Below are 57671 nucleotides of genomic sequence, written 5' to 3'. Positions count from 1 at the left end.
GCTCGGCGCAGATTTCGCGGGCAAGGTCGACATTGAAGCCGGCAAGCCTGCCTGTCTGGTCGGCAAAATTGAACGGCGGGAAATCGACGCTCGTCAGGATGCGGACCCGGATCACGGTGGAAAGATCAGGGCGGGCGAGCCGCTCCTTGGCATCGAACATCAGGGGTAGCGGACTGCCGCCTTCGGTAGCCCGAGCTGGGACCGCGGCGGCAACAATCCCTCCGGTCAGAAGGCAAAGCCGCAGAAGGTTGAAGAACCCCTTGATTTTCGGGGATGCAATCATGGGATGCATCTCTATGATCCAGATCGGGACAGGTTGGGGCGCTCGCTTGCGGGCGGTGTAGCAGAGACATGCGCTTGAGGGAATATCCGCCAGCAGCGCTGCCGGTGCAAGATGATGCGCGGAACAATTCGGCGTCGTCCGGAAACCTGTCGGCCGACAACGGCAGCACTGCCGGCGATCCGGAATTCCTCGCCCTCTCGGCGCTCGGCTTCTCCAAGCCACTGCTTTCGACGCTGACCGACAGGGCGCGGCGCAACGGAACCAGCATCGAGAGCGAACTGCTTCACAGCGGCCAGGTCGACGAGGCGGCCTATTACGGCGCCATGGCGCGTTACCTTCGCCTGCCCTTCATCGCGGCGATCGATCCGGGCTCGATCGCCGACATACCGGGGCTCGATACCCAGTTGCAACGCCCGAGCCAGGTCAGGATCAACCATCGCCACAAGGCGCCGCAAGTGGCGGTCGTGCCCGAGGCGAGAAGGCTTGCCGACCTCAAGGCGGCGCTGCTTGCAATGCCGCTGCTCGGACAGGACCTCGCGATCACCACTCCATCGGCGATCCGCCAGGCCGTCTGGAGATCAGGAGCGACGCGGCGCGTGCGCGAGACGATCAACGGGCTGTTCGAGCGTTTTCCCGAGTTCTCGGCCCGCGTGGTGCTCTCAGGCTCCCAGGGGTTTTACGCCGGGCTCGGATTGGCCGCCCTCACCACTGCGTTGATCGCCACACCGATCGAGACCCTGCTTTTCCTGCATATTCTTCTGTCGCTGATCTATTTCACGTCCCTCGGTCTGCGGTTCGCCGCCCTCACCCGACAGCAGTTCGGGAGCCCGATCCCGGTGGCCCTGCCGCCTCGAGAGGATGCGCTTCCCTGTTATACGGTGATGGTTGCGCTCTACCGGGAAGCGGCGGTGGCGGAACAGCTGATGGCCAGCCTCGGGCGGCTCGACTGGCCGCCCTCCCTGCTCGACATAAAGCTCATCTGCGAGGCGGACGACGAGGAAACGATCGCGGCGCTGAAGGCGCTGAAACCGGCCTCGCATTTCGAGATCGTCGAGGTGCCGCCGGCGGCGCCCCGCACCAAACCCAAGGCGCTCACCTATGCGCTGGGGGCTGCGCGCGGTGAATTCCTGGCAATCTACGATGCGGAGGACAAGCCGCATCCACAGCAGTTGCGCGAGGCCTATGCCCGCTTCCGGACGTCGCCGGTGGCGATCGCCTGCCTTCAGGCGCCGCTGATCATCAACAATGCCCGCGAATCCTGGATCAGCGCATTGTTCTCGCTCGAATATTGCGGCCTCTTCCGCGGGCTGCTGCCGATGCTGGCGCGCAGACAGATGCCGCTGCCGCTCGGCGGCACGTCCAATCATTTCCGCGCAGACGCCTTGCGCGCCGCCGGAGGCTGGGACCCGTTCAACGTCACCGAGGACGCGGATCTCGGTTTTCGCCTCTATCGCCTCGGCTATCGCGCGGATGTCATCACCCGCCAGACGGTCGAAGACGCGCCGACCACGATGCGCGTATGGCTCGGCCAGCGCAGCCGCTGGTTCAAGGGCTGGCTACAGACCTGGCTGGTGCTGATGCGCGACCCGCGCCGGCTGATCGGCGAGATGGGTTTTCGAGGCTTCTGCATCCTTCAGCTGATGATCGGGGGAATGCTGGTCTCTTCGCTCCTGCATCCGCTGATCGTCGTCTTCATGGGCGTTGGCACCTATTACATGCTGGAGGCGCCGGTGGACGAGATCCCGGCCGGGGTGCTCTTACTTTTCATCGTCGACACCATCAACATCCTCGGCAGCTACCTGATCTTCCTCGGGCTCGGACGGGGTCCGATGATCGAGCACGAACGGCGGCTGGTCGGCTGGCGCTGGATCGGCGTGCCGCTCTACTGGATGATGACCTCGGTCGCCGCCTGGCGGGCCGTGATCGAGCTGCGGTCTAAACCCTTCTTCTGGAACAAGACGCCGCATCAGCCGACCGGCAAAAGAAGCTGATCCCTCAGCCAGGCGTGGCATGCCGGAACATTTCCGCTCCCCGGGCGTCAGGTAGAAGGCTCTGACAATGGAGGAGACAATGCACACCTACTACCGTTATCACGGCGGCACGCCCGCGCCTGGCGCCCTTATCATCAAGTTCTATCACTCCGGCGACGAGATCCGCGGTTTTATCCGCAAGATCGCCGAACCCTCCGAAGACGACGCGATTTTTCCGGGAGAGGAAATGGAACCGGAAGCCGCCTTCCGGATGGCCGAGAACAAGAACCGCGGACCGGACAAGCCGCCGATCTTCGTCGAGCTTTCCGAGGGGGTTCAATGGGACCCTGCCTGGGGCAGATTGATGTGATGCTGGAGGCTTGAGGCCGTGGCGCCCGTGTCGTGCTTTCCCCGCGCAATTCGCGACTGCGCGCTTCCCACCTCTTCGTACAGCGGAGAACCGAGATAACCGGTCGCCGATCTGCCGCTCCCGGCAAACCAATGCTCCGGCGTTCGCAGGGAGGCGCGGATGCTTCAAAGTGGACTATTCACAACGACAGATCTTCCGTCGTATCTACCCCGGACAGAAGAAGCCGCCCCGGTGCATGGCTGAGCCCAGTTGTGATCCTCGTGCTGCGCGGCGGGAAGAAAGACATACGTGGAAAATAAGCAGTCGAATATCAGGGCGGCCGCATGGATGATGACGTCCATCGCATTGCTCCTGCTCATGGCCGTCTCGGGTCGTGCCGTAACCCGCGAGATCGACGTTTTTCAGGTGATGGAGATGCGCTCCGTCATTGCCTTTTTCATGCTGCTGCCGCTTGTCCATCGCGAAGGCGGCATCAAGGCGATGCGAACCGGCATCCTGCCAAGCCACATAGGCCGCAACGTCGCGCACTATGTCGGCCAGTTCGCCTGGCTGATGGGCCTTACACTGATCCCGCTGGCGCAGGTGATCGCCATCGAGTTCACCGCTCCCATCTGGGCAGCTCTGATGGCCGCGGCGTTTCTCGGGGAACGGCTGACATGGCGTAAAAGCGTGGCGATCCTGTTCGGTCTGGTCGGCGTGGCGCTGATCGTGCGCCCCGGTGCTGCGGCGCTCAACCCGGGTCACCTCATCGTGCTCGGAGCAGCCTTTGTATTTGCGATATCCTTCATCACCACAAAGGCCCTGACACGTTCCGACAGCGCGACGAAGATCATCTTCTGGATGCTCGTCATTCAATCGGTCATCGGAATAGTACCGGCGCTGAACGTTTGGGTCTGGCCGTCTGCAGCAACCTGGCCGTGGATCTTCCTGATCGCATTTACAGGCACATTCGCCCACTATTGCATGGCGAAGGCATTGTTCCATGCCGACGCAACGGTGGTGATGCCGATGGACTATCTGCGCGTGCCGTTGTCGGCCCTCCTTGGTTACCTCCTGTATGCCGAGGCTATCGACAGCTTCACGGCGATTGGCGCGGGACTCATTCTCGCCGGCAATCTTTTCAACCTGCGCCGTCCTAACGCCAACCGGATACAGGCCACTCCGTCCTGATGGCGGTCGGGAGAAGCCGTTCGATACCGCACCTAGTCGTTCTCCTTAAGCGGCCTGGCTGGCTGATACTAGAACACCAGCGCATTCGATGTGAGCGGTTTTGATCGGCTACTCAGCAGATAACCGCACACCCCGTCGAGCTAAAAAACCCGCCGATCTTGCATCTCAGCGGTCCCGAGCGCTTGCCTCACGCTCAGCCCGCGAGCCGACTACCCGGAACGCTTGCCCGCGCAAGGGCCATCAGCATCGGACCGACAGCGAACTCGCTTCTTTCGGTACGGCGGGTGAGATCGCGCAGATAACCACCAGCTGAGTTGATGTGCCCTCCCCTTTCGAGAATGCAGGCAATGACGGTCGCGGCATTTTCCTTGCCCATCGCCATACACGCCTCCTCATAGGCGGTAGGGCTGACCCCAAGCATGGTACGAACAACGAGCGCCGCCGCCATCAGGTCGCGCCAGTTGTCGATCCTCCCGCACGGCCCGTAGTCTGCGATCTGGGGGCAGGCCTGGAGCACAAGCCCGAGCGGGAAGGATTGCAGAGATCTCGGGGCTACGCCGCGGTTGTGGGGCGACCTTTCCCTGCTTCTGCCTCTGACCGGTTCACTCCGCGGTTGGGGATCGCCCGGCAAGGATGCGACACGCGTAATCTCCTGGCGCGGTTCAGATTCATAATTGTAGTTAAGATTAGAATTCTGTTTGTGGCGCTCAATCTGAGACTCTCTGGCGTCGATTTTTTGCGTTTTTACTCGAATTTCCAACAGGTTGATAATCTCCGAGCGCAACATTTCCATCTCCTCCAAGATGGGAGAGATGGTTTTGACGGTGGCGACACGCGGAATCCGCTCCACCAGCGCTCGGAACATGTCGAGGATCGTCCCCCAATCCCCGGGAACGCCTTCGTCGAAGGCTGTGGCAATCAGCTTGGCGACATCACGCCGGCAGACGGTGAGCCGGTCCCGGGTAATTCGCAACAGTTCCCGTTCGGCGACCACCTGAGCGGCCATGCTCTCGATCTCGGCTGCACGCGCCAGAAGCGGTGCGAGGCTGAAGCCGAACGCCTCGTTGATCTCTCCAGCGCGGCTGCGACGGGCGTAACGTTTGCCGTTCGGACTGTCCTTGCGCAGGATCAGACCGGCATCGATGAGAACGGCAAGATGCCGCCTGAGCGTCGCAGCCGTCATGCCACGGGCGCGGAGAGAGAGCTGGGCGTTCGAAGGGAAGACGACCAGGCCCCTCGCCTTGGAAATCTCGTCATCCGGGTAGAACGTCAAGAGCGCGTCAAGCACCGTCAGGGCACGATCGGTCACGCCCAGCGACGGCCGGGCCTCGCAGACGGCTCTGAACAGTTTCCATTTGTTACGGGTAATTCCGGGTTCAATCGTTTCGGCGAGTTGCTGATTTACCAACATGCCAAGCGACATCGCCCGCCGCCCAAAGGGCGTCGTCACATACCTACTCTCCATCTGCCTTCACTTTCGCTAAGGCAAAAGAAATCCGCACGCCCAAACGGCGCCTAAACTCTTGACAGTGATTCGAGGAAATGCGATTCTAGATTTGCTAAGATCTGAGAAGGGCTTCCACGACTATGTCGCTTGGGGGCCTTTTTCTTTTGCGGTTTACGCTCCTTTATTCTGTTGGAATTCTGCAAAGAGGGCCTGGAGCCTCTCCTGCACGAATTGATCGAACCCGGGCGCAGCCTTGTTATCGAAAACAAAGGTCGCGCTCGATGCGTTCTTCTTGAACTGGACCGGAACTCCGGAAATTTGCGAATTGGCAGCAGGGGCCTTGGTTACGACCGGCCTTCTGGAAGCCACCGCCAGCGCCCGATGAAACCGCTCGTCGCTTGATAGCGGCCGCGAGTTGTCCGCGGACAACTCCGCCAGAACCAGATCAGGTTCCACACTCTCAAGGCGCTCCCCCAGCTCCAGCCAGCGTCTGCGGCCGATCTCCGGTGCCGCGCCAATGGCTGTGATCAAGGTGATCGGCACCTGCCGCGTCACGATCAGCATCTTCGACAGCGCGGCCTTGTCCACGCCCAGCGCCGCCATGATGATATCGCGGGTAAAACCCCGTTGCTCGAGCCGCAAAGCGAAAAGCGCTCGCTCGATATAGGACAGGTTGGTTCGGGCGCTGTTTTCCTGCCCTTGGCTGACCACAAGCTGATCATCGGTGAGTTCTCGGACAACTGCCCGTACACGGATGCCGAGTTTCTTGACCGCAGCCAGCCGCCGATGGCCATAGGCGACCTGATAGCGGTTTTTCGTCTGCGGGTGCGGCCTCACCAGGATGGGCACCTGCTGACCATGCTCACGGATCTGCTCCACCAGCTCGTTCAGCTGAACGGCGTCGATCTCCAGTCGGTCTTCGACGAAGGACGCGTCGATAAGGCCAGGATCGATCTCGACGACGATCTGGCCTTGGGCGAGCTGCCGTTCAAGATCGTTCGCCCGTTCGACCTTCTCGGTGATGTTGCCGAGCGTTTTGGTGATCCCGCCAACAGGTGCCGGATTGCGGGCCTGTGGTACGAAGCCGGCGATAGGGCGGTTGTCTCTCGGCGCGACCGGTTCCGGGCGGGCCGAGGTGGAAGAGGATATCTCGATGAGGTTCTTTCGTGCCATCTAATTACTTCCTTCCCCACGTGGATCGGATATGGGCCTCGATCTCCGAATTCACGAGATTGAGCGACTCCCAGGCTCGATCGTAGGTGCCGCGGACGAACAGCGACCTTTCCACTTCATAGAGGGTCTGCTTCGTCACGCCGGCATCGGCGATGGCGGTCGATTTCAGCATCGCATTCTGAAGCATGCGGTTGCCGAAGATCGCGCGCATGAAGCCTGTCATCTGGCTTTGCGGGCCGTCATTGGGTTCAAATCGGGTGACGAGGTATCGCATCCAATCATAACTCGTCCGGCCCCCTGCCCTTTCGACCACGGACATGAGCTCGCTCGTCATGGTCAGGAACTGGGACATCGACATAACGTCGAGCATTTGCGGATGTACGGTGATCAACACGGACGTGGCCGCGCAGAGCGCCGACATCGTAAGGAACCCGAGCTGCGGCGGGCAATCGACAACCACGACATCGTAGAGGCTTTCGATCTCGGTCAACGCCTCGCCGATCCGCGCGAAGAACATGGTCTCCGCGGTTCCGGATGCCATTGCCTTGGGGGTTTCGTGCTCGAATTCCATGAGCTCGAGATTGCCGGGGATCAGATGAAGGTTGGGGGTATAGGTCGCGCGCACGATATCGGCGATCGGCCGCGGATCTTCATAGCGGATTGCGCCATAGAGCGTCTCAGCCTCTCCGACGTCCAGTTCCGGCTGATGGCCGAACAGGGCGGAAAGAGAAGCCTGCGGGTCGAGATCGACTGCCAGGACGCGATAGCCCCTCAAGGCCAGATATTGCGCCAGGTGCGCGGCGGTGGTCGTCTTGCCCGAACCACCCTTGAAGTTCATGACCGACACGATCTGAAGCTTGTCGGCGCCCTTGCGGGCCGGGACGTATTTCGGGGTACCGTTGCGTTCGTCGAGAACCCGGCGGATCCGGTCCATATCTTCCGCACCATAAAGGCGCCGGCCATTGGCGAGCGGATCCGGACCGTGGCCCTCGGCTGCGACTTGTCTCAGATAACCTTCGCCGATGCCTATGAAGCCCGCGGCCTCGGCAGGGGAAAAGAACCGCATCGTCTTTTGAGAAAGGGGTGGGAAGATTTTAGCCTGGTGCTGCTGGAGCTGATAGGACAGCTCCTGGGCGTCTGTTGCCAGAAGTGAAGGAAGATGCTCTTGATCGTCCTGGATAACGAGACTCGGCTGCATTTGTTGATTTCCCGTTTAACTGCGCAATTTTCACAGAAAGCGCTTTAACTGCGCAGTTATATTATGCTCCGATTCGTTACCGATTTACAAACGCTTAACCAAACCGCCATTTTCCGCGGTTTTACTGCCGAATTGCAGCCGCCGACGCGTCTTCCTGCTCTCCGTTTCCGAGCGATTTGGCGACAGGCGAATCTCGCTGATGGGATGTAGTCCGCGGACTACTCTTCCTGGCGACTCGCAAAGTAATTTGTCCCCAGACGACCGCTGACATCGTCCTTCGTCAACGGTGGTCCGCGGACTACTGCGAAGTCTTCGAAAATCTGGAGTGGGCGATCATCGCAAATGAACCCGCGTCAGGAGGCCCTGATGCATCGACCTGTCTTGCGGACGGTGATCGCGAAAGCAGCGAAAACCGGGGCGGTATGGTCCTGCGATCGATGGGTGTGAGCGGAGGCTCCGGTTGCGGTCATTCTCGGCGCGGGCTGGGACGTTGGGAGCCTGTCTTGTCGATATTCGCTTCCCGTTGCTGGCCGGTTATTCTTGTTTGGCGATCTGAAGATTCGGTTGCTGATCTGGGAGTGAGGCGTCGTTCGCCGAGCCGAGGCCACGAATGTCCGATAGTAACGACCAGGGGGCCATGGACTTGACCGCCGGCCATTCGGGCAGTTGGCGCGAGACAGCTTTGGCTTTGAAGAGGATGCGCGCTGCAAAGCTACATCGACGATTGAAGCAAGCGGCGGGATGTCATCGGAAGATGAGTGCCCAACAACAACCGGGGGAGGGCGCGTCGTTGCTCTCGTAGCCGAACCGCTCGAATGGAAAAAGCTACCGCGAAGAGGCGGCTGTCGCTCAGCGCGAATATTGCGGTTACTATGGAGGAGACCTGCGTCGCGGGGTATGGGAGTTGCATAAAGCGTGGGCGATGCAGTGACGGTTCCTTGGCGGCCGGCCGGCAGGAAGCAGCCGATCGTGCGTAACGGCGACATTCCGGATTTCAGAACTGCCGATACCTCAGGGAGGCGGAATCAGTCGGTCTGCCCGGCTTGAGATCAACGGTGGCAATCTTCAGCGCGGCAATCGACGCATGTGCATCACTGTACGCCGCAGAATTTCCTGGGTTCAATTTCAGCGGCCGGAGGCAGGGGAGGGGTGCTGCAATTTGCTTCGGGCCAAAGAAGGTCTCGCTCTTCGCAGATTGTTATAACCTGTTGGTGTACGCGATAGGTCATAAAGGCATGTCGACGAATCGGAATTTCGTCGGCATAGTCTTTTTGGGATAAGAGCAGAGGCCGGTGCATGGCGGCCTTGCGATGCGGCCCTCGCCGCGGGCGTGAAGTCTCCCTGAAACCTTCATTTTTTTGGTCGACAGTCCGTGCGGTTTTTTCAATAGAAAGGGCCTGAAACCGCACGCATGGCCTTGCCTTCACGCGTGAACTTGCTGGTACCGCACCGCCGACAGTGGACGGATCGTCAAGCCCTCAAGACCAGGCGCAGCCTTGAAACGCGCCGATGGGCAGCTTCAGGTATCGCATGCCGTTGGCTTCCGGTTCCGGAAGCCGGCCGCCATTGATGTTGATCTGCAGCGCGTGCAGGATCAGTTTCGGCATCGGCAGGGTGCTATCCCGCTTTTCGCGGATGGCGACGAACTCGTCCTTGCAGGAAGGCTGCTTGAGATGGATGTTCTCCGTTCTCTGGCGCTCCACCGTGCTTTCCCATTGCGGCTGCCGGCCGCCCGGCTGGTAGTCGTGTCCGACAAAAACTCGCGTATCCCCGGGCAGTGCCAGGATGGCCTGGATGCTGGACCACAGAGCACTTGCGCTTCCGCCGGGAAAATCCGTGCGAGCCGTTCCGCCGTCTGGCATGAACAGCGTGTCATGCACGAATGCTGCGTCGCCGGCGACATAGGTGATCGACGCAAGCGTGTGGCCGGGCGAATGGATGACGCCGACCTCGATATTGCCGATGGAGAACGTTTCTCCGTCGGAGAACAGGCGGTCCCACTGGCTGCCATCGACAGGCAGGTCTGGCCAATTGTAGATCTGCGCCCAGATTTTCTGGACATCGATCACGTGAGCGCCGATCGCCATCGGCGCACCGGTCACGTTTTTCAGGTAGGCGGCCGCGGAAAAATGGTCGGCATGCGGATGAGTGTCGAGGATCCACTGCAGGCGCAGGTCGTGCTGGCGGACATGGTCCAGCAGGGCATCAGCGTTGTGGGTCGCCGTTGAACCCGACTTCTCATCGAAGTCGAGGACCGGATCGATGATGGCGCAGGCCTTGGTTTGCGGGTCGCTCACCACGTACTGGATCGAACAGGTACGCGGATCGAAGAATGCAGCGACGTCAGGTCTATGCATAACTGGCCTCCCGAAGGTCCGGTATACGCGGGGAAAAGATCGCCCGTGCGGGATCGAATGTGTAGAACTCGGTATAGGAAGCCGCATCCCGTGCCAGCTGTGCGACAGATTGAAGGATGAACTGGACTTTCTCGTCCGAAAGCAGAACGCTCAGATTGAGCCGCGTAAAACCCGGCTTCTCGATCTCGTTGCCGCTCAGGATTGCCTGCCTGATCCGCTCCGACGTCTCGGGATCGATCGACAGCAGCCGGTGCACATACGGGCCTGCGCAGGCGCAGCCCCCGCGGGCCTGAATGCCGAACCGGTCGCTGAGCATGCGGGTGACCAATTGCTGATGAACGTAGCCGCCCTTGCCGTCCCTGATGCGAAACGAGAATATCGGCAGCCGCGCCATCGCGGCGGAGCCCAAGAGCTCGATCTGCGGCACGTCCTGCCAGGCGGCGAGCGCCCTTTGTGTGAAGATGTCGTTCAGCCGGCGGATTTCCTCCAAACCGATCGCATGCTTTACGAGGAAGACAAGTGCCGCACGAATGTCGCCTACGACATTGGGCGTTCCGGCTTCTTCACGGGCTTCCAGGCTGTCGCTGTAATCGTGGCAGGTAGGCGACACGAATTTGACGGTGCCGCCGCCCGGCCAGGATGGTTTGCTGGTGACGACGGCGTCATGCCGCACGATCAGCACGCCAGAGGCGCCCGGGCCGCCGAGGAACTTGTGCGGCGATACCACGATCGCGTCGATCTCGGCGCCTTGCTCCGGCGTCATTAAGATCGGCATGTAGGGGCCGGCGCCAGCATAGTCCCAGACGATCTTGGCGCCCGCCTGTTTCGCAAGCCTGGTGACGGCGGCAACGTCGGTCGAGATGCCGGTTATGTTCGATGCGGCCGAAAACGAGCAGATTGTCAGGTCGGCACCGGTGCTCTGAAGGGCCTCGTCCAGAAGGACAAGATCCGGGCCGCCGCGGCTGCCTTCGGGAATTTCGACAATCTCTGCGCCGCTCTCGCGCCAGGGCAGGATGTTCGAGTGATGCTCGTAAGGTCCGACGATCACGCAAACCCGCCGACCGGCAGCGATCGCATCGGTAATGCCCAGCAGGTGGACGAGCCGATTGAGGCCAGCAGTCGCGCCGGATCCCGCAAAAATGGCAGCATGCCGGCTGTCTGCTCCGCAGCATTTTTTTATGACCGACCGCGCCTCACGCCGCAGGCGGGTCATCATTCCCCCGCAATAGGAGGCCTCCGTATGGCTGTTGGCGTAATAGGGCAGGACCTCATCGAGAACAAACTGCTCGACCTGCCTGAGCGCCCGCCCCGAGGCGACGTAGTCGGCATAAACGAGATCCTTCAAGCCGAACGGCCCGTCGACCTTCGCCTTCGAACCGATCAATCCGTCTTTCAACGCGGTGATCGGATCGGCGATTTCGAGGCTGCTTTTGAACTTGCCAAGGACGGTGACGAGTTCCTTTGATGGATTGAGATCGGCCTGTTCACGCATCGTCGGTTCTCCAGACAGCAATTGACAGCGATTATAATCTCGACCACGGTCTGGAAACTTCACCTATTTTTCAGGCAACAAGCGGAAATGCGGGTCACATGATCGATAAATCTGTAAATTTTGATCATATTGATCTGAAAATCCTGACCTGCCTCCAGCGCAACGCCGCACTCTCGCAACGGGATCTGGCCGAACAGGTCGGGCTTTCGCAAAATGCCTGCTGGCGCCGGCTCCAGCGACTCCAGTCGAGCGGCGTGGTGGGCGGTTCACGCGCCGAGGTCGATCTCGAGATGCTGGGCTTTGACCTGACGGTCATCGTGATGATCCGGACCCGTCACCATTCCAAGGAATGGTCCGAGGATTTCCGCAAGCATGTCGACCGGCTGCCGGAAGTCATCGATTTCTATCGGATCGGCGGAGACTGGGATTATCTGATCAAGGTCGTCACCCGCGGAATTTCGGGCTACGACGCCTTCTATCAAAAGCTCATCACCAATTTCGACCTGGCGACCGTGACCGGATTTTTCGCCATGGAGGCCATCATTCGCAATCGGGCCGTGGACCTGAGCCGCCTGAGGTGAACGGGCGCTGCCACAGGTGAGGCCGGCGCAACCTGCTGCTGCCGGCGGGTCCATCGTGCAAATGTTATTATGTTACATTTGCAATTGACGAACGTAATAACATTACGTATGCAGCCGCGGACAGTCCCGAGGATGCGATGAGCAACGTCACCTGGAATTCGAGAACCGTCAGCTTGGCTAAGGTCAGGCCGCGCTTTCATCACCTGAGCGGCGAGCGTGATTATCGGTGCCGGGGCTCCGGTCAATCGACACAAAGCAATTGAGGACGCGGCGGAGGACGTAGCCCCACACGCTTCCGCTCAGCCCCAACCCATGACTTTTGCCACAACATCCAATCGAACGGAGAACGCAATGCGCATTGCGAACACGCTTTTACTCACGCTGATGCTCGGGGCCTCGATGCCGGCAGCGCATGCCCAGGCCGATACCCTGAAGGTTGCAGGTCCGTGGGAGATCACCGGTATCGAACCGGCCCAAACCGGATATGTCTTCAGCCGCCTTCAGGTGGCTGAGACGCTCGTGACGACTGACAAAAAGGGTGCGCTTGTTCCTGCTCTTGCCGAAAAATGGGCGGTGTCGGATGACGGCCTGACCTGGCGCTTCACGATCCGCGGCAATGCGGGATTTCACGATGGAACCTCGGTCACCGCCGAAGCCGCCGCGGCCAGCCTTCGGCGTGCGCGGGCGGGTGTCGGTGTTCTTTCGCAGGCTCCGATCGCGGATATCGCCAGCGAAGGGCAGGACATTCGAATTCGCCTGACGAAGCCATTCTCCGCGCTGCCGGCCTATCTCGTTCACTTCAGCACCATCATTCTGGCGCCATCCTCCTTCGACGCTGCCGGCAAGATCACCGGGATCGTGGGTTCTGGACCCTATAAAGTGAAAGCACTCACGCCACCGGCGCGGCTTGAACTTGAAGGCTCGAACAGTTGGTGGGGCGGTAGGCCCGGAATTGACGACGTCAACTATCTGGCCGTGGGGCAGGGGGAGACCCGCGCCCTGATGGCCGAAAGCGGCGAGGCCGACCTTGTCTTTTCCATGCTGCCTGTTTCGGTCGACCGCCTGAAGGCGAACCCGAGGCTCGACGTCCAGATTGCCACCATCCCCCGCACCCGCATCCTCAAGGTCAACGTGGCGTCGCCCTTCTTCGACCAGGCGGAAGAGCGGCAGGCAGTCAGCGCTGCGATTGACCGCGTCGGCATCGCCAAGGTCATCCTGCGCAACGCTGATCTTGCCGCAACCCAGCTCTTTCCACCGGCTATGAAGGGTTGGAATTCCGCCGATGTTCAACCGCTCGAGAAAAACGTCCAGAAGGCGAAGGAACTGCTCAAGACAGCAGGTTGGGTACCGGGCCGAGACGGCATCCTGGAGAAGGATGGAAAACGCTTCAGCGTGACACTGCTCACCTATGCGAGCTGGCCGGAGCTGCCGCCGATCGCGACAGCCTTGCAGGCCCAGCTTCGGCAGATCGGTATCGACGTGAAAGTCTCCGTCGGCAACAGTTCCGAAATCCCGGCGCGGCATCAAGACGGCACGCTGGAAATGGGACTGGTGTCACGGCTCTACTCGATCGTCCCCGACCCGATCGGAACGCTGCTCCAGGACTATGGCCCGGGCGGCAGCGACTGGGGTTCCATGGGCTGGGACAACAAGGAGATCCAGGGCATCGTGGGACAGCTTGCCGCGACAAGCGATGCCGGCGCCCGCGCGCCGCTTCAGGCGCGTGCCGTTGAAATCCTTCAGGAGGAACTGCCGAGTATCCCCGTCACCTGGTCGGAGCTTGCCATCGTCTCCAGCAAGCGGATCGCCGGCGTCGAGGTCGATCCCCTTGAAGTCAACTACGGCCTTTCCGCCATACGCTGGGCGGAGTGATGGAAGGCGCCATGAAAAACTTCTTTCTTTCGCGCCTGTTGCAGGCCGGCATCGTCGCCATCGTGGTTGGAGCCGTGTGCTTCGCCTTGATGCGCGTGCTGCCGGGTGATGCGGCTATGCGCATTGCGGCCGGCCGTTACGGCCCCGATGCCCGCATCGCCGATGCGGCAGAAAAGGTCAGGCTCGAACTCGGGCTCAACCGCCCGATTGCGGCGCAGTTCCTGGAGTGGATCGGCAGCCTGTTGCGGTTCGATCTTGGCCATTCGCTGGTCACCGGCCGGGCGGTCGCCCATGAACTGCAGGTGCAGCTCGGCGCTTCCGTCTGGTTGGCTGCGGCAGCGTTGCTTATCTCGCTTTTGATCGGCCCACTCGTCGGGCTCTTTTCCGGCCTGAAACCCGGTGGAGCCGCCGACCGCTTCGGGCTTGCCGGGGCCGTCGTCTTCCGCGCCATCCCTCCCTTCGTGCTCGGGCTGATCCTGATGCTGATTTTCTCTCGGCAACTCGGCTGGTTGCCGCCGGCAGGCTTCGGTTCACCCCGCGAGATCTTGCTCCCGGCGCTGACCCTGGCGCTCGGGCTCGCAGCCATGTCGAGCCGCGTCACCCGCAATGCGGTGGCTGCCGTCGCACGGGCGCCATACTTCGCCTTCGCTCGCTACAAGGGGCTCCCGGAGGCAGTGGTGGTGAGGCGTCACGGGCTTCGCAACGCGGCCATCCCCGTCGTCTCCTACCTTGGCCTGCAGGCGATCTATCTGGTCGAGGGGGTCGTGGTGGTGGAATCCCTGTTTGCCTATCCCGGCATTGGTCACGCGCTGGTGCATGCCATCGTCGAGCGGGACGTCCCGATGGTCCAGGGGACGGCACTGGTGATGGGACTGATGTTCGTCGCCATAAACGCGACCGTCGACCTCCTTACCTTCTGGCTCGACCCGCGGATGAGGAGAACGGCATGAGCACGATCGATCATATCTCCTTCGCGCAACCGAGATCAGGCATCGGAGCGGCACGTCTGACCGGCGCCGGACTTCTGATTTTGCTCGCCGGTTTTGCGACAATCGGACCGGTGGTCATACCGGTGGATCCGTCGGCCCAGGATTTGGGCGCGAGCCTCGCTCCAATCAGCGGCGACCACCTGCTCGGCACCGACCATTACGGACGCAGCATGCTCGCGCGGCTTGCCCATGGCGCACGCCTCTCATTCGGCATGGCCTTCCTGACCATGCTGGCGGCAGCCATGCCCGGCGTTCTGCTGGGCTTACTCGCGGCCTGGAGAGGCGGCTGGGCGGAGAAGGGGCTGGAACTCATGGCGACCGTCGTTTTGGCACTGCCCGGCCTCATGCTCGTCCTGCTTCTGCTTGCCTTCTCCCCCGGCAACTACGGGCCGCTCTTCCTCGGCCTGGCGCTGAGCCTGTGGGTGGAGTTCTACCGCGTGACGAGGGCGACGACGAAGACGATACTGTCCCAGCCGCATATCGAGGCGGCACGGATGCTGGGCTTCGGCTCGCGCTACATCCTCACGCACTATGTCCTGCCCGTCATCGGACCGATGATCGCGACCCTTGCAGCCTTCGCCATGGCAACGGCGATTGTCGCGGTGTCGACATTGAGCGCGATCAGCGTCGGCCTCCAGCCTCCCACGCCCGAGCTCGGCAGCATGATCGTCGAGCTTCTGCCCTATTTTGCCGAGGCGCCGGTGCAGGTGCTGCTTCCCGCCGGACTGATCTTCCTGCTGGTCCTTGGCCTGCAGCTCCTGGCTCAGGGAGAGCGAGCATGAACATTCAGGTCATCAACGATCTCTCGGTCACCGACCTTTCGATCCACACGGCGGACGGCCCCATCGTCTCCGATGTTTCACTGTCGTTGGGCAGGGGACATCCCCTGACGCTTCTCGGGGAAAGCGGATCGGGGAAATCCCTGGTAGCCCAGGCAATCATGGGCAATCTGCCGCCGGGGCTGCATGCGACAGGACGCATTTTGTTCAAAGGGTCGGATCTTCTCGCTGAAACACCCTCCGAACGCCGTTCCCGTTGGGGCCGTAGCATTGGCCTCCTGCCGCAGGAGCCTTGGCTGGCGCTTGATCCGACGATGCGGGTTTTGCCTCAGGTGGCAGAAATCCATCGCCATGTGAAGGGCAGCGATGCTGCCGCAAGTGCGGCCGGGGCGAAGGAAAATCTGCTGGAGGTCTCCTTGTCGTCTGCGGAGCCTCTTTACCCCTTCCAGATTTCCGGGGGCATGGGTCAGCGGGTGGCCATCGCCATGGCCCATGCCGCCGGCAGCGAGCTGTTGATCGCCGACGAGCCGACCAAAGGCCTGGACGCGATGCTCAGGGACCAGGTGGCGGCCCGTCTGCGCCAGGAAGTGGAGAATGGACGCCTCCTCCTCACCATCACTCACGATGTCGCCGTTGCTCGAGCACTCGGCGGAACCATCGGCATCATGCTGAACGGCCGGCTCGTCGAGTTCGGTCCTGCCGAAACAGTCCTTGAGGCACCCGAGCACCTCTACACCAAAGCGTTGCTTTCCTCGGAACCGTCGCAGTGGGTTCGACAGGTGCCGGCGGCATCCGGTGAACCGATGATCGCCGGGCGCGGCCTGAAAAAAAGCTATGACGGCAAAACGCTCTTCTCTGGCCTTGATATTGAAATTGCGTCCGGTGAGATCGTCTCGATCTTCGGCTCCAGCGGATGCGGCAAGACGACGATCGGCAACATTCTTCTTGGCCTAACCCTGCCCGACGCGGGCCTGGTCGAACGACACGCGAGCCTGTCGCCTCTGCGGTTCCAGAAGCTTTACCAGGACCCGCCTGCCGCCTTCGCACCGCATCAGACGATCCGCAAAGGGGTAAGGGATCTGTCTCGCCTGCACGGCAAACCGTGGGCAAGGGTGGAGGAACTGCTGGCCCGGCTGCGGCTGCCGGAGAGCTTGCTCGACCGCCGGCCGGGTGAGATTTCAGGCGGCGAACTGCAGCGTTTTGCGCTGCTGCGTGCCCTCTTGCTCAATCCCGCCTTCCTCTTCGCCGACGAGGCCACTTCTCGCCTCGACCCGGTCAGCCAAAAAGAGGTCGTCACGTTCCTGCAGGAAATCGCCGCCGAGACGGGGCTCGCCATCCTGCTGGTCACTCACGACCGGGATATTGCCGAGACGATATCCACACGGGTCATCGATCTCGGAGGTCGTGAGGGAAAAACCGTGTGAGGTCGTCGGCTACGGCGACACCGCATATTCCCGTGGTCTATGCGGAGCCGCTTTCCACGCACACCCTCGATTGGCTTGAACGTCTTTCTCAGCTCTTGCGCGGCTCCTCGGGGACGAGGCTTTCCAGGTTCAGGCCAAGCGCATCGCCAAGCTTTTTCATGGTCGGCAGGGTCACGGCCATCTCGAGGATCGAGCTGACGGTCTGGTCGACGGGGGAGGGCATGCGTTCGCCGGGCTCCCCCAAGCGGCTAAGGCCGGTGATGTGGTTGATCGAGATGCCCTTGATCTTCTCGGCCGGTTTGACCATCTCGCCGATGATGGCGGGCAGGGCGGCGAGCCGCGCCTTTTCCATCTCCATGGCCGCCAGTTCCGGCGAGCGAGTGTTTTCCGCCTCGATCCGGGCGGCCTCGCCGTCGGCCTCGGCTTTCTTCTGGATGCGCAGCGTCTCGGCCTCCTCCCGGCGGATCAGGCCGCGGGTCTTGGCGGCGATCTGGTCGCTTTCGGAGGTGATGCGCACGCGCGTCGCCTGCGCTTCCGCATCCTGTTCGGCCGCCAGCAGCGCCAGCCGCTTGCGGCGCTCGGCCTCCGCCACCTGGCGCACCGTCTCGAGGTTTTCCTCCGCGGTGATCACCGCCGCGCGCGCGTCCGCCGCCTCCGCCTTGGCCTGGCTTTCCTCCTGGCTCTTTGCCGAAATCAGGATGGAGCGATCCTGCTCGGCGATTTCCAGCGCACGCGCCTGATTGATCTCGGCCTCGCGGATGATCTGTTCGCGGGCGATAGAGGCGGACTGGATGGCGCGTTCCATGCCGATGCGGGCTTCGGCCGCCGCGGTCTCGGCCTCCGCCTTGCGGCGGGCGACTTCCGTCAGTTGCTGCGCCAGCAGCAGTTCGATCTCCTGGGTCTGCTGAATTTCGGCGCGGCGCTGTTCCAGCTCGATTTCCAGCTTGCGGCGGTTGGAATCCACCTCGGCGCGGCGCACGCTGACCTGGCTCTCGCCCTCGATCTCGGCCCGCTCCTTCTTTGACTTGGCAATCACCTCGGCAAGCTTGCGCATGCCCACGGCATTGAAGGCGTTGTTTTCGTCCAGAGCCGAGAACGGCGTCTGGTCGAACGAGGTCAGCGAGACGCTGTCCAGCTGCAGGCCGTATTTGGAGAGAGTGCCGGAGAGGGCTTCATGCACCTGTCGCACGAACTCCCCGCGGTTTTCATGCAGTTCGTCCATGGTCATCTGGGCGGCGACTGCGCGCAATGCATCCACCATCATCCCGTCAACGAGGGACTTGAGCTGATCGGCCTGGAAGGTGCGCCGGCCCAGCGTCTGCGAGGCCCGCACCACCGCGGCTTTTTCCGGGACGACCGAGGTATAGAACTCGGCGCCAACATCGATGCGCATGCGGTCCTTGGTGATCAGGGCGCTGTCGCCGGTGCGCGACACGTCCATTCGGATGGTCTGCATGTTGACGCGTCCGACCTCGTGAAAATAGGGGATCGCCAGCGTGCCGCCGTCGATCACCACCTTGCGGCCGCCGATGCCGGTGCGCACGAGGCTCACCTCATTGGTGGCCCGCTGGTAGAACAGGGCGGCCAACACGATCAGGATGGCCGCAAGAATGAGTAGGATGATGATCCAGCCCAGAGCGCTCATGGTAAAAGTCCTTTCGGTGCCGGTCAGAACTGCGGCGGGAAGTGGCGGCCGCCGCGATCCAGCGTGATCCAGCGCAGCTCGGTGAAGGCGTCCAGCGACCAGCGCCCGCCATATCGCCCGACGCCGCTGGCCTTGGTGCCGCCGAAGGGCACATGCGGCTCGTCGTTGATATTCTGGCAGTTGATGTGGCAGATGCCGGTTTCAAGCCGCTCGGCCAGCCGCAGGGCCCGCGCCTCGTCCTTCGACCACACCGCGGCGGTCAGCCCGTATTCCGTATCGTTGTTGAGCGCCGCCGCCTCGCCATCGTCGCGGAACGGGCAGACCACGACCACAGGCCCGAAGGTCTCGTCGTGCCATATGTTCATGGAGCTGTTGACGTTCGTGAGCACCGTCGGCTCGACGAAATTCTCCCAGGCGCGGCCGCCGAGCTCCACCCTGGCGCCTTTGGCCACCGCGTCGTCGATCAGTGCCTTGACGCGAAGCGCCTGGCGGGTGTTGACCAGCGGCCCGATGACATTGGAGGGATCGTTGGTATGGCCGGTCTTGAGCTTGCGGGCGCGCGCCAGGAAGCGTTCCATGAACGGTTCGAAGATCTTCTCGTGCACCAGCAGCTTCTCGGTGGACATGCAGACCTGACCCTGGTGCATGAAGCTGCCGAAATTGGCGGCGCGCGCCGCGGCGTCCAGGTCGGCATCCTCCAGCAGGATCATCGAATCCTTGCCGCCCAGTTCGACGCAGACCTTCTTGAGGTAGGCGCCGCATTTGGCGGCGATCTGGCGGCCGACGGCGGTGGAGCCGGTGAAGCTGATCGCCTTGACCTTGGAATTGCAGATCATCTCGTCGCCCACCGCGCCGACGCTGTCGCGCGAGCAGGTGACGACATTGAAGACGCCGGCCGGGACGCCGGCCTCCTCGAGGATTTCGGCAAAGTAGAGGCCGCCTGAGTACGGCGTGTCCTCCGAGGGTTTCAGCACGATCGTATTGCCGACGGCAAGGGCTGCGGCAAAGCCGCGCGAGGTCAGGATGCCCGGCATGTTCCAGGGGCTGATGACGCCGACCACGCCGAGCGGAAAGCGGGTGGCCATCATGAACTTGTGGTGTTCGGATGGCAGCACGTCGCCGATCGACTGGTAGCAGAGCGCGGCCGCAGAACGGAATACTTCCGCCACATAGCCCGCCTCGAACATGCCTTTGCCCTTCCACCCGCCGCCCTCGGCCATGGCCGCGGCACAGAAGTCGGCCTTGCGCTGATCCCAGACGTCGGCGATCTTCAGGAGCAGGTGGGCGCGTTCGTGAAAGGCGCGGCCCGCCCAGTCGCCGAAGGCCGCCTGGGCGGCATCGATCGCCCGGCGCATGTCGGCAGCGGAGCCATCCGGAATGCGCGCATAGACTGAGTTGTCGGAGGGGTTGAGGTCCTCGAAGGTGCGGGCGGCAGGCACCCATTGGCCGCCGATGAACATGCCCCTGACGGAGGGCGTGGGGGACGTGACGACATCAAGCATAATGCAATCTCCTCAGTTGCGGTTGGGATCGTGGCGCCATGCCCGGGCGCGGGCGGCGGCTTCCTCGATCTCTTTCAGGACGGATTTCAGTCGATCCTGGCTGTTGCCCATCTCAAGCGAGGGCGAGGCCGGATAGGATGGCGGGACGGCGGAGTGGCCGCGCGGCGGCGCGGACGGCATGGCGGTGCCATGTTCGGCCCGGCTGGCGCGGCTGGCCTCGGCGATGATGTCGCCGAGCGACAGGCCTCCGAGCAGCGCATCCGCCGCGCCGCGCATGGCGGGGGCAGGGGATGCGACCGGACGAGGGATGGAAGCAGACCCGGCTGTTGCGGGCTGCCCCTCTTCCCCCTGCCCGGACCTTCTCCCCGCAGGCGGGGAGAAGGGAGAAGCCGCGGCGTTTCCGTTCCCCCTCGCCCCGCTTGCGGGGAGAGGGTCGCCGAGCGCAGCGGAGGCGGGGTGAGGGGCGGCCGCATCCCGCTTAGCCACTGCCGGCAGGGCAGCAAGAGCGGCGGCCGCGATATCGGCCGGTGATGCACCCGATATCCGTGGAGGCTGGTAGGCGGTCGCAGGACCGGAAACCGCTGCAGTTGGCGTCGCCGTACGCGCGCCCGGCCGTTGACCCGATGCCGAGCCCTTGCCGCCACCCAGATAGGCAGCCTGCACCGCCGGATCGTTGCGCAGGTCCTGCGCCCGGCCTTCGTGGATGATGTGGCCATTCTCCAGCAGATAGCCCCGGTCGGCGATGGCCAGGCTCTGCTTGGCATTCTGTTCCACGAGCAGGATGCCGATGCCGGTGTCGCGCACCACCTTCAACGCCTGGAACAGCTCCTTGCAAAGCAGGGGGGAAAGACCGAGCGAGGGCTCGTCCAGTGTCAGCAGAGCGGGGTTCGACATCATCGCCCGGCCGATCGCCACCATCTGCTGCTCGCCGCCGGACATGGTCCGCACGATCTGCCTGCTGCGCTCCTGCAGCTTGGGAAAGAGCCGCAGCACGCGCTCCAGGTTGCCGGCCTCTTCGTCGCGGGCGCGGGGTGCATGGGCTCCCAGCCGCAGGTTTTCGGCAACCGAAAGGTCGGCGAAGACACCTCGGCCTTCCGGCACGAGAGCGATGCCTTCGTCGACGATCTTGTTGGCGGCAAGCCCCAGTATATCGCGGCCCTGCATGGTGATCGTGCCGGTCGCGCGTCCCTCGCAGATGCCGGAGACGGCCTTGAGAAGGGTGGATTTGCCGGCGCCATTGGCGCCCAGGATGACCACGATTTCGCCCCGGCCGACTTTGAGCGATGCGCCTTCCAGCGCACGGTGCTGGCCGTAGGAGACAGACAGTCCCTTCACCTCAAGCATCGTCGTCGTCTCCCAGATAGGCGCGGATCACGGCGGCGTCGGACAGGACTTCGGCGGGGGTTCCCTCGGCGATCTTGGTGCCGGCGGCCATGACGACGCAGCGGTCGCAGAGCGAGCGGATCGCATCCATCACATGCTCGACGAGGATAACCGTCCGGCCTTCGTCGCGCAGGCCGCGGATCAGGCGGATTCCCTCCTCCAGTTCGGTCGGGTTGAGGCCGGCAAGCCATTCGTCCAGCAGCACGACGCCCGGCTCGCCGGCGAGCACCCGGGCCAGTTCGACGCGCTTGGTGTCGATATATGTCAGCTGCCCCACCATCATATGACCACGGCCGGCCAGGCCCACCTTATCCAGCATGGCCTCGGCGACCGCATCCGCCTCATGGCCCCAATGGCGACGATAGCCGAAGACTGCACCGGCCTTGACGTTTTGCAGCACGGTCATGGAGGGCAGCAGACGCACCAGCTGGAAGGTGCGCGCCACGCCGCGCCGCGCGATATCCTGCGCGGCCAGATGGGTGATTGGTTGTCCCCGCAGGCTGATCGCCCCCGAGGTGACGGGAAAGGCACCGGAAATCAGGTTCAGCGTAGTCGATTTTCCCGAACCGTTCGGCCCGATCAGGCCCAGCACCTGATGTTCGGTTACGTCGAAATCCATGCGGTTGACGGCCACCAGGCCGCCGAAGCGCTTGGTTACGCCCCGAAGCGACAGAAGCGGGCTCATGCATAGCCCTCCGCCGACCGCATTCTCCTGGCCGCCAGATCGATCAACCCGACAAAGCCCTTGGGCAGCAGGTAGACGATGACGAGGAAGCAGACACCGAGAAGCAGGGTGGTCTGGTTGGGGAACGACACCGAGATCGCCTCCCATAGGAAGGTGAAGGGGATGACGCCGACGAGCGGCCCCCACAGCCGGCCGGTTCCGCCCAGGAGCGCCATGATCACCACCTGGAAGGACAGCATCGGCGAGAAGGCGAGCGACGGCTCGATATAGACATAACGCGGAGCGAGCATGGCGCCGGTGATGGCGGCCACCGCGCCCGGCACCATGAACAGCAGGATCTTGGCGCGCGCCGTGTCGATGCCCGAATGCCGCGCAACCGCCTCGTCGTCGCCGATGATCCTGAGCGCGAAGCCCAGCCGCGAACGGCCGATCAGCCAGCCCAGCAGCCAGACCAGCGCGGCAAGCCCCAGCAGCTGCCAATAGATGTGCATCTCGCCGATCGAGGTCAGCACGTAGATGCCCTTGGTGCCGGAGATGTTCTGGCTCCAGGTGATGATCTGGCGCACGAATTCGGCCAGCCCCAGCGTGAAGATCACGAAGTAGACGCCCGACAGGCGCAGCGTCGCCAGGCCGACAAGGGCGGCCATGACGGCGCCGCTGATGCCGGCAATCGGCAGCAATGTCCAATAGGGCAGATATTGGATGCCGATGCCTGTCACATAGGTGCCGACGCCGAAAAACGCGGCACTTGCGAGCGAGATGTAATGGGTCGGCCCGGAAAACAGCGCCCAACTGGTGGCCAGTACCGTATACATGGCAATGGTGACGCCGATGCTCAGGCCATAGGCGCCTGCCGTCCAGGGGAGGCAGGCCGCAATGGCGAGCGCTATGGCGCACAGCGCCAGATTGCCCCAGTCGCGAGAGGAAAGGGCGCTCATGTGGTCGGCCTCCCGAACAGGCCCTGAGGGCGAAACAACAGGATCACGACGAACAGCAGGTAGGCGGCTGCCAATGTCAGGCCGGGATCGATCAGGCGGGCAACGAAGGTTTCCAGGAGACCCAGCAGCAGGGCCGCAACGACCGTGCCGCGCACGTCACCCACACCGCCCATGATGACGATCACCAGCGCCTTCAGCGTGAAAATTACGCCCGTCGAGGCATCGAGCGTCAGGAAGGTCGAGATCAGGGCGCCGCCGGTGGCCGTGACCGCGCCGCCAAGCGCAAAGGCCAGCGCTGCCGTGCGCCGGACATCGATGCCGACCAGCCGCGCGCTTTCCGGGGCAACCGAGATGGCGCGGATCGTCATGCCGGCCCGGCTGCGGTTGAGCCACAGCCACAGCAGCCCGCAGATAACGACGGCGGCCAGAAACGCGGCGACGCGATTGGCGCCATAGGTATCGCCCAGGATATGGACGGGCTCCGAAAGATAGGAATAGCTGAAATAATCGCCGCCGAAAAAGGCCAGCATCAGGCCGACGGCCACGAAGGACAGACCGAAGGTCGTGAGGATGGAATCCACCTCCAGCTGGCCGCGCGATTTGGCGCGCTTTACCAGAGGGCGCAGGAAAATCAGATAGATCAGCCAGTTCAGCAGAAAGGCGACCGGTGCCACGACGAACACGGTCAGCAGCGGGCTGATCTGGCTTCCGGTCCATAACCAGAAGGCCACGAACCCCCCGGCCACCAGCATTTCGCCGTTGGCGAGGTTCATGATCCGGGCCATGCCGTATTGCAGGTTCAGGCCCATGGCGATCAGCGCATAGGTTCCGCCCAGCAGTAGCCCTGTTATGAGTATGTCCATGCCATTCCCCGGCTTGAAAGATGCCCCGGGATCCGGCTTGCGGATCCCGGGAATGCCTGTTGCTTTTACTTCCAGGCAGCTTTTTTCTTCACGTCGACAGCGCCGTCGCGACCGGTGGAGGCCACGCCCTTGAACACGCCGCCCTGCCACTGGCCGACCGTCCAGAACGAGGGATTGTTGTTGTGTCCGTCGAACTTGATCGGGCCGATCACGGTGTCGAAGCTGTTTGCCTTGATGTGCTTGATGATCGCGGCATTGTCGAAGGAGCCGACAGCCTCGATCGACTTTTCCAGAACCTGGAAAGACGAATAGACCATGGCGCTCGCCCAATAGTCAGGCTTGGCGCCCGTGACCTCTTCGTGGCGTTTGGCATAGGCCTTGAAGGCCTCTCCGTCGGCATTGACACCGCCGATGCCCAGCACACCGTCGACCGCCGTGCGGAACCGGCCCGCATAGGCCGGGAATGCCGTGGCGACGGCGGTGAAGAATGCGCCGACCTTGAGATCTTCGACAATTGCCTGTTCGGTCAGGGCGAAGGTGTCTGGCGGATAGGACCAGGCAATGAAGGCATCCGGAGCGGCGGCCTTGGCGGCCTTCATGACCGGCGACAGGTCCTGGGTGCCGAGCGGATAGGACGTCTCGTAAACCAGCTCGAAGCCGGCTTTCTTGAAGGCGGGCTTGGCCTCGTTCATCAGTTCGATGCCGAAGGCGTCCGCGACGTTGACCATGGCGAGCTTCTTGCCGATATCGCCCCGATCGCGCAGCTTGACCATGGTGTCCACCACGCCCTGTACCACCGGCTTCGCGCCGCCAAGCGTGATGAAGACGTTGGGGAACTGAGCGGATAGGGCATCGGCCTTGTCGGTGGTCGCCGTCGAGGTGATCATCGGCAGGCCGTAGCGTGCGTAGATCGGTGCGGCGGCCAGGTTGAGGCCGGTCGAATAGGGCGGCAGCACGATCTTCGCCTTGTCCTGGTCGACGAGACGCTGCACCGCCTTGATGGTTTCGCCCGGATTGGTCTGGTCGTCGTATTCGATGGCTTCGAGCTTGTAGGTCTTGCCGCCGACCTTCAGGCCGCCGCGACCGTTCACGTCGCTGATCCAAAGCTTGACGTTCGGCCAGTAGCTGACCGCCGCCCCGCCGGCCAGAGGGCCGGTTTTGGGCGCAACCGCGCCGACCTTCAGAACCTCCTGCGCCATAGCCGGAGCTCCGGCCACGCCGGCTGCAAGCGCCAAGGCGGCCAGCCGGGTAAATGTCCTGCGTTTCATTCTCTTCTCCTCCCGTTGTTGCATGCTAAATCCGTGTGACGGGTTCATCCGACTTGGTCGGGCAGGTCCCGTTCGGTCATCCACTGGATTTCGGTGAACTCCTCGATCACCGCCCTCCCTCCAAAGCGGCCGTAACCGCTTGCCTTCACGCCCCCATAGGGCATCGTCGGATCGTCGCAGACGGTCGTGCCGTTGATATGCACCGCCCCGACCTCTATCCGCCGCGCGATTTGCCGCGCGCGCGGCAGGTCAACCCCGAAGACGGCGGCCGTCAGGCCGTATTCCGTATCGTTGGCAACGGTCACCGCCTCGTCGGCATCCGCCACCCGAACCACCCCGACCACCGGCCCGAAGGTCTCTTCCTCGTAGATCCGCATGCCGTAGGCGACATGGTCGAGTATGGTCGGCTGTATCAGCGTGCCGGCATTCTTCCCGCCGGTGACCAGCACCGCACCCTTCGCCAGGGCATCGTCGACCAGGCCGTGGAGGCGCGCCGCCGCCTCCGGACTGATGACGTGGCCGTAGAGCGGCTGGCCGGTGGCCGGATCGCCGCACAGCCGGTCGGCCTCCACTTTCAGCCGCGCAATGAAGCTGTCGGCCAGGCTCTCCTCGACGATGATCCGGTCCGTCGACATGCAGACCTGGCCCTGGTTGAAGAAAGCGCCGTGGGCGACCGCCTTGGCGGCTCCGTCCAGATCCGCATCGGCGAGCACGACCGACGATGCCTTGCCGGAGAGTTCTAGCAGGCAACGCTTGAGATGCCGCGCCGCCATCTCGGCGATCTGTCTGCCGACCCGCGTCGAGCCGGTGAAATTCACGCGCCGCACGGCCGGATGGGCAATCAGCGCCTCGACCACGTCATGGGCATCCTCGGGTGCGCTGCTCACATAGTTCAGCACACCGTCCGGCAGGCCCGCGTCGATCAGGATCTGCGCCACGGTCTCGTGCACCTTGGGGCAAAGCTCCGAGCCCTTCAGCACCACCGTGTTGCCGAGCGCCATCGGCGCTGCAACCGCCCGGACGGCCAGGGCCACCGCCGCATTCCATGGCGCAAGCCCCAGGACCACGCCGGCCGGCCGACGGATCAGGCGGTAGCGCACGCCCGGCGGCCCGCCTTCCACCTCGTCGTCGCGGATGGCATCGACCAGGCTCGCAGCCTGACGCAGGGTCGCCTGGGCAACCTCGACATTGAAGCGGACCCATTCGGGGGTTGCGCCGACCTCGAGGTGAGCGATCGCGCACAAGCTGTCGACGCGTTCCATCAGCAGGTCCGCCCCGCGCAGGAGCAGTGCCGAACGATCCTGCGGTCGAAGACCGGACCACGCCGGAAAAGCGCCGGCAGCAGCATCGGCGGCGGCTTCCGCTTCCGTCGCACCGAAGGCCGCAGCCTGCGTCAACACCGTTCCCGTTGCCATGTCGCGGCGTTCGTAACTGCGCTCATCCAGCGCGGAAACGGACGCTCCACCGACGATACCCCTAGCTACGAACATGCGTCCTCCCAAACGGCCGTTCGTTGATCCTCCCGCAGCCCGTCTTGTTTTATTTTTTCAGGATGCGAGCCGTATTTTGATTGACATCGCCGCAGAGTAAATGACGTTCTGTGGGAATGTATTTCCTCGTTGTGGGATTTTAGATGCCCGACCGTAAACGGCTTCCGCCCAGCCCCGCCCCGCGGCCGGAAGCACCTGTTCGCGCAGAGCGGTTCCGGGCAGCGCTGCAGACGCGCGTGCTCGGCCGGGCGGGTCTCGGCGACGCGGAAAACTTCCGGGCGCTGATCCTCGAAAAGGGCGAGGCGGCTCTGCGCGACGGGGATGAGCTGGTTCTTCCCCTGTCCGGTCCGGTCATGGGCTGGATACCGTGGCGGGACGGCATGCGGCTAGAATTGGGTGCCGGCGCGCAGGGGACTCATCTGCTGCTGGGCGCTTCGACGCTCGACCGGGTCCTGCAGCGCCGGGCTGAAGCATCCCAGCTGCGCTTCATGGTGGAGCGGTCCTCGTTCATGCGGCTGGGTGCCGGCAACAGTGCCAGCGATGCGGTCGCCGCCTGCTTTACCGGCATACTGGCCGAAACCCTTCGCCCCGGCCCAATGTCGGCGGCCGTGGTGGAATCGCTGCTGCACATTCTGCTCGTCCACCTTCATCGCAACCTGCCCGCCGGTCATGGCGCGGGCGCGCAACCCGGCGCCCCCAAGACGCTTTCCAGCCAGTTCACCGCATTGGTCGAAAGCCATTTCCGCAAGCACTGGACGGTCGCCCGCTATGCCGGCGAACTCGGCATTTCGCGCGACCGGCTGAACGACATCTGCCTGCGCGCCTATGGCCGGCCGCCGGCGCGGCTCATCCGCGAACGGCAGCTGATGGAGGCCCGCATTTATCTTGCGAGCTCGCCCCTGTCGCTGGGGCAGGTCGCCGGTGTCCTCGGCTTTGCCGGAGCCGCTCAGTTCAGCCGGTTTTTCAAGTCGCTGCAGGGCCAATCCCCCGCGCGCTACCGCCTTGATCTCCGCCGCTTCAGCCCGGTCGATGCGTCAAGCCAGAACGCCCTTCACGCCTGGCCGTGAAAACCGCTCTATCCGGAAGTCGTGGATGGGCGTCTCGGTCGCGCCGGTCGAGATCAATTCCGCCATCACGTCGCCGACGCCGGGGCCGAGCTGAAAGCCGTGGCCGCAAAACCCGAAGGCATGGAACAGCCCCGGCGTGGTCGCCGATCGTCCCATGACCGGAAGGCCGTCGCCGACATAACCTTCGCAGCCGGACCAGGTGCGGATCACCGAGACATTGGCAAGCGCCGGCAGGATCGGCAGGAGGGCGCGCAGCTGGCCGGGAAGCCGGGCAGGGTCGGCCTTGGCATGGCCGGTATCGAGCGAAACATCGGTACGTTCCGCGCCGCCACCGAAGACGATGTTTCCGCGTTCCACCTGGCGCAGGTAACCACCGCCATGGTCATGGGCCCAGACGCCGACGACCGGCAGGATGCGATGCGGCAGCGGCTCTGTTACCCCCATCTGCGGTCCCTTCGCCACGATCGGGACGGCTTCCCCGAACTGCGCGGAGATCCGGGCGCCCCAGGCGCCGGCGGAGTTGAGCAGGCAAGCAGCAGCATGGACGCCATCCGAGGTTTCTACCTCGAAGCCATAGGCACCTCGCCGGATCGCTTTCACCTCCACGTTCTCGACGATCTCGGCACCGATACGTCTCGCGGCATCCGCGAAAGCCGGGGCGATCAGACGCGGATTGCCGCTTCCATCCTCCGGAGAAAAGGATGCGGCGATTGCCTCGGGTCCAAGCACGGGAAAACGAGCATGAAGCTCCCTCGTGGTAAGTTCCTCGAGGTTGAGACCCCAAGGTCTGGCAGCGGTCGCGAAGCTGCTCATCTCCTCGAGACCCGCCTGGCTGAATACCAGCCGGACATGGCCGGTCGCCCGAAACTCGACGTCCCGATCCAGCATCTCCGCCGCCTTGCCCCAAAGCGTAAGCGATCGTCGGGCGAGGGGAAGTTGCGGCAGGTAGCGGCCGCTGCGGCGGATATTCCCGAACGAAGCGACCGTCGCGCCGCTGCCCACCCGGTTCCGCTCGATGAGCGTCACGCGCAGACCACGCCGGGCGAGAAAATAGGTCGATGCGGCCCCCATCAGGCCACCACCCAGCACGATCACATCCATAAGGCCGTTTCCGCAATGTCTTTCATCCCCGCCACCATTCCGGTGCGACCGGCCGGTGTCAAAGTCGAGGTTTTCATCATCCCATAAGCCGGACCTATGGGACGCCCCCTGGCGAGGCATAAGCGGCACTTATGGGCAGCGGCTTTTTCGCTCTTGGACCGCCTTTGCCCATTCGTGCCAGCTTCATGACAAGCAGCAGGAAAGGATTGAGCGACATGGACAGTGCGGCCGCGCCGGGCAAGGGAACCAGCGATCACCAGGACTGGAAGATCGGCGTCGATATCGGCGGGACCTTCATCGACTTCTGTGCCCTGGAAACGCGATCCGGCCGGGTTGCCTCGCTCAAGGTTCTGACGACACCGGACGATCCGGGAGCGGAACTGATGACGGGACTGTCGCTTCTGGCCGAACGGGAAGGGCTCGAACCGGCCGCCGTCAGCCGTTTTGTCCATGGAACGACCGTCGGCATCAACACCGTGATCCAGCGTCGCGGCGTGTCGCTGGCGCTGATGACCAATGCCGGTTTCGAAGACGTCATCGAGCTGGCGCGGTTGCGGATGCCGGACGTCTATTCGCTGTTCTGCTCCCGGCCGGACCAGCTCATCGCCCGCGACATGATCTTCGGCATTCCCGCTCGCTTGCGGGCGGATGGCAGCGAGGTCGAGGCGCCGGATCTGGAGGCGGTCGCGGCAGCGGTCGCAAAGGCGAAGGCCAATGGCGCCGCCGGCATCATCGTCTCCTTCCTGCATTCGTGGCGCACCGACATCCATGAGGTGGCGGTCAGCCGGGAAATCGCAAGGCTCGCCCCCGAACTCTTCGTCTTCACGTCATCCGAGGTCTGGCCGGTCATCCGCGAATACGAGCGGACCACCACCGCTATCCTCAATGGTTACGTCCATCCGCGTGTCTCCGGTTATCTGACCGCACTCGAGGAAAAGCTGTTGTCGCGTGGCGTCACGGCGCCGGCGCTGCTGACCAAGTCGAACGGCGGCGTGATGAATGCCGACGAAGGCAAACGGTCCTGCGTGCAGATGCTGTTGTCGGGTACCGCCTCCGGTGTCATAGGCGCCGCCTGGCTCGCCCGCCGTGCCGGCGAGAAGCATGTCCTCACCCTCGATATTGGCGGCACCTCGGCCGACTTTGCCCTGATCATCGACGGCGAACCGCAATTCGGCACCGGCGAACTGGTCGGCGAGTTCCCGCTGCATATCCCGTCGGTGTCGGTCAGCTCGATCGGTATCGGCGGCGGCTCGATCGCCAGCGTCGATGCGCAGGGCGTGTTGCGGGTCGGACCGGAATCGGCCGGCTCGACACCCGGACCAGCCTGTTACGGACGCGGCGGGGAGCAGGCGACAGTGACCGACGCCATGGCCGTCTGCGGTTGGCTCGGTCACAGCCAGATGGCCTACGGGCAGCTGCAGATCGACGTCGGCCTTGCCCGCGCGGCCGTCACGCGGCTGGCGGAAAAGATAGGCCGGACCGCGGAGGAGGCCGCCCAGGCCATCCTCGACGTTGCCATCTCGGAAATGTTCGTGGAGGTCGAGAAACTCGCATCGCGCGCCGGCGTCGATCTGAGGGAATTCACGTTGATGCCGTTCGGCGGCGGCGGCCCGATGCTCGGCGCGTTCCTCGCCCGCGAATTTCATATGGCGAAGGTGATCGGCGCACCGCGCCCGGGTGTTGTCTCGGCGCTCGGCGGCCTGGTGGCAGATCTGCGCGGTGACTTCATCCGCACCGTGTTTACCCATCTCTCCGACCAGGCGGTACCGCAAATGCGCGAGGCGCTGGACGCGCTTGCCGTCGAGGGGCGCAACTGGCTCGCCAAGCAGGGGCATGCCGGTGCCGCGACGCTCAATGTCTCCGCCGACATGCGTTATGTCGGCCAAAGCTTCGAGATCGAAGTGCCGATCCAGCCAGCCTGGATCGGCGAGGGCAAGCTCGGTTCCATCGAGGAAGCCTTTCACGCGATGCACGCCCGGCTCTACGATTTCCATGATCCGGACGGAGCGATTGAGATCGTCAATCTGCGTCTCTCGGCAATCGGCGCCGGCCCAGCACTGGAAATCCCGGTCAATGCCCGAGAGGACGGTGAGGCGGTTACCCCCGAGCGCGAGATCCCGGTCTTTACCGGCAAGAGTTTCGAGTGGATCGGCCTCTATCGGCGTGATCACCTGCGTCCCGGCAGCCGCTTCGCCGGCCCGGCGGTCGTTGCCCAGGAAGATACGACCTTTGCAATCCCGAGCGGCGCCCATGTCGAGGTCGATCGTCAACTGAACCTGCATCTCACCTTTTCGGAGTAATGGCCCATGTTCGATTCCTTGAACCTTCAGGTGTTTGCCAATCACACCCGCGCTGCTGCCGAAAACATGGCCTACACGCTGCAGCGGACCGCGCATTCCGCTTTCGTCAAGGAGACGGAAGACTTCACGGTCATGCTGGTCAACCGCAAAGGCGAGACGTTCGGCGTGCCGATGGGATTGGGCGCGACCTGGTATCCGGGTCTCACCTATAGCCGCGCGATCGCGATGATCGACGATTACAAGCCCGGCGACGTGGCATTCACCAACGATCCCTATTCCTGCTTCGTGGCGACGCACGCGCCGGACACCCATCTGTGGAAACCGGTCTTCTACGATGGCGAGATCATCGCTTGGACCGGCGGTCATATCCACAACACCGACATGGGCGGCGCGGTGCCGGCCTCGCTGTCGCGAGCGTTGACGGAAATCCATCAGGAGGGCATCCGCTTCCCGCCGATGAAACTGGTCAACGAGGGTGTTTTCGACGAAGACATCCTGAAGATCATGACCACCAATGTCCGCAAGCCCGATCTCAATATCGGCGACATGAAGGCCCTGGTCGGGGCGCTCAACACGGGCGAACGCAAGATCCTTGCGATGGTCGAGAAATTCGGCATTGAAGCTTTTCTCGAGGGCACCGAGGTCCTGCTCGACCATGCCGAAGCGCAGGCGCGCGATCTTCTGCGCGCGATGCCGGACGGGACCTGGGAATTTGTCGATTATGCCGACGAGGATTCGGTCGAAGCCAACCCGTGCCGGCTGAAGCTGACGCTGACGATCCGCGGCGACGAGGCAATCCTCGATTTCACCGGTTCCGACCCGCAGCTCGGCTCGTCGCTCAACGTGCCCTCGGGGGGCGATCCGCGCCATACGATGCTTCTGGTCGGTGTCTACTACGTACTTTACACGCTGAACCCGAAGATCCTCCTCAATACCGGCCTGACCCGACCGTTCACCTGCATCACGCCGAAGGGCAGTGTCCTCAATCCGATCGCGCCGGCTGCCGTCGGCATGCGCTCGCTGACCTGCGCGCGGCTGCGCTCCGTCATATTCGGCGCCTTCTGCCAGGCTGTGCCTGAAAAGTTGCCGGCAGCACCGGCAGGCAACAATTGCATCGTCAACGTCATGACGACCGACGAACGGAACGGCCGCACCGTGATCGCTGCCGTCAATCCGGTGGTCGGCGGCGGCGGCGGCATGCCCCACCGCGATGGCACCAACGGCTCCGGCGCCGATGCCGCCTATCTCAAGAATACGCCGATCGAGATCACCGAGACGGAAGTGCCGATCGAGTTCGTCAAATATGGCCTGGCAAGGGACAGCGGCGGGGCCGGACGCTGGCGCGGTGGGCTGGCGACCGAAATGGCCTTCCGGGTCTTTTCGCCCGGCAGCCGTATCACCGCCCGCAACCGCGACCGCAGCTTCTTTCGCCCCTGGGGCACGCTGGGCGGCAGGGCCGCCGGCCTGTCCGACATGGTGCTGAACCCGGGCCGTGACGACTTCCAGCGGCTCGGCAATATCGATACCGCGGTTCTGCAGCCCGGCGATGTCCTGGAGATCCGCTCAGCCGGCGGCGGCGGGCGCGGCAACCCTGTCGAGCGCGAGACCTGGCGCGTGGCGCAGGACGTGGCACGCGGCTACGTTTCTTCCGAGGCTGCCGAGCGTGACTACGGCGTCGTCATCCGCGACGGCATCGTGGACGAGGCTGAAACCGAAAAGGTGAGAGCCGCACGGACCGTGCCGACCGGATACTTCCACTATGGTCCCGAGCGCGAGGGTTACGAGGCGCAATGGACGCCGGAGGCCTACGACCTGCTGACCGACCTGCTGCAGGGCCTTCCCATCCATTGGCGCTTCTTCACCAAGACGGAGATCTTCCGCCGGATGAAGGGGCGTGCAGGTGCCGAAGGCGTAGCCGCCGCGTTTGCTGATGTGCGCGCACGCTTCACGAACATGCCAAACCCCGCTGAGGCGCGGAAAGAGGCTGCCGAATGACATCCGGATTGCCGCCTGCCGCTCCCGGGGGCCGAATTGTGCGCCTTACCGAAAAGGGCAGGCCGCAGGTTCGGTTCCGGCTGGATGGCGCCGATTGCCAGGCACTGGCCGGCGACACGGTGCTCACCGCCGTCCTGGTCTGCGCACCCGCCGTGCGGCAGTCGGAATTCGGCCGGGAGAAACGGGCCGGTTTCTGTCTGATGGGAGCCTGCCAGGATTGCTGGCTGTGGCAGGAAGACGGCGGGCGGCTGCGGGCCTGTTCGACCTTGGTCGCGGAGGGTATGCAATTGCGGACCGTGCCGCCGGAAACATGGCCATGACGGCGCCGGGCGCTGAAAAGGTGGTGATCGTCGGTGCCGGCCCGGCCGGTATCCGCGCCGCCGAGCGTCTGGTCCAGGCCGGGATCAGACCCATTGTCATCGACGAGGGCATCAAAGCCGGCGGCCAGATCTATCGACGCCCGCCACACGGTTTCGCGCGCCCGCCGGAACAGCTCTACGGATCGGAAGCCCGCAAGGCCGTGGCGCTTCATACGGTGTTCGACCGCATGGTTGCCGCCGGAGAGATCGACTATCATCCGCAAAGTTCGGTCCTGACGATCGCTGATCATTTCCTGCAGGCGCTGACGCCCGCTGGCCGCAAGGATTTCACCTACGACCGCCTGATCCTTGCCACCGGCGCCATGGATCGCCTGGCGCCGATCCCCGGCTGGCAGGCGCCGGGTGTCTACAGCCTCGGGGCGGCACAGATCGCCCTGAAGGCGCAGGGCGTCGCCCTCGGCAGCCGGATCGTTCTTGCCGGTTCGGGGCCGCTACTGACACTCGTCGCGACCCAGTTGCTGAAAGCCGGCGCTAAAATCGCCGCGATCCTCGACACGTCTTCCATCCGCGACCAGGCGGCGGGTCTTCCGGGCATGCTGGCAAGGCCGGGCCTGGTCCTGCGTGGCCTGCTGATGCGGGCAAAGCTCGGCCGACTTTATCATGCCGGGGTGACCTTGGACCGGATCGAAACCGACGAACGCGGCCCAGTCGGCCTGTGCTGGCGGGATGCCCGCGGCCGGTCGCATGTGACGGCATGCGACATGGTCGGCCTCGGCTGGCACCTGCGCGCCGAAACGCAGCTCGCGGGCCTGGCAGGCTGCACGTTCGACTACGACGAAAGCTGGTCGCAATGGTTGCCCCGGACCGACCGGATGGGAAGGGCGGCCGAGGGACTGTATTTGGCCGGTGATGGTCTGAGAATTCTCGGTGCGGATGGGGCGGAGGTCGCCGGTCGGCTTGCCGCGACCGCCTGCCTTGCCGATATGGGTCTTCCTTCGCCGGATGCGAGATCGGATCTGCGCCGGTTGGGCCGCTACGAACGGTTTGCCCGCGCCATCGCGCGCGCCTTTCCCTGGCCGGGCGACATGATCCGCGCCGTTCCGGACGATACCGTCGTCTGCCGCTGCGAAGGGGTGACGGCAGGCCAGTTGCGCGAGAGCGTCGTCTATGGCGGGGGCGAAGCCAACCGGGTCAAATCACTGGCACGCATCGGAATGGGCCGCTGCCAGGGGCGTTATTGTCAACTCGCCGGTGCCGAACTGATCGCCGAAAAGGCCTGCATCAAGGTCTGCGACGCGGGACGGCTCCGCGAACAGGCGCCGGCCAGGCCCCTGCCGATCGGCCTCTGGGTTCGCGATGCCTGACCGGTTTGGCTCGGAGGCTCAGGATTCCAGGCCGCTTGCCTTCAGGACGCTGGCACAGGCTTCGCGCAGATCGTCGCGCATGGCGAGATGGCTTCCCGTCAAAGGCCGGTCCCGGCTGGTGAGCAGGGCAATCGGCACGGAAATCTTCTGCCGCAGCGGCCTGAGGACAAGGCCCGGAAACTGCTGCCACGGCAGGAGCCCATCGACGATTGCGACACCAAAGCCGTCGCGGACGAAGGGGAGGGCGGTAATCGAGATATCGATCTCGATCGCCGGGTTGAATATCTGCATTTCCGCGGCCGCGGCGCTGACCAGAAGGCGGCCCGGCAGTGTGCCGGCCCGGTAGGAGATCAAAGTTTCGTGCTGCAGGTCGGCAAAGCCGATTTGATCCAATTCGGCCAGCCGATGGTGTTCAGGGACGATGCAGACAAGCTGCGTGTGCCCGAGTGTCTCGACTTCGATGCCCGGGCGGGCCGCGTTGTTCATCACGATTCCGAGCGGCGCGTCACCGTCGCGGATCATGTCGACGACATTGACCAGCGGGGCGATCAGCGAGCGCACGACGATATCGGGATGGGCCGCACGGAACGACAGAAGCGCTTTGGGTACGATCGACATCGCCGGCGGCGCCGACGCGGCGACCCGGATCAGTCCGGTGCGGCCGAAACGCATGTCCGTGGTGCGGCGGCGCAGCGCGCCGAGCTCGGAAAAAATCCGTTCGCACTCCGGATAAAGCTCTTCGGCCTCCCGGGTGGGAACCAGCTTCCCGCGGACCCGGTTGAAAAGCTTGAAGCCCAGCTGGTCCTCGGCATGCAGCAGGATCTGGCTGAGCGCCGGCTGCGATATGTTGAGCATTGCCGCAGCGCCGGTCACTGTCCCGGTCCGCATGAGCATGCAGAAGACCTCGAGCTGGCGTGCCTGCATCCGGTTCACCGTGTCCTTTGGTTCGCGGGTTTTACTCTAGTCTATAGGCCCCAGGATCAGAAATCCGCCACCTTGCCCCAGGCGGACGTTTGAAAACGCTTTGGATGATAGGGTAGCGGATCGACGATCGGTGTGGCGGCGGTGACGATGTCGGCGATCAGGTGGCCGGCGCCGGGTCCGATACCAAAACCGTGGCCGCTGAACCCCGCGGCCAGAATGAAGCCCGGAACACTCGCGACTTCGCCGATCGCCGGAACCCCGTCCGGCGTCGAATCGATATAACCGGCCCAGCTCGCAGTGATGCGCCGCCCGCCGATCGCCGGCAGCAGTTCGACGGCGCGCTCATAGGTCAGCTTGATCGTGCTGGCGTCGACGGCCGGATCGAGGATGCGCATATGCTCCATCGGCGTCGGCCGGTCCAGCCGCCAGCGAGCCAGGCTTTCATGACCGCTGCGGAGACCTTCAAGACCGCCGGGTGACAGGCTGCGCCAGCGGCGCATGAACATTGGCAGGAACTGCGCCGCGAAACGGATGTTCTGGGCCGTCAGGTCGATGCGTCCGCGCCCGCTGATGGCAAGCGTGTGGCCACCGTCACCCCGGCGGGTCACCGAGACGCGGGCGGTGTGGAGCGCATCCGGCAGGCTCCCGTCACCGGGACCGACGGAGAGAATGGAGGAGCGGGTCGAGGCCTGCGGGAAACGAATGCCGAGCTGGCGGCAGAAGGACGACGCCCAGGCACCGCCGGAAAGGATTGCAACCTTGGTTCGGATCGTGCCGTGTTCGGTCACGACGCCCGAGAGCCTGCCGCCTTCCGTCTCGATGCCGCGCGCCGCGCAGTTCTGGAGCACCGCCCCGCCCAGCTTTACGATCGCGCGGGCGACTGCCGGGGCGGCATTGGCGGGGTCGGCGGTCCCGTCCGTCGGCGAGTACACGCCGCCTTTCCAGCTGCGTCGCGTCGCCTCGCCGCGCTCGGTTGCCTCGGCACTGTCGAGCATGTGGGTGGTGACGCCCACCGTACGGGCGAAATCCCGCCAGCGGGCCCAGCCTGCCAGTTCTTCCTCGTTGTCGCTGAGATAGAGGAGACCGCAGCGCCGGAAGCCGGTATCCTCGCCGGTCTCGGCGGCAAAGCGTTCCCACAGGTCGAGGCTTTTGGTCGCCATCGGAAGTTCGCGCGCATCGCGGTTCTGCTGCCGGCACCAGCCCCAATTGCGGCTCGACTGCTCGGCGCCGACGCGCCCCTTTTCGACGAGCACCACCTTCAGGCCGCGTCCGGCGAGGTAATAAGCCGTGAAGACGCCGACGATACCGGCACCGATGACGACCGCGTCGGCGGAAGGCGGCAGTCGGGCGTCGGTTTCGACGAGCGTGAGCGGTGCTGGCATGACGATCGATCTCCTGGCGCAAACGGGTCGGTGCGCCAGCATAATGGTGCAGCCCGCGTCGAGGTTACTGCACACGCCCCTTGAACCGCACAAGATTCCGCTCACGGCCGATGATGCAACTTATTGTGCTGACCGTTCGTGCGCAGAATGGAATAGACAAGACAAGCCAATGCGTTAAAGTCGATCTCGGAAATCTGCGGCATAAAATGCCGCTGCCCTTGGGAGGTGTCCTCACGTGAAGCTCGATCGTATCGACATCAAGATCCTCTACGAGTTGCAGAAGAACGGCCGCATCACCAATGTCGAGCTTGCCGAGCTGGTCAATCTTTCACCCAGCCCCTGCCTGATGCGCGTCAAGAAGCTTCAGCAAGAAGGTTATATCGAGGGTTATTCGGCCCAGATCAACATCGGCAAGCTTGGCCAGACCTTGACGGTCTTCACCGAGGTCACGCTCAAAAACCATCGGCAGATCGACTTCGCGCGTTTTCTCGCAGCCGTGGAAAAGGTCGACCAGGTGATCGAATGCCACCTGGTGTCGGGCGGATACGACTATATGCTCAAGTTCGTCACCGCCGGCATCGGCGAATACCAGACGATCATGGAACGGCTGACGGATATGGATATCGGCATCGACAAATATTTCAGCTTCGTTGTCCTGAAGTCACCGATCGTCAAAGCGCATATGCCGCTCATCAGCCTGTTCCGGGTATAGCCGCGCACGATCCAAGCCGAATTGTCCACGGACGTGAGACGGCAATTGCCGCCTCAGCCGTGCACATAGGTTTTGACGAGTTCCGGATCACGCTCCAGGCGATCGAGCCAGCTCGGATCGAGCTTCGGCACGGACGAGAACAGCAGTTTCGAATAGGGGTGCTGCGGGATCTTCGAGATTGCAGGCGTGATTTCCTCGACCTTGCGGCCGTTATACATCACGACGATCTCGTCGCAGATCGCTTCGACAACCGAGAGATCGTGGCTGATGAAGATGTAAGAGAGGGAAAGTTCCCGCTGCATTTCCTTCAGGAGATCGATGACCGCCGCCGCAACGACGGTGTCGAGGGCAGAGGTGATCTCGTCGCAGACGATCAGTTTCGGCTCGGCGGCGAGCGCCCGGGCAAAATTGACGCGCTGTTTCTGACCGCCCGAAAGCTCGGCAGGGGTTCGGCTGCGAAGCGTTTTCGGCAGGCGGACCATGTCGAGAAGCGCGTCGATCCGGGCATCCCGGACCTTGCCTTTCATGCCGTGGTAGAATTTCAGCGGCCGTCCGAGAATTTCCTCGATCGTTTTCGCCGGATTGAGCGAGGTATCCGCATGCTGGAAGACGATCTGCAGCTCGCGCAATTGCTCCCGGCTTCTCTGCCGGGCGGAGCGGGCAAGTTCGCGCCCGTCAAGGGTCAGTTGACCGGCTGATGCGGGCAGGATACCGGCAATCGAGCGAGCAAGCGTGGACTTGCCGCAACCGGATTCACCGATGATGCCGAGATTGCGGCCTCGTTCCAGGGAAAGGCTTGCCTCCTGCACGGCCTTGACGAGCGGCAGACCGTCGGCCTGGATAGGGCCGTACCCGGCGATCAGGCCATTGACCTTCAGGAGCGGCGCATGTTCCGGCGCTGCAACAACAACACTGTCGCCGCGAGACTTCGGTTCAAAGGCCGAAAGCAGCTCGCGCGTATAGGGATGCTTGGCATTGGACAGGATATCGGCGGTGCTGCCGACTTCCTGCACATCGCCGCCACGCAGTACGACGATGCGATCGGCAATCTGTGCGACGACCGCCAGATCGTGGGATACATAAACGCCGGCAATGCCGCTTTTCTTCATCACCGCCTTGAAGGCCCGCAACACCTCGATCTGGGTGGTCACGTCGAGCGCGGTGGTCGGCTCGTCGAATATGACAAGCTTCGGATCGGCGATAAGCGCCATCGCAGCGGCAAGACGCTGCAACTGACCACCGGAAACCTGGTGCGGGTAGCGGTTGCCGATCTCCTCGGGATTGGGCAGCGAAAGTGCCCTGAACAGGGAAATCGCCTTCTCCCTGGCCTGCGCCAGCGGCATCAGCCGATGAATGCGCGTCACTTCGACGACCTGGTCGATGAGGCGCTTCGACGGGTTGAAAGCGGCTGCGGCGGACTGCGGCACATAGGAGACCTCGAGGCCGCGCACACGTGCGCGCTGACGCTCGCTCAACGTCACCATGTCGTTGCCGGCCACTGTGACGCTGCCGCTCGAGATCCGACAGCCGGGACGGGCATAACCCATGATCGTCAGCGCGATCGTCGTCTTTCCCGATCCGCTTTCTCCGATCAGGGCGACGATTTCGCCCGGCGCGACATCGAGGTCGATGCCTTTGATAATCTCGATGCGACGGCCCGCATCGGTGGTTGCCTCTACCCTCAGATCGCGAATTTCAACGAGATTTTCCATTCACGTGCTCCGATCGCGTATTTTCTTGGGCAAATTGTCGATCAGCAGATTGACGCTGATGGTGAGGCTCGCAATCGCCAGCGAGGGAACGATGACGGCGGGCGCCCCGAACGGCAGGCCACCGATATTCTCGTGAACCAGTGCTCCCCAATCCGCATAGGGCGGCTGAACGCCGAGACCCAGGAAGGAAAGCCCGGAGAGAAGCAGGACGACGAACACGAAGCGGATGCCGAAATCGGCAAGCAGCGGCCCCGTGATGTTCGGCAGGATTTCCGAAAAGACGACATAAGGAATGCCCTCGCCACGGGTCCGGGCAACCGTGATGTAATCCATTGTATTGACGTTTACGGCAAGCGACCGGGCAAACCGATAGGCGCCGGGCGTGTAGATCACGGCGAGCATGAGGATCAGAACGGGGAGCGAGGACCCGACTGCGGCAGCGACGACCAGCCCCGAAAGCTTGCTCGGAATCGAGTTGAGGGCATCGAGCAGGCGGCTCAGCAGCGTATCGAACCAGCCACCGATAACGGCAGCTGCCATGCCGAGCGCCGCACCGCTGAAACACGCAAGGCAGACGGCGGCAAGCGAGATGCCGACCGTATAGCGAGCGCCCATGATGATGCGCGATAACATGTCCCGGCCCAGATAGTCGGAGCCGAGAAGCAGTTTGCTGCTGATCGGGCCGAAATAGTCTTCGTCGATGATCTCGCCAACGGGATAGGGGATGATATGAGGCGCGAGAAGGGCGATCACCGCCCAGAAGAGAATGATCGTGAAGCCGATCATTCCAACCCAGCTGAAACGATAAGTCACTCTGCGGGGCAGCGTCGTGGACGTAGTCATGGTCAGCGCACCCTCGGATTGGCCAGGATTGCAACAATGTCGGCGAACGTGATGAGCGCGAGGTAGCCGACGCAGAAAATGATGGCGCAGGATTGAATGAGCGGCAGATCCCGGGTGGAAACACCATCGACCATCAGCTTCGCGACGCCGGGATAGTTGAAGATCGTCTCGACGATGATGACGCCGCCGACCAGATAGGAGAGCGAGAGAGCAATCGCATTGGCGATCGGGCCGACCGCGTTCGGCAGTGCGTGCAGCAGGACGGCGCGCCGGCGTGACGCGCCTTTGAGGATCGCGGCCTCCACATAGGGCGTGTTGATCGTATCGATGACGGCGGCGCGGGTCATGCGGATCATCTGGGCCGAGACGACGAAGGTGAGCGTGATGACCGGCATGGCGTAGAGCCTCAGCACCTGCCAGAAGGAGGTGACATCGCTGGCGAAAGAAAGCGCCGGCAGCCATTTGAGATAGACGGAAAACAGGAGCACGGCCGAGGTCGCGATCATGAACTCGGGCACCGAGATGACGCCGATCGTCAGGATTGTCACGATACGGTCGTAGACCGAGCCGCGAAACATGGCGGCGGTGATGCCAAGCATCAGCGACAGGGGAACCGCAAAAAGAGTGACGATGCCGGCAAGGCGCATCGTGTTGACGAACCGCGCCCCGATCAGCTGTGCGACCGGTAGATTGTTGACATAGGATATCCCCAGATCGCCCTGCAGCAATCCGATGAGCCATCGCCCAAAGCGCAGGAAGGCGGGTTCGTCGAGATGCATCGCAGCCCTTAGGCCGGCAACGGCTTCCGGCGTCGCGGCCTGACCGAGCAGGATCGTGGCGGTATCGCCAGGCAGCATTGCCGTTGCAAAGAAAACCGCAAAGGACACGATCAGCAGCGTCAGCGCGGAACTGCCGAGCCGGTTCGTGATGAGTCCAAGGACATAGGTGCGCAATGGGATCTCCTTGCCTGAAAAGTTCGAGATAGCCGGCACCATCCATGGACGAACCAGGACAGCGCTATCAGGCGCAACCACGGCGGCAGAGAAAGCTTCCCCTGCCGCCAAGGATCAAGCCTCAGGCGTCGAGCCAGACGTATTCGGCAAAGGCGTAACCCATCATGCCGCCGAGCGGGTTGGCTTCAAGGCCCTTCAATTTCCCCGAGATCGCATCCACGTTCGAAATGTAGACCGGGATGACCGTACCGGCTTCCTCGGAAATCATCACCTGCATCTGGCCGTAGATTTCCTTGCGCTTGCCCTCGTCGAGAAGACCTCGCGCCTCGACGAGCATATTATCGAATTTCTCCGACTTGTACTGGCTTTCATTCCACGGTGCGTTGGAGGCATAGAGAAGCGAGAACAGGATGTCCGGCGTTGGCCGCGGGTTGATATTGCCGAAGTGAACCGGTGCCTTCAGCCAGTAATTCGACCAATAGCCATCGGAAGGAACGCGCTGAACGTCAAACTTCATGCCGATCTCGGAACCCGACTGCTGGAGGAGCGTCGCCATTTCAACCGCCGCGTTCGGCGCTTCCGACGTGATCATCGGGATGGACTGGCCGAGCAGGCCGGCCTTCTGGAAATGGAACTTGGCCTTGTCCGGATCGTAGGCTTTCGGTTTCAGTTCCGCATTATGATAGACGCTGGCCGGAGAGACCGGCTGGTCGTTTGCGATCTCGGCAAGGCCGCGCAAAACGGATTTCTGAATCTGCTGCCGGTTGATCAGATACTTCATGCCGGCAGCGAAATCGGCCTTGTTGCCGGGGGCGAGATCGAGACGGATGTTGAGGTCGGTATAGTTGCCCGACGTGGTCTGCGACAGCACGAAGCCGGGCTGGCTTTCCACCAGCTTCATCGAGCGCGGCTTGATCGACGCCGCGAGATGGATATCTCCCGAAAGCAGGGCGTTGACGCGCGCGTTGTCGTCGCTGATGGCGAAGAACTCGAACGAATCCACGTTGGCGCCGCCAGCCTTGAAGTAGTTGGGGTTCTTGGTGAAGATCGATTTCACCCCCGGCTGGAAGGTTTCCATCTTGAACGCGCCGGTACCGATGCCCTTCGAAAAGTCGGTCGTCCCGTCCTGTACGATCATGAAATGGTGCTGCGACAGGATGGTTGGCAAGTCGGCATTCGGGCTGGCCAGGGTAATCTCGACCGTCAGCGAGTCGACGTCCTTGACGTCGGTGATCTGCTTGGCGATCGCATTGACCTTGGAGCCGACGGCAGGATCGAGATGCCGCTTCAGCGAGAAGACGACGTCTTTCGACGACAGCGACTTGCCGTCGTGGAAGGTGACGCCGGAGCGAAGCTTGACGGTCCAGACCTTGGCGTCTCCGCTCTTGATGCTTTCGGCAAGTTCCATCTGAACGGTGCCGCCCTTATCAAGGAAGGTCAGGCGGTTGTAGATTGCGCAACAGCGGACGTAGTCGGTCGACAGCGACGCCTTGGCCGGGTCGAGTGTATCGGCGGTCGACGACGACCAGCCGGCCGCCTTCAAATGCCCGCCCGACTTCGGGGTGGCAGCCACCGCGCTGGAAGCGCGGCCGAGGATCAGGCCACCTGCGGAAAGCGCAACGCCACCTGCCAACATCATCGTCAGCAGTTCGCGGCGGCTTGCGCCCCGGCGGATGGCGTTCTCGATCATGGCGTCGTCAGACGTCGTCCAGTTCGTGATCTTGTCGTTCATGTCATTCCCCTTTTCGCTGGTTGGCGGGCACCCATCTTCCGTGGTTTTGGCCCGATGCTTGAAAATCGTGAATTCCGTCAGTTGCCGTGCGCGGTCCTCACAGCTTCGGCCAATCCGGCCATGGACGTGAAATGATAGTCGGGTTCGGTGAACTGCGACGGTTCGATCGTGCCGCCGTAGCCAGGCTGAGCATGTCGACGCTGGATCCAGCAATTCGTCATGCCGAGATCGCGGGAAACGCCAATGTCGTGATACTGGCTCTGGGCGACATGCAGGATGTCGCTCTTGTCGCCCCCATCCTTGGCAACGAAGTCGAATACCTTGTGGAAGAAGGCCGGATCGGGCTTTTCCGTGCCGGTGTCGTCGGCGGTGAAGGCGGCATAAAATGGATTGCCGAGCGCCGCTGCGAAATAGTCGAAAGCCCAGCGGCGCGCATTGGTCATGGCGATCAGGCGATAACGCTTGCTAAGCTCGGCCATCGCCGCGGCACTGTCGGGGAAAGCCTTCCAGATCTTGGCGGAATCCCGAAGACGAATGCCATAGGTCTCCGCAGCCGGCAGTCCGAGCTTCGGCGCAATCGCAAGATAGACGCGCACCAGGTCGTCGGGGAAAAGATCGGCATCTCCGGAATACCGGGCGGCGCGATAGAGAGAAAGCGCCTCTTCGCTGTCGATGGCGACATTGGCTTCGGCGGCGATGCCCTGCAGGCAGGACGTCAGACCGCCCTCGAAATCGATGAGCGTGCCGACCACGTCGAAGGTCATGTACTTGAATTCCGGAAGAGCTTTCGTCAATTCCATATCCCCAGTTGATGCTGCTGGCCGAGCGCCGTCTGCGAAAGAATATGCTGTTCCCAACCTGGACCTTTTTCTATCAAAAATCCCGGATTTTAGGGGCTTCAAGGCCCTCGTTAGTGACAATAGTGACAGTTCGACGGAACGGTTTTCGCCGAATCGGTAGGGCCGCTCGGCACAAAATTTCGAAAACGGGCTGCCGACGATATTTCGGCCGGCAGCACCGAGGCCGGGTCAACCCTTCACCGCGCGGCGGACATCGGGATCTTCCAGGGTCTGATCCAGTGTCTTTGCGGTGCGTTCGATAATCGCGTCGATATCCGCCTCCGTGCAGCAGAGCGGCGGGGCATATCCGATGACGCCGTTGGCGAAGGCCCGGATCACCAGGCCATTGTCCCAGGCGCGGTCGAATACCCGGCGGGCCGGCGCGGCTTCGGCCGGAAGCGGCGTCTTGGCGGCCTTGTCGGTCACCAGCTCGATGGCCGCCAGCATGCCGCGACCCCGGACATCGCCGACCAGCGGGTGGGACTTGAGGCTTTCGAGACCTGCCATGAGCCGCGCGCCGGCCTTGATGCCGTTTTCGAGCAGCCCGCTTTCGTAGAGCCTCAGCACTTCCAGACCCACGGCGGCGCTGACAGGGTGGGCCGAATAGGTGTAACCGTGCCCGACCGCCGAGGCACCGGCGCCATCGGCGATCACCTGGTAGACATGATCCGCCATGAGCACGGCGCCCATCGGAACGTAACCCGAGGTCAGGCCCTTGGCCGTGGTCATGAAATCGGGGACGATGTCATCCTCGCTGCAGGCGAACAGCGGTCCGGTGCGGCCGAAGCCGGTAATCACCTCGTCGGCGACGAACAGGATGCCGTATTCCTTGCAGAGGTTGCGGATCGCCTTCATCCAGCCCCTGGGCGGAACGATGACGCCGCCGGAGCCCTGGATCGGCTCTGCATAAAAGGCCGCCACGCGATCGGCGCCGACCGCCTCGATCTTCGCTTTCAGCGCAGCAAGCGAGGCTTCGATGATCGATTTCGCATCCTCGCCGACCGGGTTGCGATAGGGGTAAGGCGACGGGATCTTGTGCTGCCAGTCGAAGGGAATGCCGAAGCCCGCATGGAAGTTCGGCAATGCCGTCAGGCCGGCGCCGACCGTGGAGGAACCGTGATAACCTTGCTCGATCGAAATGAACTGGTCGCGCTGTGGCTGCCCCTTGGCAATCCAGTAATAACGGATGAAGCGGATCGTGCTGTCGACGGCGTCCGAGCCGCCGAGCGTGAAGTAGACATGATCGAGATCGCCCGGCGCACGGTCGGCAAGCTCGGCGGCAAGCCGGATGGCCGGCTCGGAACCGAGGCCGAAATAGGCCGTCGCGTAGGGAAGCTCCCGCATCTGACGGGCCGCGGCCTCGACGATTGTCTCATGCCCGTAACCGGCATTGACGCACCAGAGGCCGGCAAAACCGTCTATCAGCTGGTGCCCTTGCGCGTCGGTGACGGTCGCGCCCTTGCCCGAGGCGAGCACCCGCACGCCCTGCTTTTCATGGCTCCGATAAGACGCGACAGGATGGACGAGATGGGCGCGGTCGAGTTCGATAAGGGAATTGCTGAGCATGGTTGTCTCCGGATCAGCCGAGGGCTTGGTTGGCCAGGGCAAAGGTGGTGAATGTCGAGGTGGCGGGACGGGCCACGACCGGGCGTGCCATCGCGATGCCGCCGCCCGCATGGGCGAGCGAATGCTCGGCCAGCCAGGCGGCGAGGCCGGCATCGCCGGTATCGACCCTGAGGAAGGCGCCGGACCGGCGGCTCATGAAATGGCTGACGAGCGCCTTGGCATCCTCGAGATCCGTCGCGACGACGGGTCCGATGACCTCGCCGCGACCGAACGCCCTGATGCAGGCAAACCCTGCGATCTTGCCATTGCGGCGGATCACGGCGAACTCGCCGATTTCGGCGAATTTTGCGATCAGCGCCGAACGGGTGGCGCCAAAGGCGTCGCGATCGATGGCGGCAATCTCGGAGAGATCGGCTGCCGTGGCGGTCCCGGTGTCGGTGGGCGCCGGCACCTCGCCGATGGTGCCCTGATGTTGGAAAACGGCGCCGGTCTTCCGGAAACCCAGCTTTTCATAAAGCGGCAGGCCGTCGGAGGTGGCGATCAGCCGAAGCGGCCGCTCGCCACCAAGTCTAAGGACTGCATCCATCAGACGGCGCCCGACGCCACGGCCACGCAGGTTGGCACCGACGATCACCATGTTGATGGTGGCGCAGTCATCGCCGTAAGGGGTCATCAATGCCGTGCCGACCACTTCGCCGGTCTCGTCCAACGCGACCACGCCCTGGCTCAGATGCAGGGCGACCTGCCAGTCCTGCAGGCGGTGCGGCCAGCCGGCTTCGCGCGAAAGCTGGGTGGCGCGATCCAGGTGCTCGATGCCGAAAGGTATGGTTTCGATGTCTCCGACTTGCATCGACAATGCTCTCCATTTTGAGCTTCGAGTTTCGAGGGGAAGGGGCCGGACGATTATCCGAAGGCGGGGCCGGCGGCGGTATCTTTCGCCAAACCGGCGGCATGGGACCGCATCTTATGCCGCGCGTCCGCAATCAGGGTCGAAAAAAGCCTGGTCGTCGGCCGTCGCGCCGGCCACGATCTGCAACCAAATGCCAAACCGGCGCCACGATACGAAACTTTCTGCTTCGGATTGGGGGAAATCAGTCGGCTCGGCTGCCCGAAGCGGCCTTATGATCATGTCGTCAACCGAAAGGCTCGATGGGCCATCACGCAAGGACCAAGCGCATGACGACGTTCCGCCCGAAATACATCACCTTCGACTGCTACGGCACGCTGACCAACTTCCAGATGGCCGAAGCTGCGCGTGACCTCTATGGTGATCGTCTCGACGAGCCGCGCATGGTGAAGTTCATCAAGAATTTCGCAGCCTACCGGTTGGACGAGATCATGGGCGACTGGAAACCCTATGCAGACGTCGTCCACAACTCGCTGGAGCGCAGCTGCAAGGCGAACGGCGTCGCCTTCAAGGATGAAGACGCCAGGATGGTCTACGAGCGCGTGCCGACATGGGGTCCCCATGCGGATGTTCCTGCCGGTCTTGCCAAGGTCGCCAGCGAAATCCCGCTCGTCATCCTCTCGAACGCGATGAACGACCAGATCCACTCAAACGTCGCAAAGCTCGGCGCGCCGTTCCACGCCGTCTATACGGCGGAACAGGCAAATGCCTACAAACCGCGCTTTCAGGCCTTCGAATACATGTTCGATATGCTCGGTTGCGGCCCGGAGGACATTCTTCATTGCTCCTCGTCCTTCCGTTACGACCTGATGTCGGCGCATGACCTCGGCATCAAGAACAAGGTCTGGGTCAACCGTGGTCACGAGCCGGCCAACCCCTTCTATGGCTATGTGGAAATCTCCGACATTTCCGGCCTGCCGGGCGTGGTCGGTCTCTAAGGAAGGCCGAAGCCGATGAAATATGTCTCCTACTGGCATGATACGGCGCCCAGTTTTACGGGCGCCGTGGAAGGGCCGATCGAAGGTCACTACGACGTTGCCGTGATCGGCGGCGGCTTTACCGGGCTCGGCGCGGCGCGGCAGCTCGCCATGGCCGGCGCGAAGGTTATCGTGCTGGAGGCGGAGACGGTGGGCTTCGGAGCGTCCGGCCGTAACGGCGGCCACCTGAACAACGGCCTTGCCCACAGCTATCTCTCGGCCAAGCAGGAGCTCGGCAAGGAGCGGGCGATCGCGCTTTACAAGGCGCTCGACAGCTCGATCGACACGCTGGAAGCAATCATCGCCGAGGAAGGCATCGACTGCAACTTCCGCCGCGCCGGCAAACTGAAGCTTGCTTCCAAGCCGCAGCATTTCGAAGGGCTTGCCCGGAATTTCGAGGCGGTTCACGCGGAGGTCGATCCGGATACGGCACTGCTGTCGCCCCAAGACCTCGCCCAAGAGATCGGATCACCTTTCCACGGCGCGATGCTGTCGAAGAAGAGCGCCATGATGCATATGGGACGCTACGTCGTCGGCCTCGCCGAAGCGGCAAAAAGGCGCGGTGCCATCATCGTCGAGAAGGCGACGGTCACCGATGTCTCGAAATCGGGCGGTCGACATCTGCTGAAGACGGCCAAAGGCTCGGTCACGGCCGACAATGTCCTGATGGCAAGCGGCGCCTACACGACGCCGAATTTCGGTTATTTCCGCCGGCGGATCATGGCTGTCGGCAGTTTCATCATCGCCACGCGGCCACTTTCGGAGCAGGAAGTCGCCTCGACGATGCCGGGCAACCGCACCTGCGTCAACAGCATGAATATCGGCAATTACTGGCGCCTGTCGCCGGACAACCGGCTGATCTTCGGCGGCCGCGCTCGATTTTCGGCGACCTCCGACCAGCGTTCGGATGCCAGGAGCGGCGCAATCCTTCGCGATAGCCTGACCCGCATCTTTCCGCAGCTATCCCATGTGGAGATCGACTATTGTTGGGGCGGTTTGGTGGACATCACCAAGGATCGTTACCCGCGGGCGGGCTTCCATGACGGGTTATGGTACGCGATGGGTTATTCCGGCCATGGCGCGCAGCTGGCAACCCATCTCGGCATGACGGTCGCCGATGCAATCCTCGGCCGGCCTGACAGAAATCCGGTCAAGGGGCTGGACTGGCCGGCAGTCCCGGGTCATTTCGGCAAGCCGTGGTTCCTGCCGCTGGTCGGGCTTTATTACAAGATGCTCGACAAGGTCCAGTAACGGAACTCTTGCCATGCTGAGAACAAAAAAGGTGGGGTTGCGACCGCGACCCCACCTTTTTTGGATAAGCGTTCCGGGTGCGGAAACGGGCTCAGTTGAGCCCGCCGATATGGAAGGCCTTCACTTCCAGATATTCCTCGATCCCGAACTGCGAACCCTCGCGCCCCAGGCCCGACTGCTTGACGCCGCCGAAGGGGGCGACCTCGGTCGAGATCAAGCCGGTATTCAGCCCGACCATCCCGAATTCCAGAGCCTCGCCGACACGCCAAGCCCGCTTGAGGCTTTCCGTATAGAAATAGGCGGCGAGCCCGAAGGGCGTGCCGTTGGCAATGGCCATCGCTTCCTCCTCGGTCTCGAAACGGAAGAGCGGCGCGACCGGGCCAAACGTCTCTTCGCTGGCAAGCTGCATGTCGGTGGTGGCTCCGGTCAACACGATCGGAGCCGTGTATTGGCCACCCGCCGGCAGATCGGCCTTGGCCGTGACGATCGTCGCGCCTTTGGCGAGCGCATCCTCGATATGGCGGTTGATCTTGGCGATTGCTGCATCGTTGATCATCGGGCCGATCGAAACGCCTGGCTCGGTTCCAGGGCCGACCTTCATGGCATTCACCCGGGCGGCGAGCTTCTCGGCGAAGCGATCGTAGACGCCCGCCTGCACGAGAATGCGGTTGGCGCAGACGCAGGTCTGGCCGCCGTTGCGGAATTTCGAAATGATTGCCCCTTCGATGGCAAGGTCGATATCCGCATCGTCGAAGACGATGAAGGGAGCATTCCCGCCCAGTTCGAGCGACAGCCGCTTGATACTGTCGGCCGCGCCGCGCATCAGCAGCGAACCGACCGGCGTGGAGCCGGTAAACGAGATCTTCCGCACGGTGGTGTTGGCCATGATCTCGTTGCCGATTTCCTTCGGCATGCCGGTGACGATGTTGACGACGCCTGCCGGAATGCCGGCCATTTCCGCGAGAACCCCGAGCGCAAGTGCCGAATAAGGGGTGAATTCCGAAGGTTTCACCACGACGGTACAGCCGGCGGCGAGCGCCGGCGCGATCTTGCGGGTGATCATCGCGTTGGGAAAATTCCAGGGCGTGATGATGCCGCAGACGCCGACCGGCTCCTTCAGGACGATGATGCGGCGGTCAGGCGTCGGTGAGGGAATGGTCTGGCCGCCGATGCGGCGCGCCTCTTCCGCAAACCACTTGACGAAAGAGGCGCCGTAACGGATTTCACCGCGCGCCTCGTCGAGCGGTTTGCCCTGTTCGGTGGTCAGCATCAGCGCCAGATCTTCGAGATGTTCGATCATCAGGCCGTACCAGGTTTCAAGCAAGGCGGCGCGCTCTGCATGGGTACGCTTCTTCCAGGCCGGATAGGCCTTCTCGGCAGCCGCAATCGCTGCGCGTGTCTCGTCGCCTCCCATGTCGGGAACGGTGCCGATTACCTCTTGGCTCGCCGGATCGAAAACATCGACGGTCTTGCCGGACCGGGCGCCGACCCAGGTGCCGCCGATCAAACCTTCTTGCCGAAACAGGGAGGGGAGCTTCAAATTCCGCATATGTCCAATCCTCGATACGATGTTTAAAGTGCGGCGAGCAGCGCCGCAGTGATGGTGTCCGTGCGGTCCTTGCCGGGAACCGTGCCGATGCCGCTGGCCGTGACCGCTTCGATCGCCGTCATGACGGCGTTCGCCGCATCCTTTTCGCCCAGATGATCGAGCATCATTGCGCCGGACCAGACCGTGGCGATCGGGTTGGCGATCCCGAGATGGGCGATGTCGGGCGCCGAGCCATGCACCGGTTCGAACATCGAAGGCGTATTGCGCTCCGGGTTGATATTGGCCGATGCGGCAAAGCCGAGGCCGCCCTGGATGGCCGCACCGAGATCAGTCAGGATATCGCCGAACAGGTTGGAAGCGACCACGACGTCGAGCGTTTCCGGGGCCATCACCATGCGCGCCGCCATGGCGTCGATGTGATAGCTGGCGACCTCGACGTCAGGATATTCCGCCGAAAGCTGCCGGGTGACGTCGTCCCAGAACACCATCGAATATTTCTGGGCGTTCGACTTGGTCACCGAGGCGAGCTTGCCGCGCCGCGACCGGGCCTGTTCGAAGGCAAAGCGCAGAATGCGCTCAACGCCCTTGCGGGTAAAGATCGACGTCTCGACGGCAACTTCATCGGCCGTGCCCTGATGGATACGGCCGCCTGCGCCCGAATATTCGCCCTCGGTGTTCTCGCGGATGCAGAGAATGTCGAAGGCGGTCGCCTTCAGCGGTCCTTCGACGCCGGCCAGCAGGCGGTGAGGGCGGATGTTGGCGTATTGCACGAAACTCTTGCGGATAGGCAGCAGCAGGCCATGCAGCGACACCGAATCCGGCACTTCCGCCGGCCAGCCGACGGCACCGAGCAGGATCGCGTCGAAGCTGCGCAACGTTTCGATCCCGTCCGCCGGCATCATTGCGCCGGTTTCCTTGTAGAAGGTGCAGGACCAGGGAAATTCCGTAGCCTCAAACGCAAAGCCGTGCGCTTTGGCGGCCTTCTGCAGTACCGACCATGCGGCCGCGGTCATGTCGCGGCCGATGCCGTCGCCGGGGATCAGGGCAATCCTGTATGATTTCATGTTCTTCGTCCTCAAAGACTGATCAAGACGCTCTTGCTCTTGCGATTGGCGTGGAAAGCTTCCCGGCCTAGATCCTTGCCGATGCCGGACTGCTTGTACCCGCCGGTCGGCAGGATATGGTCGCGCGAGCGGCCGTAGCGGTTGACCCAGATGGTGCCGGCCTGCAGCCGGCGGGTAAGGCGGATCGCCCGCGAAAGGTCGCTGGTAAACAGGCCGGCGGCAAGCCCGTAGCTTGGATGATCGGCAAGCATCATGGCTTCTTCCTCATCCTCGAACGTCTGCAGCGTCAAAACAGGCCCGAAGATCTCCTCGATCACCGCCGGCGAGGTCTGGTCGACGCCGGTAACCAGTGTCGGAGAGTAGAAATATCCGGGAGCGTCCATGGGACGGCCGCCCGTCAGGCATTCCGCCCCGGCTGCGACGGAGGCCGCGATGATGTCGTCGATGCGCCGGCGCTGCCTGTCTGAGATGATCGGCGAATACTGGCTCGCCGCGTCCCAGGTCGGGCCGGGCACGATACCCTGCATTTTCTTCAAGATTGCCTCGATCAGCGGCGCGGCGACGCTTTTTTCGACGATCAGGCGCGATCCGGCGACACATGCCTGGCCGGCATTGCTGGTGATGCTGGCGGTCACCGCGGCCGCGGCCCGGTCGATATCGGCGTCCGCGAAGACCAGCTGCGGGCTCTTGCCGCCGAGTTCCAGCGTCATCGGCTTGATGCCGGTGCGGGCGATGTTTTCCATGATCGCCGCGCCGGCGCGGGTAGAACCTGTAAAGCTTACCTTGGCGATATCGGGATGGCCGGTGATGGCGTTGCCGGTGGTCATGCCGTCGCCGAGCACGATGTTGATCAACCCGGCCGGAATGCCAGCGCGCACGGCGAGTTCCGCCAGCCGGATGGTCGAAAACGGCGTCATCTCGGACGGCTTCAGCACGACGGCATTGCCGGCGGCAAGTGCCGGACCGAGTTTCCATGCGGCCATGTTGATCGGGAAGTTCCAGGGCGTGATGGCGCCGACGACGCCATAGGGTTCCGTCATGATCATGCCGAGATTGCCGTCGTCGGTCGGCACCAGGTCGCTGCCTTCCTTGTCGGCAAATTCGGCGAAGAAGCGGATCTGTTCGGCCGACACTGCGATGTCACCCTCGACCAGGTGGCCGACCGGACGGGTGGAGGAGACGGCTTCCAACCTTGCAAGCGCCACGGCGTCCTGTTCGATGAGATCGGCCCAGCGATGCAGCACCTTCACACGCTCGCGCGGGCGGATGCCGCCCCAATTGCTTTGCTTCAGAGCCGTCTTCGCCGTCTGCACCGCCTGGTCGACGAGATCCGCATCGGCGACGGGGCAATCGGCATAAGCCTTGCCGTCGGACGGCCGGTGCATTGCAATGACGCCTTCGGCCGCCACGAGGCGATCGCCGATGAAATGTCCCATCGGCAGGGCCAGGCTGTCGGGATCGAAACTCAGGCTCATCGGCTTATCTCCGGTCACTGGACGGCAATATTACCGGATCGGTGGAACCGCTTGATCCGGTAGAGCGAAGGGCCGCAGCGGAAAAATCCGTTTTGGCGGTCAATCACGGCGTATTCTGCGGAGCGGCCCGCAAGCGGTTGCCGCGCCGCGGCCGCACCTATCAAGGAGTGACGGTGACGTAGATCTTGCGGACGGTCTCGATGGTCTTCCAGGTGCCGACGAAACCCGGCTTCATGACGAAACTGTCGCCCGTCTTGTAGACAACGGGCTGGCCGCCTTCAGGGGTGAGTTCGACGACGCCCGACAGGATGTGGCAGAATTCGAAAGTCTGGCCCTTGATCGAATGTGTGACGCCGGGCGTCGCTTCCCAGACGCCGGTATGCACCAGTTCGCCATGGGCCGTGTCCTGCGCCCAGGTCTTGAACTGCGGATCGCCGGTGATCAGCCGGTCCGGTGCGGGAACGTTTTCGCGCGGTGCAAAGGACGGGTGAGGCTCGATGGTCTTGAGAAGCGACATGGTATTCCTTTCGAGGTTGAAGGTTCAGTAACCGCGTTGCCGATCGATCAAGCCGACCGGGTCGAGCCCGGCGCGAAGCCGCTTGATATTGTCGATGACGGCGCGCGCGGCGGTATGCGGCTGGGTGATGCTGGCAATATGCGGGGTCAGCAGGATGCGTGGGTGATGCCAGATGGGATGGCCGGGCGGCAGGGGTTCCGGATCGGTGACGTCGATCACGGCGCCGGATAGGTGCCCGCTGTCGAGTGCAGCGAGAAGCGCGTCCTGGTCGAGCTGGGGACCACGTCCGACATGAACCAGTCCAGCGCCCGCCGGCAACCTGGCGAAAAGCGCCGCGTCGAGAAAACCGCGGGTCTCGTCGGTCAGCGGCAGGAGGCAGATCAGCACATCGGTCTCGGCAACCATGGTCTTCAGACCATCCTCGCCGGAGAAACACCTGACCCCTTCAATCTCTCGCGCGGACCTACTCCAGCCGGACAACGGAAAGCCGAAGGGTTTCAGCCGCTCAAGCACGGCCTGGCCGAGATTGCCAAGCCCCAGGACGCCGATACGGCGCTCTCCGGCCTGAGCCTGCGGCAGGACCTTCCAGACCTCCGCCTGCTGCTGCGCCAGATAGGCCGCCAGGTTGCGGTGGAGCGACAGGACGCCGAGGACCACATATTCCTGCATCATCCGCACGATGCCTTCTTCGACCATGCGCACGATCTTCACGTTGTCAGGCACGCTGGTGGCGCGGAATTGGTCGATACCGGCGCCGGTCGAAAACAGCACTTCGAGATTGCGGTAACGCGCCAGGTTTTCCGGCACTGCCCAGGTCAAGAGATAGCGCACTTGTTCGGCGTCCACCGTCGCCGGATCCATGGAGAATGGCAGGTCCGGGAGTTCCCGAGCGAAGGCATCCTGGAAAATCCGGCCGCGGGCCGCATCGGAATTGAAGAGGAATGTCATGGTCGGGATACGTTCCTGCTCATTGGAGTTCTGCGCGGCAATGCCGACCAAGCGCTTCAATCATCGCCTGGCAGCCGTCGAGTTCGCTCGCCAGAATGAATTCATTGGGTTTATGGGCGCGGGCGATGTCGCCAGGCCCGCAGATGATCGCATCGATGCCGGCGCGCTGGTAGAGACCTGCCTCCGTGCCGTAGCTGACAGCCGCCAGCGGCTCGGCCCCCGTCAGATCTTGCAAAAGACCGGCGAGGGGAGAGGTTGGCGCCAGCAGCAGCGCCGGATAGGCGCTGAGAACCTGCCAGTCGACATCGAAGCCCTTCATCGCCAAGGCTTCGGCAACCGCCCGCACCGGGGCAAGCAGCGCTTCGGGATCGACCGAAGAGATGGCGCGGGCTTCCAGTTCAAGACTGCAGATTTCGGGTATGATGTTGACCGCCTGACCGCCACGGATCGTGCCGATCGATAGAGAGGAGTAGGGTGGCTCGAATTCTGCCTCGAACGGTCCGCGGGAAAGACCGACGGCAGCGGCAACCGCAGCCTGCTGCACGTCCGTCATGGCGTGGATCGCGTTGAGGCCGAGATCCGGACGGGATGAGTGGCCCGAACGACCCTTGAGCGTCACCCGGGCTGCCGCCTTTCCCTTATGGGCTAGAATGGCCCACATCCCGCTCGGCTCCCCGATGATCGCACCCAGCGGCGGGGCACACAGGTCCCGCAACCGCGCGAGAAGATGCGGCACGCCCCGACAGCCGGCTTCCTCGTCGTAGGAAAAGGCAAGGTGGATCGGGCGGGAAAGCGGAGTGGCGAGAAGCGCGGGCACGGCTGCCAGAGCGGTCGACAAAAACCCCTTCATATCGCTTGTTCCGCGTCCGTAGAGCCGGCCTTTCTCGTTCCTCAACGAAAAGGGATCGCTGTCCCAACCCGCCTCGGTGGCCGGGACCACGTCCATATGGCCGGACAGGATGTAGCCCGGGTGGTCGGCAGGACCGATCGTGGCAAAAAGATTGGCCCGGTCACCTTCAGGCCCCGGCAGGATATGCGCGGCGATCCCGAAGGATCTGAGATAGTCCGCAATCCATTCGATGATATTGCCATTGGGCGTGCCGACGACCGAGGGAAAGCCGACCAGCTTCTCCAGGATGTCCAAAGCGCGCATCGACTGTTCCCGCCTCTAAAAAGCCATGACCTCTTGGCCGCCACACCTTGCTTTTGCAGAGCATGCGAACCAATCCTGGCAGGCAAGGTTAGAGGCAGAAGAAACCAATGGCTGCCGAAAGTGGACGCGATACGGTCAAATCTTGTGTTCGGTTTCGCTTCAGCAGTGAAATGTTTCGCGGGATCTCGACTAACGTGACTGCGGGGATATCCGAGCGGTTCGCCCAAGGAGATATACGTCTCGGCTGGATAATGATGGATAGTGAATTACCAGGAACTTTGAATGTCGATAATTTCGAGATGCGCTTTGCGGATATCTCGAGTGTCGAAATCTCCAAGCTGCAGGCTTTGTCGATCTCGGTGGGCTGGCCCCACCGGGCAGCCGACTGGCAGCATCTGCTCGACATCGGGAAAGGATATGTCGCGCTTGACGAGATCGGCCGCGTGGGAGCCTCGGGCATGTGGTTTCCTCACGGCGACGGCTTCGCCACGTTCGGGATGCTGATTACCTCCCCGAGGCTGCAGACCAACGGCGCGGCCAGGTGGCTGATGAAACGGATCATGACGGACTGCGGCCGCAACCGCATTCGTCTCAACTCGACGCAGGAAGCCCAGCGGCTTTATGCTTCGCTGGGGTTCAAGCCGAAGCAGACGGTTTATCAGTACCAGGGTACAGCGACCGCGCCGATGGCGCTTCCCCCTCCGGAGAAGGGGCTTGTTTTGAGGCGGCTGGATCGCGGCGATCTGGACACGGTGATCGCCTTCGACGCTCCTGCCTTCGGTGCTGATCGAAGCCAGCATCTCCTGCGATTGTTCGAGAGTTCGATCTGTTACGGTCTTTACCAGGGAGAGTGGATGCGCGCCTTTTCGATGCGCCGGCGCTTTGGGCGGGGGCATGTGGTCGGGCCGGTTGTCGCCGGCAACGACGAGGACGCCATCACGGTGACCCACCCGCATATTGCCGCCCACGCCGACGGGTTCCTGCGCGTAGATACACATTTCGATAGCGGCCCGTTTGCCGCGCTCGTCCAGCAGTGCGGGCTCAGCATCTACGCCACCTTGACGACGATGGTCACCGAGGAGGCAGCCAGCTACGGCGCCGGACAAAATGGCAATGCCAGGGTTTATGCCCTGGCTTCGCATTCCCTCGGATGAGCCTTCGTCTGTGGCGGCTCCGACAGACGAAGCGGCATGGAATTCGAACCTGTCCACTCCAGTGACCGTGGCCAGAGTTTGAGCGAAGGCCAAGAAGCAATCTCTCCCATCCTGGCTTTGACCTCAGTCGAGAAATAGAGCTAACATCCGGGACAGCGGCGGCGGCCTGTCGGCTGGGGAACGCCCTGTGAACGGAGATGCAGATGAGGCGCGCGCTTTTCCTCGTGTAATTCACGACGATGATGATCGGCACGGTTTGCCCGGCATCCGGCGTCTTTGCAGGCGCTCAGCCGGTTCTTTGGAGCGCCCTGCGGCCTGCGGAGCAATCGAAGTTGGATGCCGCCCTGCCGGGCATGGCGTCCAGCCGGCCTCAAGGGGAAACGCTTGTCTGGCGTGACGAAGCCCGTACGGTGGAGCTGACCGGGTTCATCCTGCCGGTCGACCAGGACGGCGAGAACGTCTACGAGTTCATGCTGGTCCCCTGGGCCGGAGCCTGCAGCCACAGCGCTGCTCCGCCGCCGAACCAGCTGGTGCATGTGGTCGCTGCCGAGCCGTTCCATCTCTCGCGAGTCTATGAGGTCGTCACCGTGACGGGAAATCTGCGGCCCGGTTTGGACAAGGCCCAGCTCTTCATCATGGACGGGGTACGCGTCCTCGACTACGGCTACAGCATGAGCCAGGCCCAGGTGGCGAAAGCGACCGGCTTCGTGGACCCGGACCTGAAGACCGTTTCGCCACTCGGGGTTCTTGCGCGATAAGCGAACCGCCACCGCCAACGGCGGCAGGGTCCTCCATTCTCCCGAGTGGATGTGAAAGCCGGGCCTTCGACCAGCGTCACGCTCGGCCGTCATCGAAAAAACCGTTGAGCAAGACGGTGACCAAGGCGATCGCGACGCCTGGCCAGATCATCAGCATTGGGTGGTCGAAGATGAACATGCGGTATTCAAAGAGCATCGATCCCCAATCCGGCTTCGACGGATCGGCGCC

Annotated in this window: 49 protein-coding genes (2 of these 49 running past the window's edge); 18 read left to right on the top strand and 31 right to left on the bottom strand. The window is 63.0% G+C overall.

Features of this window, described 5'->3' with window-relative positions:
- Positions 1-292, bottom strand: the 5' portion of a protein-coding gene (locus tag C5J22_RS03210) for a transporter substrate-binding domain-containing protein (RefSeq protein WP_105437120.1). Its footprint begins 593 nt before the window's first position; the window shows 292 of its 885 coding nt (coding positions 1-292); the start codon lies at positions 290-292; the stop codon falls past the left edge of the window.
- 95 nt (positions 293-387) lie between these two features.
- On the opposite strand from C5J22_RS03210, the gene C5J22_RS03205 reads away from it, so the two are divergent.
- The 3 genes from C5J22_RS03205 (at position 388) to C5J22_RS03195 (ending at position 3793) form a co-directional block, all read left to right on the top strand.
- Positions 388-2274: a glycosyltransferase family 2 protein gene (locus tag C5J22_RS03205; RefSeq protein WP_245440277.1), complete on the top strand. Its 1887-nt coding sequence runs from the start codon at positions 388-390 to the stop codon at positions 2272-2274.
- A 79-nt stretch (positions 2275-2353) separates the two neighbouring features.
- A complete protein-coding gene (locus C5J22_RS03200) occupies positions 2354-2623 on the top strand; it encodes a hypothetical protein (RefSeq protein ID WP_046665464.1) in 270 nt (89 codons plus the stop codon).
- Positions 2624-2950: 327 nt separating this feature from the next.
- Positions 2951-3793: a DMT family transporter gene (locus C5J22_RS03195; RefSeq protein WP_105437202.1), complete on the top strand. Its 843-nt coding sequence runs from the start codon at positions 2951-2953 to the stop codon at positions 3791-3793.
- 193 nt (positions 3794-3986) lie between these two features.
- Here the strand turns inward: C5J22_RS03195 and repC are convergent, their stop codons facing one another.
- The 5 genes from repC to C5J22_RS03170 form a co-directional block, all read right to left on the bottom strand.
- Complete coding sequence (gene repC / locus C5J22_RS03190; protein WP_105437118.1) at positions 3987-5258, bottom strand: plasmid replication protein RepC; 1272 nt, start codon at positions 5256-5258, stop codon at positions 3987-3989.
- Between the two features lie 153 nt (positions 5259-5411).
- Positions 5412-6413: a plasmid partitioning protein RepB gene (repB, locus tag C5J22_RS03185; RefSeq protein WP_105437117.1), complete on the bottom strand. Its 1002-nt coding sequence runs from the start codon at positions 6411-6413 to the stop codon at positions 5412-5414.
- A 4-nt stretch (positions 6414-6417) separates the two neighbouring features.
- A complete protein-coding gene (repA, locus tag C5J22_RS03180) occupies positions 6418-7611 on the bottom strand; it encodes a plasmid partitioning protein RepA (protein WP_105437116.1) in 1194 nt (397 codons plus the stop codon).
- A gap of 1478 nt (positions 7612-9089) precedes the next feature.
- Entirely contained in the window at positions 9090-9968 is an 879-nt protein-coding gene (locus C5J22_RS03175) for an MBL fold metallo-hydrolase (RefSeq protein ID WP_105437115.1), read from the bottom strand.
- Positions 9961-11460 (bottom strand): aminotransferase class V-fold PLP-dependent enzyme, encoded by a 1500-nt coding sequence (locus C5J22_RS03170; RefSeq protein WP_105437114.1) that lies wholly within the window; start codon positions 11458-11460, stop codon positions 9961-9963. Before C5J22_RS03170 ends, C5J22_RS03175 begins: the two co-directional genes overlap by 8 nt.
- 98 nt (positions 11461-11558) lie before the next feature.
- On the opposite strand from C5J22_RS03170, the gene C5J22_RS03165 reads away from it, so the two are divergent.
- The 5 genes from C5J22_RS03165 to C5J22_RS03145 all read left to right on the top strand — a co-directional run bounded on the left by C5J22_RS03165 (position 11559) and on the right by C5J22_RS03145 (position 17105).
- On the top strand, positions 11559-12041 hold the full coding sequence (locus tag C5J22_RS03165) for an Lrp/AsnC family transcriptional regulator (RefSeq protein WP_105432261.1): 483 nt from the start codon (positions 11559-11561) through the stop codon (positions 12039-12041).
- A 351-nt stretch (positions 12042-12392) separates the two neighbouring features.
- A complete protein-coding gene (locus C5J22_RS03160; protein ID WP_105437113.1) occupies positions 12393-13913 on the top strand; it encodes an ABC transporter substrate-binding protein in 1521 nt (506 codons plus the stop codon).
- 11 nt (positions 13914-13924) lie between these two features.
- Positions 13925-14863 carry an ABC transporter permease gene (locus C5J22_RS03155; RefSeq protein WP_105437201.1) on the top strand — a complete coding sequence of 313 codons (939 nt, stop codon included), beginning with the start codon at positions 13925-13927 and terminating at the stop codon, positions 14861-14863.
- Positions 14860-15684 carry an ABC transporter permease gene (locus C5J22_RS03150; protein WP_105437112.1) on the top strand — a complete coding sequence of 275 codons (825 nt, stop codon included), beginning with the start codon at positions 14860-14862 and terminating at the stop codon, positions 15682-15684. Before C5J22_RS03155 ends, C5J22_RS03150 begins: the two co-directional genes overlap by 4 nt.
- Positions 15681-17105 (top strand): ABC transporter ATP-binding protein, encoded by a 1425-nt coding sequence (locus tag C5J22_RS03145; RefSeq protein ID WP_105437111.1) that lies wholly within the window; start codon positions 15681-15683, stop codon positions 17103-17105. The genes C5J22_RS03150 and C5J22_RS03145 overlap by 4 nt, the downstream gene beginning before the upstream one ends.
- An 88-nt stretch (positions 17106-17193) precedes the next feature.
- Here the strand turns inward: C5J22_RS03145 and C5J22_RS03140 are convergent, their stop codons facing one another.
- The 8 genes from C5J22_RS03140 to C5J22_RS03105 all read right to left on the bottom strand — a co-directional run bounded on the left by C5J22_RS03140 (position 17194) and on the right by C5J22_RS03105 (position 26879).
- Entirely contained in the window at positions 17194-18750 is a 1557-nt protein-coding gene (locus C5J22_RS03140) for a flotillin family protein (RefSeq protein WP_105437110.1), read from the bottom strand.
- 23 nt (positions 18751-18773) lie between these two features.
- Complete coding sequence (locus C5J22_RS03135; protein WP_105437109.1) at positions 18774-20252, bottom strand: aldehyde dehydrogenase family protein; 1479 nt, start codon at positions 20250-20252, stop codon at positions 18774-18776.
- Between the two features lie 12 nt (positions 20253-20264).
- Complete coding sequence (locus tag C5J22_RS32020) at positions 20265-21596, bottom strand: ATP-binding cassette domain-containing protein (protein WP_105437108.1); 1332 nt, start codon at positions 21594-21596, stop codon at positions 20265-20267.
- On the bottom strand, positions 21589-22320 hold the full coding sequence (locus tag C5J22_RS03125; RefSeq protein WP_105437107.1) for an ABC transporter ATP-binding protein: 732 nt from the start codon (positions 22318-22320) through the stop codon (positions 21589-21591). Before C5J22_RS03125 ends, C5J22_RS32020 begins: the two co-directional genes overlap by 8 nt.
- Positions 22317-23258, bottom strand: coding sequence for a branched-chain amino acid ABC transporter permease (locus C5J22_RS03120; protein ID WP_105437106.1), 942 nt, complete (start codon positions 23256-23258; stop codon positions 22317-22319). Before C5J22_RS03120 ends, C5J22_RS03125 begins: the two co-directional genes overlap by 4 nt.
- The gene (locus tag C5J22_RS03115) at positions 23255-24121 is read right to left on the bottom strand and encodes a branched-chain amino acid ABC transporter permease (RefSeq protein ID WP_105437105.1); all 867 of its coding nucleotides are present in this window, start codon (positions 24119-24121) and stop codon (positions 23255-23257) included. The genes C5J22_RS03120 and C5J22_RS03115 overlap by 4 nt, the downstream gene beginning before the upstream one ends.
- Before the next feature lie 65 nt (positions 24122-24186).
- Complete coding sequence (locus tag C5J22_RS03110; RefSeq protein ID WP_105421478.1) at positions 24187-25389, bottom strand: amino acid ABC transporter substrate-binding protein; 1203 nt, start codon at positions 25387-25389, stop codon at positions 24187-24189.
- Positions 25390-25433: 44 nt separating this feature from the next.
- Positions 25434-26879 carry an aldehyde dehydrogenase family protein gene (locus C5J22_RS03105; RefSeq protein ID WP_105437104.1) on the bottom strand — a complete coding sequence of 482 codons (1446 nt, stop codon included), beginning with the start codon at positions 26877-26879 and terminating at the stop codon, positions 25434-25436.
- 143 nt (positions 26880-27022) lie between these two features.
- Here C5J22_RS03105 and C5J22_RS03100 point away from each other — a divergent pair, with 143 nt between their 5' ends.
- Entirely contained in the window at positions 27023-27946 is a 924-nt protein-coding gene (locus C5J22_RS03100) for a helix-turn-helix domain-containing protein (RefSeq protein WP_105437103.1), read from the top strand.
- Here the strand turns inward: C5J22_RS03100 and C5J22_RS03095 are convergent.
- On the bottom strand, positions 27914-29047 hold the full coding sequence (locus tag C5J22_RS03095; protein ID WP_105437102.1) for an FAD-binding oxidoreductase: 1134 nt from the start codon (positions 29045-29047) through the stop codon (positions 27914-27916). The genes C5J22_RS03100 and C5J22_RS03095 overlap by 33 nt on opposite strands.
- Positions 29048-29262: 215 nt before the next feature.
- Here C5J22_RS03095 and C5J22_RS03090 point away from each other — a divergent pair, with 215 nt between their 5' ends.
- The 4 genes from C5J22_RS03090 to C5J22_RS03075 are packed head-to-tail and all read left to right on the top strand — an operon-like array spanning position 29263 to position 35026.
- Entirely contained in the window at positions 29263-31347 is a 2085-nt protein-coding gene (locus C5J22_RS03090; RefSeq protein ID WP_105437101.1) for a hydantoinase/oxoprolinase family protein, read from the top strand.
- Between the two features lie 6 nt (positions 31348-31353).
- Complete coding sequence (locus C5J22_RS03085; RefSeq protein WP_105437100.1) at positions 31354-33342, top strand: hydantoinase B/oxoprolinase family protein; 1989 nt, start codon at positions 31354-31356, stop codon at positions 33340-33342.
- Complete coding sequence (locus tag C5J22_RS03080; protein ID WP_105437099.1) at positions 33339-33662, top strand: (2Fe-2S)-binding protein; 324 nt, start codon at positions 33339-33341, stop codon at positions 33660-33662. Before C5J22_RS03085 ends, C5J22_RS03080 begins: the two co-directional genes overlap by 4 nt.
- Complete coding sequence (locus C5J22_RS03075) at positions 33659-35026, top strand: NAD(P)/FAD-dependent oxidoreductase (protein ID WP_105437098.1); 1368 nt, start codon at positions 33659-33661, stop codon at positions 35024-35026. The genes C5J22_RS03080 and C5J22_RS03075 overlap by 4 nt, the downstream gene beginning before the upstream one ends.
- Before the next feature lie 18 nt (positions 35027-35044).
- Here C5J22_RS03075 and C5J22_RS03070 read toward each other — a convergent pair whose 3' ends face one another.
- Both C5J22_RS03070 and C5J22_RS03065 read right to left on the bottom strand, forming a co-directional pair.
- A complete protein-coding gene (locus C5J22_RS03070) occupies positions 35045-35950 on the bottom strand; it encodes a LysR family transcriptional regulator (protein ID WP_105437097.1) in 906 nt (301 codons plus the stop codon).
- Positions 35951-36006: 56 nt separating this feature from the next.
- Entirely contained in the window at positions 36007-37332 is a 1326-nt protein-coding gene (locus tag C5J22_RS03065; protein WP_105437096.1) for an FAD-binding oxidoreductase, read from the bottom strand.
- 235 nt (positions 37333-37567) lie between these two features.
- Here C5J22_RS03065 and C5J22_RS03060 point away from each other — a divergent pair, with 235 nt between their 5' ends.
- Complete coding sequence (locus tag C5J22_RS03060) at positions 37568-38044, top strand: Lrp/AsnC family transcriptional regulator (RefSeq protein WP_037086105.1); 477 nt, start codon at positions 37568-37570, stop codon at positions 38042-38044.
- A 53-nt stretch (positions 38045-38097) separates the two neighbouring features.
- On the opposite strand, the gene C5J22_RS03055 is transcribed toward C5J22_RS03060, so the two are convergent.
- The 7 genes from C5J22_RS03055 to C5J22_RS03025 form a co-directional block, all read right to left on the bottom strand.
- A complete protein-coding gene (locus tag C5J22_RS03055) occupies positions 38098-39756 on the bottom strand; it encodes an ABC transporter ATP-binding protein (protein WP_105437095.1) in 1659 nt (552 codons plus the stop codon).
- Complete coding sequence (locus C5J22_RS03050; RefSeq protein WP_105437200.1) at positions 39757-40605, bottom strand: ABC transporter permease; 849 nt, start codon at positions 40603-40605, stop codon at positions 39757-39759.
- The gene (locus tag C5J22_RS03045) at positions 40602-41594 is read right to left on the bottom strand and encodes an ABC transporter permease (RefSeq protein WP_371412533.1); all 993 of its coding nucleotides are present in this window, start codon (positions 41592-41594) and stop codon (positions 40602-40604) included. The genes C5J22_RS03050 and C5J22_RS03045 overlap by 4 nt, the downstream gene beginning before the upstream one ends.
- A gap of 79 nt (positions 41595-41673) precedes the next feature.
- The gene (locus C5J22_RS03040; protein WP_105437093.1) at positions 41674-43284 is read right to left on the bottom strand and encodes an ABC transporter substrate-binding protein; all 1611 of its coding nucleotides are present in this window, start codon (positions 43282-43284) and stop codon (positions 41674-41676) included.
- Between the two features lie 77 nt (positions 43285-43361).
- Positions 43362-44078: an HAD-IA family hydrolase gene (locus C5J22_RS03035; RefSeq protein ID WP_172746503.1), complete on the bottom strand. Its 717-nt coding sequence runs from the start codon at positions 44076-44078 to the stop codon at positions 43362-43364.
- A gap of 234 nt (positions 44079-44312) precedes the next feature.
- Positions 44313-45689, bottom strand: coding sequence for an aspartate aminotransferase family protein (locus tag C5J22_RS03030; protein ID WP_105437091.1), 1377 nt, complete (start codon positions 45687-45689; stop codon positions 44313-44315).
- A gap of 13 nt (positions 45690-45702) precedes the next feature.
- Entirely contained in the window at positions 45703-46539 is an 837-nt protein-coding gene (locus C5J22_RS03025) for a GNAT family N-acetyltransferase (protein WP_105437090.1), read from the bottom strand.
- A 326-nt stretch (positions 46540-46865) separates the two neighbouring features.
- Here C5J22_RS03025 and C5J22_RS03020 point away from each other — a divergent pair, with 326 nt between their 5' ends.
- Positions 46866-47534: a haloacid dehalogenase type II gene (locus tag C5J22_RS03020; protein ID WP_105437199.1), complete on the top strand. Its 669-nt coding sequence runs from the start codon at positions 46866-46868 to the stop codon at positions 47532-47534.
- A 15-nt stretch (positions 47535-47549) separates the two neighbouring features.
- Positions 47550-48824 (top strand): FAD-binding oxidoreductase, encoded by a 1275-nt coding sequence (locus C5J22_RS03015; protein ID WP_105437089.1) that lies wholly within the window; start codon positions 47550-47552, stop codon positions 48822-48824.
- Between the two features lie 91 nt (positions 48825-48915).
- Here the strand turns inward: C5J22_RS03015 and C5J22_RS03010 are convergent, their stop codons facing one another.
- From C5J22_RS03010 to argE, 6 genes are all read right to left on the bottom strand, one after another.
- Positions 48916-50373: an NAD-dependent succinate-semialdehyde dehydrogenase gene (locus C5J22_RS03010; protein ID WP_105437088.1), complete on the bottom strand. Its 1458-nt coding sequence runs from the start codon at positions 50371-50373 to the stop codon at positions 48916-48918.
- A gap of 23 nt (positions 50374-50396) precedes the next feature.
- Entirely contained in the window at positions 50397-51437 is a 1041-nt protein-coding gene (locus C5J22_RS03005) for a tartrate dehydrogenase (RefSeq protein ID WP_105437087.1), read from the bottom strand.
- Positions 51438-51448: 11 nt separating this feature from the next.
- Positions 51449-52912 carry an aldehyde dehydrogenase gene (locus C5J22_RS03000; RefSeq protein WP_105437086.1) on the bottom strand — a complete coding sequence of 488 codons (1464 nt, stop codon included), beginning with the start codon at positions 52910-52912 and terminating at the stop codon, positions 51449-51451.
- A gap of 160 nt (positions 52913-53072) precedes the next feature.
- Complete coding sequence (locus C5J22_RS02995) at positions 53073-53429, bottom strand: cupin domain-containing protein (RefSeq protein WP_105437085.1); 357 nt, start codon at positions 53427-53429, stop codon at positions 53073-53075.
- Positions 53430-53453: 24 nt separating this feature from the next.
- The gene (locus C5J22_RS02990) at positions 53454-54377 is read right to left on the bottom strand and encodes a glyoxylate/hydroxypyruvate reductase A (RefSeq protein ID WP_105437198.1); all 924 of its coding nucleotides are present in this window, start codon (positions 54375-54377) and stop codon (positions 53454-53456) included.
- Between the two features lie 19 nt (positions 54378-54396).
- Positions 54397-55530 carry an acetylornithine deacetylase gene (argE, locus tag C5J22_RS02985; protein ID WP_105437084.1) on the bottom strand — a complete coding sequence of 378 codons (1134 nt, stop codon included), beginning with the start codon at positions 55528-55530 and terminating at the stop codon, positions 54397-54399.
- 107 nt (positions 55531-55637) lie between these two features.
- Here argE and C5J22_RS02980 point away from each other — a divergent pair, with 107 nt between their 5' ends.
- Both C5J22_RS02980 and C5J22_RS02975 read left to right on the top strand, forming a co-directional pair.
- A complete protein-coding gene (locus tag C5J22_RS02980) occupies positions 55638-56684 on the top strand; it encodes a GNAT family N-acetyltransferase (RefSeq protein WP_245440275.1) in 1047 nt (348 codons plus the stop codon).
- Positions 56685-56923: 239 nt separating this feature from the next.
- Positions 56924-57442, top strand: coding sequence for a DUF3299 domain-containing protein (locus C5J22_RS02975; protein ID WP_105437083.1), 519 nt, complete (start codon positions 56924-56926; stop codon positions 57440-57442).
- A gap of 76 nt (positions 57443-57518) precedes the next feature.
- Here C5J22_RS02975 and C5J22_RS02970 read toward each other — a convergent pair whose 3' ends face one another.
- Positions 57519-57671 carry the 3' end of an ABC transporter permease gene (locus C5J22_RS02970; protein WP_105437082.1) on the bottom strand. 612 nt of this gene lie beyond the right edge of the window, so only the last 153 of its 765 coding nucleotides appear in the window; its start codon lies off the right edge, out of view; the stop codon is at positions 57519-57521.

It is taken from the genome of Neorhizobium sp. T25_13 (assembly GCF_002968675.1).
In the GTDB taxonomy this organism is placed as follows: Bacteria; Pseudomonadota; Alphaproteobacteria; order Rhizobiales; family Rhizobiaceae; genus Neorhizobium; species Neorhizobium tomejilense.
This window is presented reverse-complemented; position numbering and strand designations above follow the sequence as displayed.

Bases quoted from the DNA above. Each gene is read 5' to 3' on its own strand.
- argE (WP_105437084.1), bottom strand. From the start codon at position 55,530: ATGCGCGCTTTGGACATCCTGGAGAAGCTGGTCGGCTTTCCCTCGGTC.
- C5J22_RS03070 (WP_105437097.1), bottom strand. From the start codon at position 35,950: ATGCAGGCACGCCAGCTCGAGGTCTTCTGCATGCTCATGCGGACCGGG.
- C5J22_RS03160 (WP_105437113.1), top strand. From the start codon at position 12,393: ATGCGCATTGCGAACACGCTTTTACTCACGCTGATGCTCGGGGCCTCG.
- C5J22_RS02980 (WP_245440275.1), top strand. From the start codon at position 55,638: ATGGCTGCCGAAAGTGGACGCGATACGGTCAAATCTTGTGTTCGGTTT.
- C5J22_RS03120 (WP_105437106.1), bottom strand. From the start codon at position 23,258: ATGAGCGCCCTTTCCTCTCGCGACTGGGGCAATCTGGCGCTGTGCGCC.
- C5J22_RS03195 (WP_105437202.1), top strand. From the start codon at position 2,951: ATGATGACGTCCATCGCATTGCTCCTGCTCATGGCCGTCTCGGGTCGT.
- C5J22_RS03085 (WP_105437100.1), top strand. From the start codon at position 31,354: ATGTTCGATTCCTTGAACCTTCAGGTGTTTGCCAATCACACCCGCGCT.
- C5J22_RS03155 (WP_105437201.1), top strand. From the start codon at position 13,925: ATGAAAAACTTCTTTCTTTCGCGCCTGTTGCAGGCCGGCATCGTCGCC.
- C5J22_RS03000 (WP_105437086.1), bottom strand. From the start codon at position 52,912: ATGAGCCTGAGTTTCGATCCCGACAGCCTGGCCCTGCCGATGGGACAT.
- C5J22_RS03030 (WP_105437091.1), bottom strand. From the start codon at position 45,689: ATGCTCAGCAATTCCCTTATCGAACTCGACCGCGCCCATCTCGTCCAT.
- C5J22_RS03015 (WP_105437089.1), top strand. From the start codon at position 47,550: ATGAAATATGTCTCCTACTGGCATGATACGGCGCCCAGTTTTACGGGC.
- C5J22_RS03135 (WP_105437109.1), bottom strand. From the start codon at position 20,252: ATGCTTGATGTCGTCACGTCCCCCACGCCCTCCGTCAGGGGCATGTTC.
- C5J22_RS03110 (WP_105421478.1), bottom strand. From the start codon at position 25,389: ATGAAACGCAGGACATTTACCCGGCTGGCCGCCTTGGCGCTTGCAGCC.
- C5J22_RS03150 (WP_105437112.1), top strand. From the start codon at position 14,860: ATGAGCACGATCGATCATATCTCCTTCGCGCAACCGAGATCAGGCATC.
- C5J22_RS03105 (WP_105437104.1), bottom strand. From the start codon at position 26,879: ATGTTCGTAGCTAGGGGTATCGTCGGTGGAGCGTCCGTTTCCGCGCTG.
- C5J22_RS02975 (WP_105437083.1), top strand. From the start codon at position 56,924: ATGATGATCGGCACGGTTTGCCCGGCATCCGGCGTCTTTGCAGGCGCT.
- C5J22_RS02990 (WP_105437198.1), bottom strand. From the start codon at position 54,377: ATGACATTCCTCTTCAATTCCGATGCGGCCCGCGGCCGGATTTTCCAG.
- C5J22_RS03140 (WP_105437110.1), bottom strand. From the start codon at position 18,750: ATGAGCGCTCTGGGCTGGATCATCATCCTACTCATTCTTGCGGCCATC.
- C5J22_RS03200 (WP_046665464.1), top strand. From the start codon at position 2,354: ATGCACACCTACTACCGTTATCACGGCGGCACGCCCGCGCCTGGCGCC.
- C5J22_RS03040 (WP_105437093.1), bottom strand. From the start codon at position 43,284: ATGAACGACAAGATCACGAACTGGACGACGTCTGACGACGCCATGATC.
- C5J22_RS03075 (WP_105437098.1), top strand. From the start codon at position 33,659: ATGACGGCGCCGGGCGCTGAAAAGGTGGTGATCGTCGGTGCCGGCCCG.
- C5J22_RS03020 (WP_105437199.1), top strand. From the start codon at position 46,866: ATGACGACGTTCCGCCCGAAATACATCACCTTCGACTGCTACGGCACG.
- C5J22_RS03005 (WP_105437087.1), bottom strand. From the start codon at position 51,437: ATGAAATCATACAGGATTGCCCTGATCCCCGGCGACGGCATCGGCCGC.
- repA (WP_105437116.1), bottom strand. From the start codon at position 7,611: ATGCAGCCGAGTCTCGTTATCCAGGACGATCAAGAGCATCTTCCTTCA.
- repB (WP_105437117.1), bottom strand. From the start codon at position 6,413: ATGGCACGAAAGAACCTCATCGAGATATCCTCTTCCACCTCGGCCCGC.
- C5J22_RS03065 (WP_105437096.1), bottom strand. From the start codon at position 37,332: ATGCCAGCACCGCTCACGCTCGTCGAAACCGACGCCCGACTGCCGCCT.
- C5J22_RS03165 (WP_105432261.1), top strand. From the start codon at position 11,559: ATGATCGATAAATCTGTAAATTTTGATCATATTGATCTGAAAATCCTG.
- repC (WP_105437118.1), bottom strand. From the start codon at position 5,258: ATGGAGAGTAGGTATGTGACGACGCCCTTTGGGCGGCGGGCGATGTCG.
- C5J22_RS03025 (WP_105437090.1), bottom strand. From the start codon at position 46,539: ATGCAAGTCGGAGACATCGAAACCATACCTTTCGGCATCGAGCACCTG.
- C5J22_RS03175 (WP_105437115.1), bottom strand. From the start codon at position 9,968: ATGCATAGACCTGACGTCGCTGCATTCTTCGATCCGCGTACCTGTTCG.
- C5J22_RS03010 (WP_105437088.1), bottom strand. From the start codon at position 50,373: ATGCGGAATTTGAAGCTCCCCTCCCTGTTTCGGCAAGAAGGTTTGATC.
- C5J22_RS03170 (WP_105437114.1), bottom strand. From the start codon at position 11,460: ATGCGTGAACAGGCCGATCTCAATCCATCAAAGGAACTCGTCACCGTC.
- C5J22_RS03080 (WP_105437099.1), top strand. From the start codon at position 33,339: ATGACATCCGGATTGCCGCCTGCCGCTCCCGGGGGCCGAATTGTGCGC.
- C5J22_RS03115 (WP_105437105.1), bottom strand. From the start codon at position 24,121: ATGGACATACTCATAACAGGGCTACTGCTGGGCGGAACCTATGCGCTG.
- C5J22_RS03125 (WP_105437107.1), bottom strand. From the start codon at position 22,320: ATGAGCCCGCTTCTGTCGCTTCGGGGCGTAACCAAGCGCTTCGGCGGC.
- C5J22_RS03045 (WP_371412533.1), bottom strand. From the start codon at position 41,594: ATGGTGCCGGCTATCTCGAACTTTTCAGGCAAGGAGATCCCATTGCGC.
- C5J22_RS02995 (WP_105437085.1), bottom strand. From the start codon at position 53,429: ATGTCGCTTCTCAAGACCATCGAGCCTCACCCGTCCTTTGCACCGCGC.
- C5J22_RS32020 (WP_105437108.1), bottom strand. From the start codon at position 21,596: ATGCTTGAGGTGAAGGGACTGTCTGTCTCCTACGGCCAGCACCGTGCG.
- C5J22_RS03100 (WP_105437103.1), top strand. From the start codon at position 27,023: ATGCCCGACCGTAAACGGCTTCCGCCCAGCCCCGCCCCGCGGCCGGAA.
- C5J22_RS03095 (WP_105437102.1), bottom strand. From the start codon at position 29,047: ATGGATGTGATCGTGCTGGGTGGTGGCCTGATGGGGGCCGCATCGACC.
- C5J22_RS03055 (WP_105437095.1), bottom strand. From the start codon at position 39,756: ATGGAAAATCTCGTTGAAATTCGCGATCTGAGGGTAGAGGCAACCACC.
- C5J22_RS03145 (WP_105437111.1), top strand. From the start codon at position 15,681: ATGAACATTCAGGTCATCAACGATCTCTCGGTCACCGACCTTTCGATC.
- C5J22_RS03090 (WP_105437101.1), top strand. From the start codon at position 29,263: ATGGACAGTGCGGCCGCGCCGGGCAAGGGAACCAGCGATCACCAGGAC.